This is a genomic window from Roseovarius sp. A46 (assembly GCF_004126395.1).
Lineage (GTDB): Bacteria > Pseudomonadota > Alphaproteobacteria > Rhodobacterales > Rhodobacteraceae > Roseovarius > Roseovarius nitratireducens.
On sequence record NZ_PVWS01000012.1, the window covers coordinates 1 to 54140 of the forward strand.

At 66.3% G+C, this 54140-nt stretch carries 58 protein-coding genes and 1 tRNA gene (1 of these 59 running past the window's edge); 30 read left to right on the forward strand and 29 right to left on the reverse strand.

Annotated elements, in window-relative coordinates:
* A partial coding sequence (locus C6W92_RS17840) for a hypothetical protein (RefSeq protein ID WP_206735516.1) occupies positions 1 to 246 on the forward strand: 246 nt, incomplete at its 5' end.
* 114 nt (positions 247 to 360) lie between these two features.
* Here the strand turns inward: C6W92_RS17840 and C6W92_RS17650 are convergent.
* The 3 genes from C6W92_RS17650 to uvrB are packed head-to-tail and all read right to left on the reverse strand — an operon-like array spanning position 361 to position 3081.
* Positions 361 to 633 carry a type II toxin-antitoxin system RelE/ParE family toxin gene (locus tag C6W92_RS17650; RefSeq protein WP_164989194.1) on the reverse strand — a complete coding sequence of 91 codons (273 nt, stop codon included), beginning with the start codon at positions 631 to 633 and terminating at the stop codon, positions 361 to 363.
* Entirely contained in the window at positions 626 to 823 is a 198-nt protein-coding gene (locus C6W92_RS17655; RefSeq protein ID WP_164989195.1) for a hypothetical protein, read from the reverse strand. The genes C6W92_RS17650 and C6W92_RS17655 overlap by 8 nt, the downstream gene beginning before the upstream one ends.
* Positions 824 to 879: 56 nt before the next feature.
* Positions 880 to 3081 (reverse strand): excinuclease ABC subunit UvrB, encoded by a 2202-nt coding sequence (gene uvrB / locus C6W92_RS08015; RefSeq protein WP_129432483.1) that lies wholly within the window; start codon positions 3079 to 3081, stop codon positions 880 to 882.
* Between the two features lie 106 nt (positions 3082 to 3187).
* On the opposite strand from uvrB, the gene C6W92_RS17960 reads away from it, so the two are divergent.
* The 11 genes from C6W92_RS17960 to C6W92_RS08070 all read left to right on the forward strand — a co-directional run bounded on the left by C6W92_RS17960 (position 3188) and on the right by C6W92_RS08070 (position 13800).
* The gene (locus C6W92_RS17960) at positions 3188 to 3379 is read left to right on the forward strand and encodes a DUF6525 family protein (RefSeq protein WP_129432484.1); all 192 of its coding nucleotides are present in this window, start codon (positions 3188 to 3190) and stop codon (positions 3377 to 3379) included.
* A 170-nt stretch (positions 3380 to 3549) separates the two neighbouring features.
* Positions 3550 to 5484 (forward strand): acetate--CoA ligase, encoded by a 1935-nt coding sequence (acs, locus tag C6W92_RS08025; protein ID WP_129432485.1) that lies wholly within the window; start codon positions 3550 to 3552, stop codon positions 5482 to 5484.
* A 13-nt stretch (positions 5485 to 5497) separates the two neighbouring features.
* On the forward strand, positions 5498 to 6184 hold the full coding sequence (locus C6W92_RS08030) for an adenylate kinase (protein WP_129432486.1): 687 nt from the start codon (positions 5498 to 5500) through the stop codon (positions 6182 to 6184).
* A 68-nt stretch (positions 6185 to 6252) separates the two neighbouring features.
* Complete coding sequence (locus tag C6W92_RS08035; RefSeq protein WP_050662583.1) at positions 6253 to 6513, forward strand: DUF4212 domain-containing protein; 261 nt, start codon at positions 6253 to 6255, stop codon at positions 6511 to 6513.
* 14 nt (positions 6514 to 6527) lie between these two features.
* Positions 6528 to 8309: a sodium:solute symporter family protein gene (locus C6W92_RS08040; protein WP_129432487.1), complete on the forward strand. Its 1782-nt coding sequence runs from the start codon at positions 6528 to 6530 to the stop codon at positions 8307 to 8309.
* 115 nt (positions 8310 to 8424) lie between these two features.
* On the forward strand, positions 8425 to 10266 hold the full coding sequence (locus C6W92_RS08045; protein WP_129432488.1) for a DUF294 nucleotidyltransferase-like domain-containing protein: 1842 nt from the start codon (positions 8425 to 8427) through the stop codon (positions 10264 to 10266).
* A 3-nt stretch (positions 10267 to 10269) separates the two neighbouring features.
* The gene (locus C6W92_RS08050) at positions 10270 to 10776 is read left to right on the forward strand and encodes a hypothetical protein (RefSeq protein WP_129432489.1); all 507 of its coding nucleotides are present in this window, start codon (positions 10270 to 10272) and stop codon (positions 10774 to 10776) included.
* A gap of 48 nt (positions 10777 to 10824) precedes the next feature.
* Positions 10825 to 11205, forward strand: coding sequence for a response regulator (locus C6W92_RS08055; protein ID WP_129432490.1), 381 nt, complete (start codon positions 10825 to 10827; stop codon positions 11203 to 11205).
* Complete coding sequence (locus C6W92_RS08060) at positions 11202 to 13268, forward strand: exonuclease domain-containing protein (RefSeq protein WP_129432491.1); 2067 nt, start codon at positions 11202 to 11204, stop codon at positions 13266 to 13268. The genes C6W92_RS08055 and C6W92_RS08060 overlap by 4 nt, the downstream gene beginning before the upstream one ends.
* 56 nt (positions 13269 to 13324) lie before the next feature.
* Positions 13325 to 13398: transfer RNA gene (locus C6W92_RS08065), tRNA-Gly, on the forward strand.
* Positions 13399 to 13524: 126 nt separating this feature from the next.
* Positions 13525 to 13800, forward strand: a complete 276-nt coding sequence (locus C6W92_RS08070) for a hypothetical protein (protein ID WP_129432492.1) — start codon at positions 13525 to 13527, stop codon at positions 13798 to 13800.
* A gap of 45 nt (positions 13801 to 13845) precedes the next feature.
* Here C6W92_RS08070 and C6W92_RS08075 read toward each other — a convergent pair whose 3' ends face one another.
* Positions 13846 to 14052: a cold-shock protein gene (locus C6W92_RS08075; protein ID WP_129432493.1), complete on the reverse strand. Its 207-nt coding sequence runs from the start codon at positions 14050 to 14052 to the stop codon at positions 13846 to 13848.
* Positions 14053 to 14216: 164 nt separating this feature from the next.
* Here C6W92_RS08075 and C6W92_RS08080 point away from each other — a divergent pair, with 164 nt between their 5' ends.
* The 4 genes from C6W92_RS08080 to C6W92_RS08095 all read left to right on the forward strand — a co-directional run bounded on the left by C6W92_RS08080 (position 14217) and on the right by C6W92_RS08095 (position 17711).
* The gene (locus tag C6W92_RS08080) at positions 14217 to 14531 is read left to right on the forward strand and encodes an ArsC/Spx/MgsR family protein (protein ID WP_129432494.1); all 315 of its coding nucleotides are present in this window, start codon (positions 14217 to 14219) and stop codon (positions 14529 to 14531) included.
* A gap of 46 nt (positions 14532 to 14577) precedes the next feature.
* The gene (locus tag C6W92_RS08085) at positions 14578 to 14946 is read left to right on the forward strand and encodes a hypothetical protein (RefSeq protein WP_129432495.1); all 369 of its coding nucleotides are present in this window, start codon (positions 14578 to 14580) and stop codon (positions 14944 to 14946) included.
* Positions 14947 to 15046: 100 nt separating this feature from the next.
* Positions 15047 to 15859, forward strand: coding sequence for an alpha/beta fold hydrolase (locus C6W92_RS08090; protein ID WP_129432496.1), 813 nt, complete (start codon positions 15047 to 15049; stop codon positions 15857 to 15859).
* A 67-nt stretch (positions 15860 to 15926) separates the two neighbouring features.
* On the forward strand, positions 15927 to 17711 hold the full coding sequence (locus tag C6W92_RS08095; protein WP_129432497.1) for an ABC transporter ATP-binding protein: 1785 nt from the start codon (positions 15927 to 15929) through the stop codon (positions 17709 to 17711).
* A 12-nt stretch (positions 17712 to 17723) separates the two neighbouring features.
* Here the strand turns inward: C6W92_RS08095 and C6W92_RS08100 are convergent, their stop codons facing one another.
* The 4 genes from C6W92_RS08100 to C6W92_RS08115 all read right to left on the reverse strand — a co-directional run bounded on the left by C6W92_RS08100 (position 17724) and on the right by C6W92_RS08115 (position 20587).
* Positions 17724 to 18452 (reverse strand): alpha/beta fold hydrolase, encoded by a 729-nt coding sequence (locus tag C6W92_RS08100; protein WP_129432498.1) that lies wholly within the window; start codon positions 18450 to 18452, stop codon positions 17724 to 17726.
* Between the two features lie 79 nt (positions 18453 to 18531).
* Positions 18532 to 19512 (reverse strand): alpha/beta fold hydrolase, encoded by a 981-nt coding sequence (locus C6W92_RS08105; protein WP_129432499.1) that lies wholly within the window; start codon positions 19510 to 19512, stop codon positions 18532 to 18534.
* On the reverse strand, positions 19509 to 20267 hold the full coding sequence (locus tag C6W92_RS08110; RefSeq protein WP_129432500.1) for an alpha/beta hydrolase: 759 nt from the start codon (positions 20265 to 20267) through the stop codon (positions 19509 to 19511). Before C6W92_RS08110 ends, C6W92_RS08105 begins: the two co-directional genes overlap by 4 nt.
* Before the next feature lie 74 nt (positions 20268 to 20341).
* On the reverse strand, positions 20342 to 20587 hold the full coding sequence (locus C6W92_RS08115) for a hypothetical protein (RefSeq protein WP_129432501.1): 246 nt from the start codon (positions 20585 to 20587) through the stop codon (positions 20342 to 20344).
* Between the two features lie 261 nt (positions 20588 to 20848).
* Between C6W92_RS08115 and thrS the strand changes: the two genes are divergently transcribed.
* A complete protein-coding gene (thrS, locus tag C6W92_RS08120; protein WP_129432502.1) occupies positions 20849 to 22828 on the forward strand; it encodes a threonine--tRNA ligase in 1980 nt (659 codons plus the stop codon).
* 10 nt (positions 22829 to 22838) lie between these two features.
* Here the strand turns inward: thrS and C6W92_RS08125 are convergent, their stop codons facing one another.
* Positions 22839 to 23654 (reverse strand): cyclase family protein, encoded by an 816-nt coding sequence (locus C6W92_RS08125; RefSeq protein WP_129432503.1) that lies wholly within the window; start codon positions 23652 to 23654, stop codon positions 22839 to 22841.
* Positions 23655 to 23698: 44 nt separating this feature from the next.
* Positions 23699 to 24256, reverse strand: a complete 558-nt coding sequence (locus C6W92_RS08130; protein ID WP_129432504.1) for a hypothetical protein — start codon at positions 24254 to 24256, stop codon at positions 23699 to 23701.
* A gap of 117 nt (positions 24257 to 24373) precedes the next feature.
* Here C6W92_RS08130 and C6W92_RS08135 point away from each other — a divergent pair, with 117 nt between their 5' ends.
* Positions 24374 to 24640, forward strand: coding sequence for a hypothetical protein (locus C6W92_RS08135; RefSeq protein ID WP_129432505.1), 267 nt, complete (start codon positions 24374 to 24376; stop codon positions 24638 to 24640).
* Between the two features lie 12 nt (positions 24641 to 24652).
* Positions 24653 to 25234, forward strand: coding sequence for a DUF1523 family protein (locus C6W92_RS08140; RefSeq protein ID WP_129432506.1), 582 nt, complete (start codon positions 24653 to 24655; stop codon positions 25232 to 25234).
* 4 nt (positions 25235 to 25238) lie between these two features.
* Here C6W92_RS08140 and C6W92_RS08145 read toward each other — a convergent pair whose 3' ends face one another.
* The 7 genes from C6W92_RS08145 to C6W92_RS08170 all read right to left on the reverse strand — a co-directional run bounded on the left by C6W92_RS08145 (position 25239) and on the right by C6W92_RS08170 (position 34631).
* The gene (locus C6W92_RS08145; protein ID WP_129432507.1) at positions 25239 to 26111 is read right to left on the reverse strand and encodes a DmsC/YnfH family molybdoenzyme membrane anchor subunit; all 873 of its coding nucleotides are present in this window, start codon (positions 26109 to 26111) and stop codon (positions 25239 to 25241) included.
* A 1-nt stretch (position 26112) separates the two neighbouring features.
* Positions 26113 to 26877 carry a 4Fe-4S dicluster domain-containing protein gene (locus C6W92_RS08150; RefSeq protein ID WP_129432508.1) on the reverse strand — a complete coding sequence of 255 codons (765 nt, stop codon included), beginning with the start codon at positions 26875 to 26877 and terminating at the stop codon, positions 26113 to 26115.
* Positions 26874 to 27023, reverse strand: a complete 150-nt coding sequence (locus C6W92_RS17660) for a hypothetical protein (protein ID WP_164989193.1) — start codon at positions 27021 to 27023, stop codon at positions 26874 to 26876. The genes C6W92_RS08150 and C6W92_RS17660 overlap by 4 nt, the downstream gene beginning before the upstream one ends.
* Entirely contained in the window at positions 27020 to 29839 is a 2820-nt protein-coding gene (locus tag C6W92_RS08155) for a molybdopterin oxidoreductase family protein (protein WP_129432509.1), read from the reverse strand. The genes C6W92_RS17660 and C6W92_RS08155 overlap by 4 nt, the downstream gene beginning before the upstream one ends.
* A gap of 133 nt (positions 29840 to 29972) precedes the next feature.
* Positions 29973 to 31136, reverse strand: coding sequence for an acetate/propionate family kinase (locus tag C6W92_RS08160; RefSeq protein ID WP_129432510.1), 1164 nt, complete (start codon positions 31134 to 31136; stop codon positions 29973 to 29975).
* Between the two features lie 4 nt (positions 31137 to 31140).
* Positions 31141 to 32916 carry a sulfoacetaldehyde acetyltransferase gene (gene xsc / locus C6W92_RS08165; RefSeq protein WP_129432511.1) on the reverse strand — a complete coding sequence of 592 codons (1776 nt, stop codon included), beginning with the start codon at positions 32914 to 32916 and terminating at the stop codon, positions 31141 to 31143.
* A 227-nt stretch (positions 32917 to 33143) separates the two neighbouring features.
* Positions 33144 to 34631 (reverse strand): PLP-dependent aminotransferase family protein, encoded by a 1488-nt coding sequence (locus C6W92_RS08170; protein WP_129432512.1) that lies wholly within the window; start codon positions 34629 to 34631, stop codon positions 33144 to 33146.
* A 148-nt stretch (positions 34632 to 34779) separates the two neighbouring features.
* Here C6W92_RS08170 and C6W92_RS08175 point away from each other — a divergent pair, with 148 nt between their 5' ends.
* Together C6W92_RS08175 and C6W92_RS08180 are read left to right on the forward strand one after the other, a co-directional pair.
* The gene (locus tag C6W92_RS08175; RefSeq protein ID WP_104017665.1) at positions 34780 to 35127 is read left to right on the forward strand and encodes an antibiotic biosynthesis monooxygenase; all 348 of its coding nucleotides are present in this window, start codon (positions 34780 to 34782) and stop codon (positions 35125 to 35127) included.
* A gap of 89 nt (positions 35128 to 35216) precedes the next feature.
* Positions 35217 to 35687 carry a hypothetical protein gene (locus C6W92_RS08180; RefSeq protein WP_104017664.1) on the forward strand — a complete coding sequence of 157 codons (471 nt, stop codon included), beginning with the start codon at positions 35217 to 35219 and terminating at the stop codon, positions 35685 to 35687.
* Between the two features lie 106 nt (positions 35688 to 35793).
* Here the strand turns inward: C6W92_RS08180 and C6W92_RS08185 are convergent, their stop codons facing one another.
* Genes C6W92_RS08185 through C6W92_RS08195 form a run of 3 tightly spaced genes read right to left on the reverse strand, consistent with a single transcriptional unit; the run spans position 35794 to position 37630 of the window.
* A complete protein-coding gene (locus C6W92_RS08185; RefSeq protein WP_129432513.1) occupies positions 35794 to 36879 on the reverse strand; it encodes a 5-(carboxyamino)imidazole ribonucleotide synthase in 1086 nt (361 codons plus the stop codon).
* Positions 36872 to 37360, reverse strand: coding sequence for a 5-(carboxyamino)imidazole ribonucleotide mutase (gene purE, locus C6W92_RS08190; protein ID WP_129432514.1), 489 nt, complete (start codon positions 37358 to 37360; stop codon positions 36872 to 36874). The genes C6W92_RS08185 and purE overlap by 8 nt, the downstream gene beginning before the upstream one ends.
* 45 nt (positions 37361 to 37405) lie before the next feature.
* The gene (locus C6W92_RS08195) at positions 37406 to 37630 is read right to left on the reverse strand and encodes a DUF465 domain-containing protein (RefSeq protein WP_129432515.1); all 225 of its coding nucleotides are present in this window, start codon (positions 37628 to 37630) and stop codon (positions 37406 to 37408) included.
* Positions 37631 to 37790: 160 nt separating this feature from the next.
* Between C6W92_RS08195 and C6W92_RS08200 the strand changes: the two genes are divergently transcribed.
* The 3 genes from C6W92_RS08200 (at position 37791) to C6W92_RS08210 (ending at position 39401) form a co-directional block, all read left to right on the forward strand.
* A complete protein-coding gene (locus C6W92_RS08200) occupies positions 37791 to 38204 on the forward strand; it encodes an Hsp20 family protein (RefSeq protein ID WP_129432516.1) in 414 nt (137 codons plus the stop codon).
* Between the two features lie 6 nt (positions 38205 to 38210).
* Positions 38211 to 38450, forward strand: coding sequence for a DUF1150 family protein (locus tag C6W92_RS08205; RefSeq protein ID WP_129432517.1), 240 nt, complete (start codon positions 38211 to 38213; stop codon positions 38448 to 38450).
* A 63-nt stretch (positions 38451 to 38513) separates the two neighbouring features.
* Positions 38514 to 39401 (forward strand): hypothetical protein, encoded by an 888-nt coding sequence (locus C6W92_RS08210; RefSeq protein WP_129432518.1) that lies wholly within the window; start codon positions 38514 to 38516, stop codon positions 39399 to 39401.
* On the opposite strand, the gene C6W92_RS08215 is transcribed toward C6W92_RS08210, so the two are convergent.
* The 7 genes from C6W92_RS08215 to C6W92_RS08245 all read right to left on the reverse strand — a co-directional run bounded on the left by C6W92_RS08215 (position 39374) and on the right by C6W92_RS08245 (position 46314).
* Positions 39374 to 40075, reverse strand: coding sequence for a hypothetical protein (locus C6W92_RS08215; RefSeq protein ID WP_129432519.1), 702 nt, complete (start codon positions 40073 to 40075; stop codon positions 39374 to 39376). The genes C6W92_RS08210 and C6W92_RS08215 overlap by 28 nt on opposite strands.
* Before the next feature lie 279 nt (positions 40076 to 40354).
* Entirely contained in the window at positions 40355 to 42067 is a 1713-nt protein-coding gene (locus C6W92_RS08220; RefSeq protein WP_129432520.1) for a bifunctional sulfate adenylyltransferase/adenylylsulfate kinase, read from the reverse strand.
* Positions 42068 to 42278: 211 nt separating this feature from the next.
* Positions 42279 to 43169: an oxygen-dependent coproporphyrinogen oxidase gene (hemF, locus tag C6W92_RS08225; protein WP_129432521.1), complete on the reverse strand. Its 891-nt coding sequence runs from the start codon at positions 43167 to 43169 to the stop codon at positions 42279 to 42281.
* A gap of 11 nt (positions 43170 to 43180) precedes the next feature.
* Positions 43181 to 43981: an SDR family oxidoreductase gene (locus C6W92_RS08230; RefSeq protein WP_129432522.1), complete on the reverse strand. Its 801-nt coding sequence runs from the start codon at positions 43979 to 43981 to the stop codon at positions 43181 to 43183.
* Positions 43982 to 44029: 48 nt separating this feature from the next.
* A complete protein-coding gene (locus C6W92_RS08235; RefSeq protein WP_129432523.1) occupies positions 44030 to 45028 on the reverse strand; it encodes a class I SAM-dependent methyltransferase in 999 nt (332 codons plus the stop codon).
* A gap of 1 nt (position 45029) precedes the next feature.
* Positions 45030 to 45374: an ATP-dependent Clp protease adapter ClpS gene (clpS, locus tag C6W92_RS08240; RefSeq protein ID WP_129432524.1), complete on the reverse strand. Its 345-nt coding sequence runs from the start codon at positions 45372 to 45374 to the stop codon at positions 45030 to 45032.
* Positions 45375 to 45489: 115 nt separating this feature from the next.
* Entirely contained in the window at positions 45490 to 46314 is an 825-nt protein-coding gene (locus C6W92_RS08245) for an IclR family transcriptional regulator (protein WP_129432525.1), read from the reverse strand.
* A gap of 279 nt (positions 46315 to 46593) precedes the next feature.
* Here C6W92_RS08245 and bhcA point away from each other — a divergent pair, with 279 nt between their 5' ends.
* The 4 genes from bhcA to bhcD are packed head-to-tail and all read left to right on the forward strand — an operon-like array spanning position 46594 to position 50992.
* Positions 46594 to 47784 (forward strand): L-aspartate--glyoxylate aminotransferase BhcA, encoded by a 1191-nt coding sequence (gene bhcA / locus C6W92_RS08250; protein ID WP_129432526.1) that lies wholly within the window; start codon positions 46594 to 46596, stop codon positions 47782 to 47784.
* A gap of 14 nt (positions 47785 to 47798) precedes the next feature.
* Positions 47799 to 48773 carry a beta-hydroxyaspartate dehydratase BhcB gene (gene bhcB / locus C6W92_RS08255; RefSeq protein WP_129432527.1) on the forward strand — a complete coding sequence of 325 codons (975 nt, stop codon included), beginning with the start codon at positions 47799 to 47801 and terminating at the stop codon, positions 48771 to 48773.
* Positions 48774 to 48821: 48 nt separating this feature from the next.
* Positions 48822 to 49985 carry a 3-hydroxy-D-aspartate aldolase BhcC gene (gene bhcC, locus C6W92_RS08260; RefSeq protein ID WP_129432528.1) on the forward strand — a complete coding sequence of 388 codons (1164 nt, stop codon included), beginning with the start codon at positions 48822 to 48824 and terminating at the stop codon, positions 49983 to 49985.
* An 11-nt stretch (positions 49986 to 49996) separates the two neighbouring features.
* A complete protein-coding gene (bhcD, locus tag C6W92_RS08265; protein ID WP_129432529.1) occupies positions 49997 to 50992 on the forward strand; it encodes an iminosuccinate reductase BhcD in 996 nt (331 codons plus the stop codon).
* Positions 50993 to 50998: 6 nt separating this feature from the next.
* Here bhcD and C6W92_RS08270 read toward each other — a convergent pair whose 3' ends face one another.
* A complete protein-coding gene (locus C6W92_RS08270) occupies positions 50999 to 51751 on the reverse strand; it encodes a LytTR family DNA-binding domain-containing protein (protein WP_164989196.1) in 753 nt (250 codons plus the stop codon).
* A gap of 142 nt (positions 51752 to 51893) precedes the next feature.
* On the opposite strand from C6W92_RS08270, the gene C6W92_RS08275 reads away from it, so the two are divergent.
* A complete protein-coding gene (locus C6W92_RS08275; RefSeq protein ID WP_129432531.1) occupies positions 51894 to 52331 on the forward strand; it encodes a PaaI family thioesterase in 438 nt (145 codons plus the stop codon).
* A gap of 103 nt (positions 52332 to 52434) precedes the next feature.
* Here the strand turns inward: C6W92_RS08275 and C6W92_RS08280 are convergent, their stop codons facing one another.
* The gene (locus C6W92_RS08280; RefSeq protein ID WP_129432532.1) at positions 52435 to 53655 is read right to left on the reverse strand and encodes a cytochrome b/b6 domain-containing protein; all 1221 of its coding nucleotides are present in this window, start codon (positions 53653 to 53655) and stop codon (positions 52435 to 52437) included.
* 164 nt (positions 53656 to 53819) lie between these two features.
* Here C6W92_RS08280 and fabD point away from each other — a divergent pair, with 164 nt between their 5' ends.
* Positions 53820 to 54140 carry the beginning of an ACP S-malonyltransferase gene (fabD, locus tag C6W92_RS08285; protein ID WP_129432533.1) on the forward strand. 618 nt of this gene lie beyond the right edge of the window, so the window shows 321 of its 939 coding nt (coding positions 1–321); the start codon lies at positions 53820 to 53822; its stop codon lies off the right edge, out of view.

Here is a 54140-nt window from a genome sequence, read left to right on the forward strand (position 1 = left end):
TGGCCTGTCCACCAACCGAGCGGCCGAAGCAGCCCGAAAGCCGCTGGAAACAAGCTGCCTGATGCCCGGCATGGCCCTCACATCGGCGCGTCGGCGCAGCAGAAGGCGTTGTTCAGACTTTCCTTAGTTTTTCAATCAAGAGCGCATATAACGCGTCATGCAGAGCAACTATTATCCATCTCAAGTTCGTTTCATCTTTTTGTTTTTGCCGTAGATTTTGGTCAACCAACTGGAGACAGCTTATAAAATGGGATCCTTCTTGATACACAAACATAGAAGCCATCACCGCCCCCGCCCTTCACATTCTCCCACGCTGCCCCGACCGCAACGCCGTTGACTGACCACGCGCTTTACTCTCCCTCACCCCCGCCTCGGGTGCAAGACCTCGACAATCTCAACCCGATCCCCCCGCACCCTGTAGATCACCCGATACCGGTAGCGCGCGGTGACGTGGTAGCGCAGGCCGGTGCCGTCGATGCGGCGGCCCATTTCCGGGAAATCCGCAATGAGCGCCACAAGGCGCGCGATCTCGGACAGCACGGCATCGGCGGCGGCGGGATTGAGGGGGCGGAGATAGTCGTCTTGTGCGGTCAGGCTGGCCAGCGCGCGGGCGGACCAGAGCGGATCAGCCACGCCGCGCGAAAAGGGCGGCGACGGCCTCGCTGTCGGCGGGCGTGAAAGGCTCGCCGTCGATCCGGCGCAGGTGGGCGCGTTCGTCTTCGGTGAAGTCCGGCGCACCCGCATGGGTGGCGATGAAGCCGTCCACGATCTCGGCCAGCGTGGCGCGTGAGGGCGCATCAAGGCTGGCGTCGGCGCGTTCCATCAGGGTTTGAAGGCGGGTATCCATACGCAGAATATAGGCCGCGCGGATATGCGCCGCTAGCCCTTTTTCCGCCGCTTCACATTCCCCCCATGCTGCCCCGGTCGTCCCGCTGTTGAGCGCCCGCGCGAGCCGACGGCGGCCTCGCTTGCCTTCTCCACCGCCTGCTGCCGGGCCAGCGGATCGTCCGCCACGGCCAGATCCACCGCTTCCAGCCGCTTGACCTCGTCGCGCAGGCGCGCGGCCTCTTCGAATTCCAGGTTCTCGGCGGCCTTGCGCATGTCCGCGCGCAGCCCTTCGAGCACCGCTTGCAGGTTCGCGCCCGCCAGCGGCTTGTCGACCTTCGCGGTCACGCGGTTCATGTCCACGTCGCCCTTGTAGAGGCCCTGCAACACGTCCTCGACATTCTTGCGGATCGTGGCGGGGGTGATGCCGTGTTCCTCGTTATAGGCGAGCTGCTTGGCGCGGCGGCGGTCGGTCTCGTCGATGGCGCGCTGCATCGAGCCGGTGATGCGGTCGGCATACATGATGACCCGGCCATCGGCGTTGCGTGCCGCGCGCCCGATGGTCTGGATGAGCGAGGTTTCCGAGCGCAGGAAGCCCTCCTTGTCCGCATCGAGAATGGCGACGAGCCCGCATTCGGGGATATCCAGTCCCTCGCGCAAGAGGTTGATCCCCACCAGCACGTCGAAGGCGCCGAGGCGCAGGTCGCGCAGGATCTCGATCCGCTCGATGGTGTCGATGTCGGAATGCATGTAGCGCACGCGGATGCCCTGTTCGTGCAGGTATTCGGTCAGGTCCTCGGCCATGCGCTTGGTCAGCGTGGTGCAGAGCGTGCGATAGCCTGCCTCGGCCACGCGGCGCACCTCGTCGAGCAGATCGTCGACCTGTGTCTCGACGGGGCGGATTTCGATCTGTGGGTCGATAAGGCCAGTGGGGCGGATCACCTGCTCGGTGAAGACGCCGCCGGTCTGCTCCATCTCCCATGCCGCCGGGGTGGCCGAGACAAAGACGGATTGCGGGCGCATCGCGTTCCACTCCTCGAACTTCAGCGGTCGGTTGTCCATGCAGGAGGGCAGACGGAAGCCGTGCTCGGCCAGCGTGAACTTGCGCCGGTAGTCGCCCTTGTACATGCCGCCGATCTGCGGGACCGAGACGTGGCTCTCGTCGGCGAAGACGATGGCGTTGTCGGGGATGAACTCGAAGAGGGTGGGGGGCGGCTCGCCCGGCGCGCGGCCGGTGAGGTAGCGCGAATAGTTCTCGATCCCGTTGCAGACGCCGGTGGCCTCGAGCATCTCGAGGTCGAATTGCGTGCGCTGCTCCAGCCGCTGCGCCTCCAGCAGCTTTCCCTCGCCGACGAGCTGATCCAGCCGCTGGCGCAGCTCCTTCTTTATCCCGATGATGGCCTGCTGCATCGTCGGCTTTGGCGTCACGTAATGCGAATTGGCGTAGACGCGGATCTTGTCGAAGCTGTCGGTTTTTTCCCCGGTCAGCGGGTCGAATTCGGTGATGCTCTCCAGTTCCTCGCCGAAGAACGACAGCCGCCACGCGCGATCCTCGAGGTGGGCGGGGAAGATTTCCAGGCTGTCGCCGCGCACCCGGAAGGAGCCGCGCTGGAACGCCTGGTCGTTGCGCTTGTATTGCTGCGCCACGAGGTCGGCCATGATCTGGCGCTGGTCATACTCGCGGCCCACGACCAGGTCCTGGGTCATCGCGCCATAGGTTTCGACGCTGCCGATGCCGTAGATGCACGAGACCGAGGCCACGATGATGACGTCGTCGCGTTCGAGCAAAGCGCGGGTGGCCGAGTGGCGCATCCGGTCGATCTGTTCGTTGATCTGACTTTCCTTCTCGATGAAGGTGTCCGAGCGCGGCACGTAGGCCTCGGGTTGGTAGTAGTCGTAGAAGCTGACGAAGTATTCCACAGCGTTCTCGGGAAAGAAGCCCCTGAACTCGCCATAGAGCTGGGCGGCCAGCGTCTTGTTGGGGGCGAGGATGATGGCGGGGCGCTGTGTCTCTTCGATGACCTTGCCCATGGTGAAGGTCTTGCCTGTGCCGGTGGCCCCGAGCAGGACCTGGTCGCGCTCGCCGTCACGCACGCCCTCGCTCAGTTCCGCAATGGCCGTGGGCTGGTCGCCCGCCGGCTCGTACTCGGTGTGCATGACGAAGCGCTTGCCGCCCTCGAGCTTGTCGCGCTCCCGCACTTCGGGCGCGGGGTTGGCGAGGACGGGGGGCGTCTTGTCGGAATGGGCGTAGGGCATCGGGTCTCCGTGGCGGGTTGGCTCACAATTGTGCGCTTTGGCCGCGGGATCAAGGGAGCTGGGCAAGGTAGGACTGCTGGGTCCGTGTTGGGCGGCGGTTCCCGAGGTGTGCTGGCCCGATCATCCGCAGGCGGCGTTGCCTTGGTCGGTGCGCTCCGCACAGCGGTTGTGGCGGCGGGCGCTTGCCGAGAGCGGCGGGGACGTTGCATGGGCCCTGTCACGACTTGACGCGGTGGAGGCGAGACAGCTTTCTTGCCAGTCCGACATCGAGCGCACGGCCCACAGAATTTTGAAATAGTAAAGTAATTTACAAACAGCCATTCGCAAACGTCCATATTTTCACATGATTTTCCTAGATAATTTCCCCAACGTTAATTTTTTACCGATTTTGTTGTATCTCCATCCCGGGAGACGTTTCGGTGCGTGACCACGACGCACGAACACACAAGGGATGGAGGACAACCCGTTATGGACAAGAGTGTAGTTGCCGTTGGGGAAAGCGGATTTCACATCGATGCCGAAAACTATGCGCGCATGTATGCCGAATCGATTCGCGACCCGGAGGGGTTCTGGGGCGAGCACGGCAAGCGGCTTGACTGGATCAAGCCCTACACCAAGGTGAAGAACACATCGTTCGCCTATGACAACGTCTCGATCAAGTGGTTCGAGGACGGCACGCTCAACGTCGCCGCCAACTGCATCGACCGGCATCTGGCGGAGCGCGGCGATCAGACCGCCATCATCTGGGAGCCCGACGAGCCCACCGACGAGGCGCTGCACATCACGTACGCCGAGTTGCACGCGCAGGTCTGCAAGATGGCGAATGTCCTGAAAGGCCTGGGCGTTGAGAAGGGCGACCGGGTGGTGATCTACCTGCCGATGATCCCCGAGGCGGCCTATGCGATGCTGGCCTGTGCCCGCATCGGCGCCATCCACTCGATCGTTTTCGCGGGATTTTCGCCTGATGCGCTGGGCGCGCGGATCAATGGCTGCGACGCCAAGCTGGTGATCACCGCCGATCACGCGCCGCGCGGTGGGCGCAAGACCAAGCTCAAGGACAACGTCAACCAGGCCCTGTTGCATGACACCGACGATGTGAAGTGCCTCGTGGTCAAGCGCACCGGCGATCAGGTGGCGTGGCGCGCGGGACTGGATTTCTGGTGGCATGAAGAGGCCGACAAGGTCAGCACCGATTGCCCGCCCGAGGAGATGAATGCCGAGGACCCGCTCTTTATCCTCTATACCTCTGGCTCCACCGGCATGCCCAAGGGCGTGGTGCATACCACTGGGGGGTATCTCACCTACGCGTCGATGACGCATGAGTACATCTTTGATTACCATCCCGGCGACATCTACTGGTGCACCGCCGATGTGGGCTGGGTGACCGGCCACAGCTATATCGTCTACGGCCCGCTCGCCAACGGGGCTACCACGCTCATGTTCGAGGGCGTGCCGACCTATCCCGATGCCGGACGCTTCTGGCAGGTCTGTGAACGCCACAAGGTCACGCAATTCTACACCGCCCCCACCGCCATCCGCGCGTTGATGGGCAAGGGCACCGGCCCGGTCGAGGGCAGTGACCTGAGCAGTCTGCGCATCCTCGGCTCGGTCGGCGAGCCGATCAACCCCGAGGCGTGGAACTGGTACAACGAGAATGTCGGCAAGGGCCGCTGCCCCATCGTCGATACATGGTGGCAGACCGAGACCGGCGGTATCCTCATCACGCCGCTGCCCGGCGTCGTGACCGATCCCAAGCCCGGCTCGGCCACCAAGCCGTTCTTTGGCGTGGCCCCCGTCGTGCTCGACGATCAGGGCAACGAGTTGGAGGGGGCGACCGAGGGCGTTCTGGCGCTCAAGGATAGCTGGCCCGGACAGATGCGCACCGTCTGGGGCGATCACAAGCGGTTCGTCTCGACCTATTTCGAGATGTTCAAGGGCTACTATTTCTCCGGCGACGGCTGCCGCCGGGACGCGGACGGCGATTACTGGATCACCGGTCGTGTCGATGACGTGATCAACGTCTCGGGGCACCGGATGGGCACCGCCGAGGTCGAAAGCGCGCTGGTTGCGCATTCCGCCGTCAGCGAGGCCGCCGTGGTCGGCTATCCGCACGACATCAAGGGGCAGGGCATCTATTGCTACGTCACCCTGATGGACGGGGTCGAGGCCACGGACGAGCTGCGCACGCAGCTTGCCAATTGGGTGCGGCAGGAAATCGGACCGATCGCCAAACCGGACGTGATTCAATGGGCGCCGGGCCTGCCCAAGACGCGCTCGGGCAAGATCATGCGCCGCATCCTGCGCAAGATCGCCGAGAACGACTTTGACAGCCTTGGCGACACCTCGACGCTGGCCGATCCGTCGGTGGTCGATGATCTCATCGCCAACCGTGCCAGCGCGTGAGGGGGCTGTGACAATGGACGGAACCAAGACATCCCGGACCGCCGTCAACCTTGTCCTGCTCGGGCCGCCGGGTGCGGGCAAGGGCACGCAGGCGCGCATGCTGGAAGACAGCTTTGGGCTAGTTCAGCTCTCTACCGGCGATCTTCTGCGCGCCGCCGTCGAGGCGGGCACGGAGGCGGGGCTTCAGGCCAAGGCGGTGATGGAGGCGGGCGATCTGGTCTCGGACGAGATCGTCATCGCCATCCTGCGCGACCGGCTGGCCGAGCCCGACTGCGCGAATGGCGTCATTCTCGACGGCTTTCCGCGCACCACGGTACAGGCCGAGGCGCTGGATGGGCTGATGGAGGACATGGGCGCAGACATCCGCGCCGCGATCAGCCTCGAGGTGGACGATGCCGCGATGGTGACGCGCATTTCTGGGCGTTTCACCTGCGCGGGCTGCGGCGAGGGGTATCACGACACGTTCAAGACCCCCGCCGTGGACGGCACCTGCGACAAGTGCGGCGGCACGGAGATGACCCGCCGCGCCGATGACAATGCCGAGACGGTGGAGAGCCGCCTGCGCGCCTACCACGCGCAGACCGCCCCGCTCATCGACTATTACGACGGCAAGGGCGTGCTCGCCCGCGTCGATGCCATGCGCGATATCGACGCCGTGGCCCAAGCACTGACCGCGGTGGTCCGAGAGGCCGTCGCGTAAGGGAACGCCCGCGCCGGGATGGTCCCGGCCCGGGCAGGAGGAAACCTTTGACAAAGGGAGGACACGCTTTGTCCGACAAGGAAGCTGCAAAGGCATATTGGAAAACCAATGTGCGCATCATTCTCTGGAGCCTGGTGATCTGGGCCCTGGTCTCGTTCGGGTTCGGCATTCTGTTGCGCCCCATGCTGTCGGGGATCGCCGTGGGCGGCACCGACCTTGGGTTCTGGTTCGCGCAGCAAGGCTCGATCCTGGTCTTTCTGGCGCTGATCTTCTTCTACGCCTGGCGGATGAACAAGCTCGATGCCGAACACGGCGTCGGTGAAGAATAAGGGAGCCGGGAACAATGGATCAGTTTACACTCAACCTGCTGTTCGTGGGCGCATCCTTCGCGCTCTATATCGGCATCGCGATCTGGGCACGCGCCGGATCGACCTCTGAATTCTATGCGGCTGGCCGGGGTGTTCACCCCGTCACCAACGGCATGGCCACCGCTGCTGACTGGATGTCGGCCGCAAGCTTCATCTCGATGGCGGGCCTGATCGCCTTTACCGGCTATGACAACTCGACCTTCCTGATGGGCTGGACGGGCGGTTACGTGCTGCTGGCGCTGCTGCTGGCCCCCTACCTGCGCAAGTTCGGCAAGTTCACGGTGTCCGAGTTCATCGGCGACCGGTTCTATAGCCCGACCGCGCGCATGGTGGCGGTGATCTGCCTGATCGTGGCGTCGCTGACCTATGTGATCGGTCAGATGACCGGTGTTGGCGTGGCCTTTGGCCGGTTCCTCGAGATCAGCAACACCGCCGGTCTGCTGATCGGTGCCTGTGTGGTCTTTGCTTACGCGGTGTTCGGCGGCATGAAGGGCGTGACCTATACGCAGGTGGCGCAATATGTCGTGCTCATCATGGCCTATACCATTCCGGCGATCTTTATCTCGCTGCAACTGACGGGCAACCCGATCCCGGCGCTGGGTCTCTTCGGCGATCATGTCGCAAGTGGCGAGCCACTTCTGGCCAAGCTCGACCAGATCGTGCGCGAACTGGGCTTCAACGAGTATACCGCCCATCATGGCGATACGTTCAACATGGTGCTCTTTACCCTGTCGCTGATGATCGGCACCGCCGGTCTGCCGCATGTGATCATGCGCTTCTTCACCGTTCCCCGCGTGGCAGATGCCCGCTGGTCGGCGGGCTGGGCGCTGGTCTTCATCGCGCTGCTCTACCTCACGGCCCCGGCTGTGGGTGCGATGGCACGGCTCAACATCACCGAGTTGATGTGGCCCAATGGCACCGATGCGCAGGCGGTTTCCGTCGAGCAGATCGATGCCGATCCCAAGTATGACTGGATGGCCACATGGCAGAAGACCGGCCTGCTGGGCTGGGAAGACAAGAACGGCGACGGGCGTATCCAGTACTACAACGACAAGAACGCCGAGATGCAGGAAAAGGCTGCCGCCAATGGGTGGGAAGGCAACGAGCTGACCAACTTCAACCGCGACATCCTCGTGCTGGCCAACCCCGAGATCGCCAACCTGCCGGGCTGGGTGATCGGTCTGGTCGCTGCCGGTGGTCTTGCCGCCGCGCTGTCGACCGCTGCCGGTCTTCTGCTGGCCATTTCATCGGCGGTCAGCCACGACCTGATCAAGGGGCAGCTCAACCCGAGGATTTCGGAGAAGGGCGAGCTTCTGTCGGCGCGTATCGCGATGGCGGCGGCAATCCTCGTCGCGACCTATCTGGGCCTCAACCCGCCGGGCTTTGCCGCGCAGACCGTGGCGCTGGCCTTTGGCCTCGCGGCGGCGTCGATCTTCCCGGCGCTGATGATGGGCATCTTTACCAAGGTGAACAACAAGGGCGCTGTGGCCGGCATGATCGCGGGTCTCGCGGTGACGCTGATCTACATCTTCCTGCACAAGGGATGGTTCTTCATCCCCGACACCAACAGCTTCACCGACGCCGATCCGCTGCTTGGCACGATCAAGTCGACCTCCTTCGGGGCGGTGGGTGCTATGATCAACTTCGCGGTGGCCTTCACCGTGTCGAAGATGACGGCCCCGATCCCGCAAGAGATCGAGGACCTGGTCGAAAGCGTGCGCGTGCCCAGAGGCGCGGCAGCGGCTGTCGATCACTGAGCGAACATGGCAGGGGCGGCGATGGCCGCCCCTGTCGATTTCCGCCCGCCGGTATTTACGGCTATCACGGGCGCTTTTAGACTGTTTTCAGATACTTCCCCAGAAAGGCCCGGCGATGCGCCAGACCGACCCCGCCCTGATCGACACGCTGTGTGCGCAGGCGCCATTCGACGCGCTGACGGACGAGATGCGCGCGCGGCTCGCGCCGGACCTCGACCTGGTCGAACTGGCGAAAGGCGAGACGCTCTTTGCCAAGGGCGCCGCGCTCAGGGGGCTTTACGTGGTTGTGTCGGGGGCCTTCGATATCCAGACCGGGGCCAATGACCTCGTCTCGCATCGCGGCCCCGGCGACATAATGGGTGAACGCGGCCTGTTGCGCGACGGCACCGCGCAACTGACGGCCCGGACGTCCGAGCCCGCGCGCGTGATCCTGGTCCCCACGGCGCATTTCCTGGACCTTATGGAGAGTTGTGACGGCATCGCCCGTTGGTTCGCGCGCGCACGGCCTACCGACCCGGCCGACAGCGGACCCTACGCCACCGGCCTCACCGCGCTCCAGGTCTCTGACCTGATGGCGCAACATCCCGTCACCTGCGCGCCGAGTGCCACCATTTCCGAGGTGGCGCGGCTGATGCGCGATCACGTGATTTCCTCGGTCGTGGTGATGGAGGATGACCGGCTGGCCGGGATCATCACCGCGCACGACCTGACCAACAAGGTCCTGGCCGAGGGGCTGGACGGCAAGATCAAGGTGGCGCAGGTCATGACACCCGACCCGGTGACCATCGCGCCGGGGCAGCTGGGCCTCGATGCGCTGATGCTGTTGTCGGAGCTCAAGGTCAATCACCTGCCGGTGGCGCAGGCGGGCCGCGTCGTGGGGATGATCGGCAAGACCGACCTTTTCCGCCAGCAGGCCGCCACCGCGAGCCACATGGTCGCGGACATCGCACATGCCGAAGGCGCGCAGGACATGGCACACGTGATGGAGCGGGTGCCGGGCCTGCTGGCGCAACTGGTGCAGGCAGGGGTCAAACCCGCCTCGATCACCCGCCGGATCACCGACATCACCGATGCGATAACGCGCCGCCTATTGCGGCTGGCAGAGGTGCGGCTGGGGCCCCCGCCCGTGCCGTATCTCTGGGCCGCGTGTGGCAGCCAGGGGCGGCGCGAGCAGACCGGCATCAGCGATCAGGACAATTGCCTTATCCTCGATGACGCCTTTGTCCCGGAGAGCCACGACGCCTATTTCGCGGCGCTGGCCAAGTTCGTCAGCGATGGGCTGGATACGTGCGGCTTCTTCTATTGCCCCGGCGACATGATGGCGACCAACCCGCGCTGGCGGCAGCCGCGCCGGGTGTGGCGCGCGTATTTCGCGGGCTGGATCGCGCAGCCAGACAACGAGGCACAGATGCTCGCCTCGGTCATGTTCGACCTGCGCGCCATCGCCGGTGAGACGGCGCTGTTCGAGAACCTTCAGGCCGAGGTGCTGGGGCAGGCGAAAAAGAACTCGATCTTCGTGGCGCACATGATCTCCAACGCACTCAAGCATACCGTGCCGCTGGGTCTCTTCCGGGGGTTTGCTCTTATCCGGTCGGGCGAGCACAAGAACACCATCGACCTCAAGCATTCCGGCGTGGTGCCGGTGGTCGACCTGGGACGCATCTACGCGCTGCTGGGGTCGTTGGAAGAGGCGGGCACCCGCGACCGGATCGAGGGCGCGCGCGCGAGCGGCGTGATCTCGGACAGCGGGGCGCATGACCTGCTGGACGCCTATGACCTCATCGCCGAGACGCGGCTGCGCCATCAGGCGGCACAGATCGCGGGCGGCCATGGCCCGGACAATTTCATGAACCCGTCCGATCTGTCGGATTTGGAACGCAATCACCTGCGCGACGCCTTCATGGTGGTCAAGACGATGCAATCGGCCCTCGGGCAGTCGCGCGGAGCGAGAGGATGACCCATGTTCTTTGAACTCATTGCCACCTTCGCCGCCGGGATCGCCGCCGCCGGGCTCGCGCTCATCGCCGGTCACCTCACCGGTGGGCGCCTGCCGCGCTGGGCCGTGCCGGTGGCGGCGGGGGCCGCGATGCTGGGCTACACGGTCTGGTCGGAATACACATGGGCCACGCGCACCGTCGAGAGCCTGCCCGAGGGGGTGGACGTTCTGGTCACGGTCGAGGAAAGCAAGCTCTGGAAGCCGTGGACATATCTCGTGCCGCAGACCACGCGGATCATGGCGCTAGACCGCTCAAGCGTGCAGACCAACCAAGAGGCGCCGGACATCCTGCTGGTCGACCTCTACTTTTTCGCCCGCTGGACGCCCCCGGCCAAGCGTCCGCAACTGATGGATTGTGAGGGTCAGGCGCGCGCCGACGTGAGCGAGGCGGCGCTCGCCGACCCGTCCAAGGCCGCGTGGCGGAGCGCGGATGCGGACGATCCGCTGATGGAGGCGCTGTGCCAGCCATGATTGAGCCTGGCATGATTGGGCAGGCATGACCGGGAGAGGAGGCCCGCAATGTCGCAAAAATCCGTTCTGCTCGTCGAGGACGAAGACAACATCGCGCTGGCGCTCGGCTACCTGATCGGGCGCGCGGGCTACCGGCTGCGCAGGGTGGCGACGGGCAATGCCGCGCTCGACGCGCTGGCCGAGGAGTGCCCCGACCTAGTGGTGCTCGACGTGATGCTGCCGGAACGCTCAGGTTACGAGATCTGTCAGATGATCCGGAGCGACGCGGCGCTCGCGGGCATCAAGGTTCTCATGATTACCGCGAGTGGCGCCGAGGTGGAGCGCCGCAAGGGGCTGGCCGTAGGTGCCGACGCCTTCATGACCAAGCCCTTTGCCACGGCCGATCTCACGGCGCAGATTCACGCGCTTCTTGCGGAGGACGCGCCATGATCGAGCGGTTAACCGAGCGGCTTGGCCTCCGGTTGCGCTTTGCGCTCTTCTTCGCCGCGCTCGGATTGGGGGGCGTGGCGCTGATCGCGGGGGCGCTGGTCCTTGGTCATATGCGCGCGGGCGGGCCGCCCGACGGCTACGTGATTGCGGGGCTAGTGTCCGGGCTGGGTGTGCTGGGGCTTGCGGCGTGGATCGGGCTCTTGTTCGATGAGAACGTCGCCAAGCCGATCCTCGCGCTCGCCTCGGACCTGACCACCCGCGCCCGCGCCGACGTGGATCTGCAGATCGATCAGGATCAGGCCCGCCATCTCGGCACGCTTGCCCCTGCCGCCAACGCGATCAACGCCGCGCTCTCGGAGGCGCGCGCCGCGCGGCAGCGCGCGGTCGAGCGCGAGACCGCCCGCATCGCCCGCGAAAAGGCGCTGTTCGAGGCGCTGTTCCGTGACCTGGGCGAGGGGGCGGTGGTGGCCACGCCAGACAACCGCGTGATGCTCTACAACCGCATGGCGCAGGAGTTGCTGGGCGATATCGGGCTCGATCGCCCGCTCTCGGCATTCCTGCGGCCCGAGCCGGTGATGAACGCGCTCGCACGGATGCAGGAGGCCCGCATTCGTGGCGAGATCGGCGCCGAGACCTTTCTTGCCGCCTCTGCCGACGGCACGCGCTTTCTGTTGGGTCGCGTCAGCCCGATCCTGTCGGACGAGGAACTCTCGGGCCATGTCCTGATTTTCCGCGACGCGACCGAGGACCTGAGCGCGCACGCCGCCCACGATCACCTGTTCACGACGCTGATGGAGGGGGTGCGCCGCCCGGCGGGCACCATCGGCGCGCTGCTGGAGGTGCTGCAATCGGTGGACGATCTCGCCCCCGAGGAACGCGCGAAGATGCGGCAGGGCATCGAGGACGAGGTGACCCGGCTCTTTGCCTGCCTTGACGACCTGAGCGCCCGCCACGCCGCGATCAAGTCGCGCCGCTGGCCGATGTCGCCGGTGGCGGTCAACCACGTCTTTGACGGGGTGCGCGCGCAGGGCGGCGCGGATATCCGCATCACGCATAGCGACGCGATGCTGAGTTGTGACGGTTTTGCTGTCACCACGCTCTTGTCGGTGATCCTGCGGCACCTTGCCGAGGATGGCAAACGCGCGGGCTTTACCCTCGCGGCAGAGCGGGACGGGGCCGAGATCCGCCTCCTCCTCGGCTGGACGGGCGCGGCGGTGGGCGACGGAGAGTTGACCGGCTGGCTAAAGGCGCCGCTGTCGGCGGCCTATGGCGATTACTCGGGGCGCGACGCGCTGGCCGCGCACCAGACCGAGATATGGCCCGAAACCGGCAAGGAGGGCTATCGCGTGGTGCTGCCCCTCGCCGCTGCCGCCGCGCCGCTCGCCCCCGGCGACGCGCGGCCCGAGTTCTACGATTTCGACCTGCCCGCCGCACCCGGCGGCGATCTGGCCGACACGCCGCTGTCCGATCTGAACTTCGTCGTGTTCGACACCGAGACCACCGGCCTGTCGCCGCGCGGCGGCGACGAGATCGTGCAGATTGCAGGATTGCGCATCGTCAACGGCCGCATTCTGCGCGGCGAGAGCTTTGAGACGCTGGTGAACCCGGGCCGGCCAATCCCGCCCGCGTCAACCCGCGTCCACCACATCACAGACGCGATGGTGACGGATGCGCCCGATATCTCCGAGGCGGGGCGGCGATTCCACGATTTCTGTCGCGGTGCGGTGCTGGTGGCGCATAACGCGCCGTTCGACCTGGCCTTCCTGCGGCTCAAGGAGCAGGCGATCGGGCGGCATTTCGACAACCCGGTGCTGTGCACGGTGCTGATGTCGGCGGGACTGTTTGCCCATACCGGGCAGCACACGCTGGATGCGCTGTGCGACCGGTTCGGCGTGCATATCCCGCCGCAGGCGCGGCACACCGCGATGGGCGATACGGTGGCCACGGCAGAGGTGTTCGTGCGGATGCTGGCGCTGTTGAGCGACAAGGGGGTGACCACGCTGGGCGGGGCCATCGCCGAGGAAGGGCGGCAGACGCGGCTGCGCAAGGCACAAGCCTACTGAGTGGCGCTGTCAGCGGCTTGACCCGCGCGGCGCGCTGTTCTACACGCAGGGTCGCTGCGGGCGTTGTGTAATGGTAAGACCTCAGCCTTCCAAGCTGATGATACGGGTTCGATTCCCGTCGCCCGCTCCACCTCCCTTTCTGCTCCGGCTCCGGCGTCCTTCATGGCGGGGAACGCGTTGTTTCCGGTGAAAGAAATTGACAGGGTCCGTGCATCTCTTACCATCGGCCGCGTGATTACCGATGTGGGGGTTTGACATGCAATTTCACAGGACAGGAGTTGTCGCGGCGCTTGCGCTCGCCGTGCTCGGGGGGCCGGCCCTCGCCGACGGGCCGGGTATCTATGCCTACGAGGGGACGGCGAATTACTGCCCCGCCGGGTTGCAGCCGGTCTCGATCAACGGCGTGATCTGCTGTGGAGAGCCGAACCGGGCGCAAAGCTATCAGCAGGCGAAACAGCATCCTGCCACGCGCATCCGGAGTGCGCGCGTGCGGTATGACGAGTGTCTGCCCGGGATGAAGGGCTGCGACTGAGCCTCGTCCAAAGACGATCTGCCGGGCACGGAACGCCCGTGGCTTTCAGAGCAGCGTCAGATCGCCCGCCATCTGGCGTCCATCCCGGCCATCCTGCAGCTCGTAGCCGACCTTCTGGTTGTCGGCAAGGCCGGTGAGCCCCGAACGCTCCACCGCCGAGATATGCACGAACACGTCCTTACCGCCGTCGTCCGGGGCGATAAAGCCGTAACCTTTCGTGGTGTTGAACCACTTCACGGTGCCTGTCGGCATTCCGTTCTCCTTCGTCTTCGTCTTCGCGTCCCCGGAAGTATGCCGGGCCATATGCCGACATCCGGCACAGGCCGATGATTGCATTGTCAATGTAAAAATCAAGCGAAACTCCGTGACGGCCCCGATCTGGCGCGCTAAGACGGCAGACGCGAAGGAGCGAGCCGATGATCGTCTACGGGATAAAAACCTGCGATACCTGCCGCAAGGCATTGAAATCCTTGCCCAGGGCAAGGCTGCACGACGTGCGGGCCGAGGGGTTGCCCGAAGACGTGGCACAGGCGGCACTGGCGCGGTTCGGGGCGGCGCTGGTCAACCGGCAATCGGCGACATGGCGCGGTTTGAGCGAGGAGGCGCGCGCGGACGCGCCGCTGCCGCTCATCGCCGCGTATCCTGCCGTGATGAAGCGGCCGCTCATCGAGGCGGACGGCACGCTCTACCTCGGTTGGGGACGGGAGGTGCAGGCCGCCCTTCTTGGATGAGACGCGAGACCACCTATATCGGCGGCAGGTATGAGAGGCAGACAACATGCGCAACGCGGCAGCGGTTCTGGGAATTATCGGCGGGTGCCTCGCGGTCCTCGTGGGGTTCTTCAGCTATGGCTACACCGAGGCGGTGAACCGATTCGGAGAGGTCGAGGGGCTGCTCCATCAGGTCGCCGATCCCTCACTCATCCGCACGGCGAGTTTCCTGGCGCCGCTGCTGGCGATCGCGGGCGGCGCGATGGCGAAGGTGCGCGCGCTGCCTGCGGGTCTCTTGCTGCTCGTTTCGGCGGGGCTGATCTATTATGCGTTTGGCTTCAACGTGTTCACCATGTTCCCCATCGGGATGGCGGGGCTTGCGGGCGTGCTGGCGCTGGCGGCGGGCAAGCCGGACGAGCCGAAATCGCATTTCTAGATCGGGCGGGCGCCTGTCGCGCGTGGGCTGACGGGCTTGTGACATGACATTTCATGAGCGGCTCTTAGGTTGCATCGCGACACGACACGACGGTTCGCCCATGCGCCACGCCCTTGCCATCGCTTTTCTGGCCCTCATCACGCCTGCGCCCGCCCTTGCCGCGGGGCAGGTCGCACCGCGCTGTCACGCAGAGGTGCCCTGCGCGCTTGGAGACCGGTCCTACCACGTGAAGGAACCCGACGGCTGGGACGGCAAGACGCCGCTGCCGGTGCTGCTGCATTTTCATGGCTGGATGCGGCAGGGTACGTTGATCGTCAAGCATGGCCGCATTTCCGGCGCGACGCGGCGGCGCGGCGTGCTGCTACTGGCACCCAACGGGCAGGGCAAGACATGGGATTTCTGGACCGACCGAACCGATGACGTGGACTTCGCCGCGGCGGTGATCGAGGACGCGGCGAAACGCTATCCCATCGACCGCAGCCGCATCTATGTCTCGGGCTATTCCTACGGATCGGCGATGGCGTGGCGCTATGCGTGCGAGAACGGTGACGGGGTGGCGGCGCTCCTGGCCGTGTCGGGCACTTTGCGGCAATCCGAGACCTGCGCGCAGGCCCCTCAGGAGGTACGCCATGTCCACGGCACCTCGGATACGGTGATGGATTTTCCCTTTGGCCCCAACGGCGAGACGACATGGCCGGTCCGGCTCTGGCGCGGGCGGATGGGATGCGCAGGGCCGGGCAAACGCCTCGGAGACTGGTCGGTGACCGACCACGACACATTCGCGCGCACGACATGGGATTGTGACGACGGCCGCGTTGTGCTTGACATGCATTCGCGCGGCCATTTCATCCCGCGCGGATGGATCGCCCGTCAACTTGACGAATTGCTCGGCCTGCCAGCATCCTATCCGTGAAGGGGTGACCTCGGCCCCTGAACACTCTATGAGGCGGGCAGGACACAGCTAGACGGCACCGCCCCGAATGAACACCCCCGACCCGGACGGCAGATCGCCCCTCCTCACCGGACCCGACCGCGACAACCTGCGGTGGTTCTGGCGTCTCTACCTGCGCCGCCGCGCGCCGTGGCTGGGGCTCGTTCTGGTCATGATCCTCGTGCAGGGGGTCGTTTATCAACAGTTCCTCGCCATCACCGAGGACGGCCTGCGCGTGATCTTCGAGAGCGGCTCGGTCCGCGATCTCGTCTTTGTCTGCGCCGCGGTGTTCTTTCTCTTCACGGTGCGGGGCACGATGGCCTATTTCGTGCCCCGTATCTCTGTCTGGGTGTCCAATTCGGCCATCTACGAAATGCGCCGCGACCTGATCGCGCACCTGATGACCCTCGACCTGAGCTATTTCGAGCGCACGCGCTCGGGCGAGTTGATCCACCGGATCGTGATGCAGACGCAGTCGCTCGGGCATTTCATGGGGCTGGGGACGGCCAACGCGGTGCGCGACGCGGTGACGGTGGTGATCGTGTCGGGCTACCTGATCTGGAAGAACCCGGTGCTGTTCGCGGCCGCGATCGTGGTTCTGCCCTTCATCATCTGGGTGATGAACGCCGTTTCGGCGCGGGTCAAGCGCGTGCAGGGCGAGGCCGAGACGGCGCTCGGCAACTACATGAACCGGCTAGAAGAGACGATCTCGGCCATGCGCACGATCAAGATCGCGAGCCAGGAACGGGTCGAGACCGACCGGCTCGATGGTGACACCGGCTTGATGCGCGACCTCACGCTCAAGGTGCAGCGCACGCAGGCGCTGGTGATGCCCTCGATCGACCTTTCCTCGGCTTTCGTCTACGTGCTGGTGATCGGCGGCGGTGGCTACATGGTGCTCAGCTCCGGGTTTGACATGGACGGGGCCGAGATCATCACGTTCCTTTTGGGCATGGTGCTCGTGTTCGATCCGGCGCGACTGCTGGCGCAGTACCTGGGCCTGTTGCCCACCCATCTCGTGCAGCTCGACCGCGTGCGGCGCATGTTCCACGAACACCCCACCATCGTCGACGCCCCGGACGCGATCACCGATTTCGACATGGGCGGCGATATCGTGCTCGAGGACGTGCGCTTTGGCTACAGCGCCGATCATCCGCTCTTCGACGGGCTGTCCATGCGCTTCGAGGGGGGCACCGTTTCGGCCATCGTGGGGGCCACCGGGTCGGGCAAGACGACGGTGCTGTCACTCTTGTCGCGTCTCTATGACGTGCAGGGGGGGCGCATCTCCATCGGGGGCACGCCTATTGACCGGCTCGAGCTCGACGCATTGCGCGCCGCGTTCTCTGTGGTGGCGCAGGATATCGTGATCTTCGACAATTCGATCTGGGAGAACATCCGCTACGTCAACCCCGTGGCTGAGGACGCCGAGATATGGCAGGCCGCCGAGAATGCCGAGATCGCCGATCTGATCCGTGCGCGCGGCGACACCCCTGTGGGCCCCAAGGGCGCGCAGCTATCGGGCGGGCAGAAACAGCGCATTGCCATCGCGCGCGCGTTTCTCGTGGATGCGCCGATCCTGCTTCTGGACGAGGCGACGAGCGCGCTCGATCAGGCGACGGAGGCCCGGATCAAGGCCGCGCTCACCCGGCTCACCAAGGGGCGCACGACCATCGTGGTCGCGCACCGGCTGTCGTCGATCACCGATGCAGATTGCATTTTCGTGCTCGAGGCGGGGCGGCTGGTGGAGCAGGGCAGCCACGATGAGCTGATTGCGCGGGGGGGCTATTACACCCAGCTCTACAAGGCGCAGAAACAGACCAGCACTGCGCGCTGAACCGGCGGGCGCTCAGGCGTCCGCGCGTCGTTGCAGCATCAGCGGCTTCGTCAGCCAGCCGCGCAACGCCGCATTGGTCTCGGCTGGCTGCTCCAGCACCGGCAGGTGCCCGGCGCCGTCGATCACGCACAGCTCTGCGCCCGGAATCAGCCCGGCCATGAAGTCGTGCCGCCGTGGCGGGGTCAGGCCATCGGCGGCCCCGCACAGCACCAGCGCCGGCACCTGGCAACGGCGCAGGACTGCCTGGTAGTCGCGCCGCCGCTGCAGGGCGCGCACCTGCCGCACGAGCGTGTCAGGCCCGAGCGCCTCGGCCATCTCGATCACCTGCGCCAGCACCTCCACCCGGCCTGCGCCGGGTGCCAGGACGTCCTGACCCAGCACCATCTCGACCGCCTCGACGATCATCCCGGCGCGCAGCTTGGCCACCAGCGGCTCGTACCCGGCGGAGGAGTGCGGTGTCTCCGCCAGTGCGTTCGTGTCCATCAGCGCGATCCGCGTCACGCGATCTGGCGCGCGGCGCAGGATTTCCATCGCCACGATTCCGCCCATCGACAGCCCGGCCAGCGCGAACCGTGGCGGCAGGTGATCGAGCAGCCCCGAGGCGATTTCCTCGATCCGCTCGCCGCGCGTGATCGGCGCGACGCACACCACCCTGTCCTGGCCCAGCTCGGCGATCTGCGGTGCGAAGAGTCGCGCGTCGCACATCATGCCGGGCAGAAACACGACCGGATCACCGCTCATCGAAACCCCCCCGATTCCAGGGGTCTCTTGCCCCCGTCCTGTGCCGAGCATGGCACCGCCGCCGCGGCGCGTGCAAGCGCTAAGGCGCGATGCTCTTCTCGATCCATGCGATCATCGCCTTTGCCGCGGGGGCGGTACTGCCGGGTGACATGATGTTGCCCGCCACCACATGTGCGAACGGGTCGTCCCCTTCGGCCAGCACCGGCGCGATGCGCGTTGCAGGGCCGCCCCAGCGGGCCAGCACGCTGTCGGTCAGGTCTGGGCGCACCACCGTGTCCGCATCCGAGTAGTAGAAGAGCGCGGGCACCGGGACCGTCGCCGGGTCGAGCGCGCGTGCGCGTGCCACCAGCGCCGCCATCGGAAACACCGCTGTGCTGGGATACTCGGTGGTCCATTCCGCCGCCTGCCCCGGGTTGCGCGGCTCGAAGCGGCGCCGCTGCCCGGCCACGAGCGGCAGCCAATAGCGCGCGCCCGGCCATGTCAGCAGCGGGGCCAGTGGGTTGTTGATCCCGAAATTGGGCGAGACGAGGATCGCCCCCGCGACCCCCTCACGCAGAGCGGAGTCGGCGAGGGCGAGCGTGGCCACCGTGGCCCCGGTCGAGGTGGCGAGGATCACCACCCGGTCGCCCACCGCGCGCGCCACCGCCAGCGCCTCGGCCGCATCCACCAGCCAGTCCGACGCCGTTGCCTCGGCCATCGCGTCACCGTCGCGCCCGTGGCCGCTGAAGCGGGCATAGACGAGATTGGCCCCAAGTGCCTGCGCCACCATGTCTGGCACCGGGCGGATTTCCTGGCTCGAGGCGGAGAAGCCGTGCAGGTAGACGATGGCGAGCGGTGTGCGCGTCTCGGGCGCGCCCGTCCAGATCACACGCTTGTGGCTGTCGGGGCGGATGTCGTCATATCGCGCCTCGCGCGCCGCGAGATAGGCATCCACGCCACCGTCGAGCCTGCCTTCGTCGACGGGCGGCGGCATCTCCACCGGTTCGCGCGGGGCGAGGATGAGCCCCGCCGCGAGGAGCAACGCGAGCGCCAGGAGCGCGCGCAGCAGCCAGCGTATCATCCCGCGTCCGCCCGCGCGCTCACCTCGTCCAGCGCCGCGCCGATGAGCCCCAGGCAATCGGGATCGGAAAAGCGGTGATCTGCCCCGCGGACCAGTGTCAGCCGCATGTCCGGCCCGGTGGCGTGGTCCAATAGCCGCAAGGCAACGGATTTATCCACATCTTCATCGGCGGTGCCTTGCAGAAATCGAACCGGGAAGGGCAGGTCGAGCGGCGAGCGCAGGACGAGGTGATCGCGCCCGTCCTCGATCAGGCGGCGGGTGATGATGTAGGGTTCGCCATACTCCGAGGGCAGCGCGATCTGCCCCTCCTCCATGATCCGGCGGCGGTCGGACTCGTCAAACCCGGCCCACATCGAAACCTCGGTGAAATCGGGGGCGGCGGCGATACCCACCATGCCCGCCACCCGTTCGGGGCAGGCGCGCGCCAGCAGAAGCGCGATCCATCCGCCCATGGACGAGCCCACGAGGATCTGCGGCCCCTCGGTCAGCGCGTCGAGCACCGCGCGGGCATCCTCTGCCCAGTCGCCGATGCATCCTTCGGTGAACGCCCCCGAGGATTGCCCGTGCCCGGAATAGTCGAAGCGCAGGAAGGCACGGCCCCGCGCCCGCGCCCAGTCCTCGAGCCAGAGGGCCTTGGTGCCCTCCATGTCGGACTTGAATCCGCCGAGAAAGACGATCCCCGGCCCAGCCCCGGCCAGCCGGTGATGGGCGAGGCGGCGGCCCGCTCCGGTTTCGTGCCATGATGGTTCTGGCATCGCATCCTCCCTTGCCCTGCCGCAGGGATCATGCACCGGTGCCCGCGCCCGTGCAAACCGGATTTCGCCCGTGTTCAGCCGCCGATATAGGCGCCTTTGCGCGGCCGGTAAAACACCTTCTGATTGTGCAGCCGTCCGAGCAGGTCGTGGATGCGGCGCAGGGTCTCGTCTGCCTCGGGCAGGGCGTCGGCGGTCTTGTCATGTTGCACCGGATCGGTGAGCGTGCGCGCCGACAGGTCGGCCTTGGTCTGTCGCAGCGCGGTCTCGATCAGGTCCATGTCTTCGACGGAGAGTTCGAATGTCTCGTTATATCCCGGCATGTCCGGTGTCTCCTCTGCCTTGCCGCGCCGCGGCTGTGCGGTCGCAGCGCAATATTGTTGCGCGACCTGTAAGCGGCACTTAAGGCAGCATTCGCGACATGTCCACTGGATTTTTTGAACTGCGTCAATAGGTTGCGATATACGGTCGCATACCGTCGTGCACCTTCTCCCCCTTGACCTCGGCGGCGGATGCGGGCATGAGGCGGCGAAATACCCGCAACCGGGCGTTCCGTGGGCGCCAAACCGACGAGGAGCCGTGACATGGCCGATATTTCCCTCACCTTTCCCGATGGCAATGCGCGCAGCTACCCCGCTGGTGTGACCCCCGCCGAGGTGGCGACCGATATCTCGGTGTCGCTGGCGAAAAAGGCCATTTCAGCCCATGTCGACGGGCAGCACTGGGACCTGCAATGGCCGATCCCGCGCGACGCCGCGATCGGTATCAACACGATGAAGGACGAGGGCCCCGCGCTCGAACTCATCCGCCATGACCTCGCCCATATCATGGCCCGCGCGGTGCAGGAGATCTGGCCCGATGTGAAGGTCACCATCGGCCCGGTGATCGAGAATGGCTGGTATTACGATTTCGACCGCGCCGAGCCGTTCACGCCCGAGGACCTGAGCCGGATCGAGGCCAAGATGCGCGAGATCATCAACGCGCGCGATCCGGTGACCACCGAGGTCTGGGAGCGTGCCCGCGCGATCGCGCATTACGAGCAGACGGGCGAGCCCTACAAGGTGGAACTGGTCGAGGCTATCCCGGGCGACGAGCCGCTGCGCATGTACTGGCACGGGCACTGGCAGGACCTGTGCCGTGGCCCGCATCTGCAACATACCGGGCAGGTGCCCGCCGACGCCTTCAAGCTGATGAGCGTGGCCGGTGCGTATTGGCGCGGCGATAGCAGCCGCCCGATGCTGCAACGCATCTACGGCGTCGCCTTTCAGACCCGCGACAAGCTCAAGGCGTATCTCAATTTCCTCGAAGAAGCCGAGCGCCGCGACCACCGCCGCCTTGGCCGCGAGATGGACCTGTTTCACATGCAGGAGGAAGCGCCGGGCCAGGTTTTCTGGCACCCCAACGGCTGGACCATCTACACCGAGTTGCAGGATTACATGCGCCGCAAGCAGCGCGCCGGTGGTTATCGCGAGATCAACACGCCGCAGGTCGTAGACCGCAAGCTGTGGGAGGCCTCGGGCCACTGGGACAAGTACCAGCACCACATGTTCGTGGTCGAGGTGGACGAAAGCCGCGACGGCGAAAACGACGACGCGGCGGTGAAGAACAAGTCGCAGACGCGGATCAACGCGCTGAAGCCGATGAACTGCCCCTGCCACGTTCAGGTGTTCAACCAGGGTCTGAAGTCTTATCGCGACCTGCCGCTGCGGCTGGCCGAGTTCGGATCATGTGCGCGGTTCGAGCCGTCGGGCGCACTGCACGGGATCATGCGTGTGCGCGGCTTCACGCAGGACGACGCGCATATCTTCTGCACCGAGGAGCAGATCCAGGAGGAGTGCGCGCGGTTCATCGACTTCCTTGCGGATATCTACCGCGAGCTTGGTTTCCCTGAATTCGAGATTCGTTTCGCCACCCGCCCCGAGAAACGTGTCGGGACGGATGAGAGCTGGGACTATGTCGAAGGCGCGCTGGAAAATGCGATCAAGGCCGTGGGCCGTGATTACACGCTGGAGCCGGGGGATGGCGCGTTCTACGGGCCGAAGCTGGACTTCTACCTCACCGACGCAATTGGCCGGGTGTGGCAATGCGGCACCTTCCAGGTGGACCCGAACCTGCCCGAGCGGCTGGACGCGAGCTATATCGCGCAGGACGGGGCCAAGCACCGGCCCTACATGCTGCACCGTGCCTGCCTTGGCAGCTTCGAGCGCTTCATCGGCATCCTGATAGAGGAACATGCCGGGCGGCTGCCCTTCTGGCTCGCGCCTCGGCAGGTGGTGGTCGCCTCGATCGTGTCGGATGCCGATGATTACGTGCAAGAGGTGGTCGAAGATCTGCGCGCGCGCGGCGTGCGCGCCGAGGCCGATACTCGCAACGAGAAGATCAACTACAAGGTGCGCGAGCATTCCGTCGGCAAGGTGCCGGTGATCCTCGCCTGCGGGATGCGCGAGGTCGAGGAGCGCAGCGTCTCGCTGCGCCGTCTGGGAGAGAAGGCGACGCGCACCGTTGCCCTCGACGAGATCGTGCCGGAGTTGGCCGGCGAGGCGACCCCGCCGGACATGGTCTGAGGCGCGCGCCTCAGACCAGCGCGAAAATCCGCGCCGGGCCGCCGGTGCCGCCGCGATGCTTGGGCGCGCCGATCACGATGGTGGCCCCAGCCGCAGGAACCTTGTCGAGACCCGCCAGGCATTCGATCCCGAAGCGGCCCGTGGGCAGCCAGGCGTAATGCGTGGCGAAATCCGCCGAAGGCCCGTGATCGAGCGAGAGCGTGTCCGACGCGATGGAGCGCGCGCCGGTCTCTTCGATCAGCATCTGCGCGGCCTCGACATGAAAGCCCGGGTAGTGCTGCGCCTCGCCGTCGAAGCCACGGAATGCGTCGCTGCCCGTCTTGGCGGCCCAGCCCGAATGGAGGGCCACGCAGGCGCCGTCCGGGATCGGGCCATTTGCCGCGATCCACGCCTTCAGGTCGTCGGGCGTGACCTGCGCGTCGGCATCGTCGGCGGCGCGGGCGGCGATATCGACCACGCAGAGCGGGGCCACGAGGTTACCCACGGGTATCTCGTCCACCGACGCGCCATCGGCGGAGAAGTGCAGCGGCGCATCGACATGGGTGCCGGTGTGCTCGTTGACGGTGAGCGTCAGCAGGTTGAAGCCGTGCTCTTCGAAGTTGAAGTTCTGCTCGGTCGAGATGCCGGGCGCGCCGAAATAGGTGGGAAAATCGGCGTCATAGGCATGGGTCAGGTCCTCGACCGCGCCGTGCCCGTGAGCAAGAGCGGCGGGCGCGCCGAGAGGTGCGAGCGCCGCCCCCGCGCCGGCAGTGGCCGCCGCCGTGAAGAAGCCGCGCCGCGACAGCATCCTGTCCTTGACCGCGTTGATGATACAGGCGTCACACATTGGTCTTTCTCCTCTGCTGTTGGATCGCGGCGCGGATGGCGGGGCTATAGCCCGAAGCCCCTGAGCGCGCGAAAGTCGATCTGCTCGACAAGTGCAATCATCTCTTCGGGGGTGGCACCGTTGGCCTTGACGAGAAAGCGGTTCGCCACGAGCCCCGTCATTTCGCCGTCCTTGATCATGAATTTCTCGCGCCCAACGCGCTCGACCCGGGCGCCGTACATGGCTGCGTTGGCGATCATGCCGGACATGGCACCCACCATCGGGTTGTCGGCCATGATGGTGATGGTCATGCGCTTGCCGTCGCCCGCATAGGTGGCCTCGGCCCCGGTGCCGCCGCCCATCATGGCGAGCCCGGCGTTCATCTCGGTGTTGATCTCGCGGGTCCAGCCCTCGGGCGCGTCGGGCAGGAAACCCGCGAGCGCGTCGGTCTTGAGGGCGAGCAGAAGCTGGCGCGCATAGTCGAGTTCTTCGAGCGCATAGGTGGTATCGCCGGCCTCGTAGGCGTCGCGCGCGCTTTGCAGCGTTTCCGATATCTCGTCGGCGGTAGCTGGCAGGCCGAAACCGATCACAAGGGCCGCAGTCGCCAGCGAAAAACGTGTCATTTGCGAACGCTCCATAATACATGCAAAAGGGTGTCTGATGCCGGAAACTTGCCGCCGCGACATCGCGAGTTTACGTCAAGTGGTGTAGTTTTCAAGACTGGCGGCGGGAGAGGGGCCATGATCGCGCTGATGCGCCTGCTGATCTTCGGAGGGATCGCCCTTGCCGCGCTCTATCTGGGCCTGTCATGGTATTTTCGTGCGGCCCATCGCGAACGAATGGAGCGCGACTGGGAAGCGGCGGGCCGTCCGGGCAACCGCGAGGCCTATATCGAGGAGGGAATGGCGCAATACGAGCGGTCCTTGCGGCGCAGGCTCTTGTGGCTGGTTTTCATTCTGCCGGTGACGGCGGTGGCGGCCATCATCTGGTTCACGAATTTCAACTGAGGAGGCCGCGCGATGGTCTATGTGAAATGGGGCTTCAGGGCGATCTTCTGGATCGTGGTGCTGGCCTTTCTGCACTACACGCTGCCGCAACATGATATTGCGCGGATCACCGACACCTATGAAAAGCGGGTCAATCCCGGCGATAACGCGCTGTTCTGGTCGAACGCCGATACCGGCGAGGATCCCACGGCTACCGAGCGCGACGTGTTCTTCATCCAGACCTTCCTGACCGATGACGACCCGATGATCTATCGCAACGAGGATACCGGCTGGGGCTGGCCGCCCTATTTCAAGTTCGACACGTCGAATTTGCAGGCCGAGGCCTCGGACATGATGTCGAAGAAGTCGGCGGAGACCGCGCAATGGGTGGCGATCCGTCATTACGGCTGGCGCAACGAGTTCCTGTCGATCTATCCCAACGCGATCTCGCTCTGGCCGGTCGAGGGGCCGGACGCGCGGATCGTGCCGTGGTTCAACATCGTTGTCCTGACGCTGCTCGCCGCGCTGGGGTGGGCGATCCGCGTGCGCTGGAACCGGTTCTGGGCGCGCCGCGGCGCGCCCGAGGGCGGCGAATGGCGCGAGGCCGCGGACTAAGCGGTCAGCGTGCCCCGTAATAGAGCCCGACGACGTGCTCGGCCTCGGCGAAGAACAGCCAGCGCGACACGGCGATGCCGACAATGTGGCTGATCGCGGCCAGAGCCGCCGCGGCGTGGCTGAACGGCAGCGCCAGCAGCACGAGCGGCAGGGCATAGCCGAGCGCAAGCGCGATTATCCGCAGTTTCGCGGCGTGCTTGCGCCCCACCACGAAGACGAATTCGCGCAGCAGGTAATTGCTGCCGGTATGCGGCGGGGCGAAGGCGCGGACGTGGCCGATCCCGCCCAGCCCGGTGGCCGTGGCCATGTCGGTGCCGCTCGCGGCCAGCGCGCCGTCGCCGCGCATCCACCACAACACCTGCACCAGCCCCGCCACCGCCAACAGCGCCATCGCGGCGGTCGCCTGCCCGGCCAGCAGCGCCCCGCCCGAGAGCGAGACGGCAATGAACAGCGCCGGGGTGAGCGGCGTCTTCCAGCGCGGCACGGTGCGCAGTTGCGCGTAGATCATCGAGGTCGTGTACACCGTGGCCAGCGCCAGCACCGCCCCCAGCCAGCCGAGAGGCGCGATCCGCGTGTCCAGAAAAATCAGCGCCGCGCCGTAGACGCCCATGACCACGAGCGCGGCCACCGAGGCCACGCCTTCGCGCGAGAGCCAGCTCGACCGCCACTGGCTGAACGCCTTCCACGCGCGCTCGGGATGGCCGAGGTGGAAGGTCGAGGCCAGTAGCCCGCCCGCTGCGAGCGCATAGCCCACGGCGAAGAAGACGAAGGCCACCCAGCCGGTGACGTCGGGCAGGCCGAGGCCCAGCCAGAACAACAGGCCGAACCCGGCGCCGGAGAGAGTGGTGAAGGCGATGACGGAACGAGCGGGGTGCATGTCAGAGCCTTTCCAGTGTGCGGTCGAGCCAGCCGAGGAAGCCCTTGGGTTCCTCGGCCACGGGGTCGAGCAGGGGGGCCAGAACGTCGACCTCGTCGAGCGTGTCGCGCGGGCGCGGCGGCAGGTACTGGTTTACGGGTTTGGTGCCCTGTTCGGGCATGAGATCCATCCCGCCGCGTTCGGCCACCAGTTTGGATACGTCGCTATCGGGGTCGCCCAGATCGCCGAAATGCCGCGCACCCGCCGGGCAGGTGCGCACGCAGGCGGGCACGCGGTCCTCCTCGGGTAGGTTGTCGTTGTAGATTCGGTCGACGCAGAGGGTGCATTTCTTCATCACGCCCTCGGCGGCGTCCATTTCCCGCGCGCCGTAGGGGCAGGCCCAGGCGCAGAGCCCGCAGCCGATGCAATCGCTCTCGTTCACGAGCACGATCCCGTCCTCCACCCGTTTGTAGCTCGCGCCAGTGGGGCAGACGGTGACGCAGGGCGCATCCTCGCAATGCAGGCAGGACTTGGGGAAGTGCACGAGTTGCGCGGCGGGATGCGGCATCGCGGAGGTCGCCAGGGGCTGCACCTCGTAGCTGTGCACGCGGTTGAGGAAGGTGCCGGAGGGATCGGCGCCGTAGGGCTCTTGATCGCTGAGCGGCGCGCCGTAATTCTCCGTGTTCCAGCCCTTGCAGGACACCACGCAGGCATGACAGCCGACGCAGGTGTCTAGGTCGATCACGAGACCGAGTTTCCGGGTCGTGGTTTCGGGAAGCGTTGTCATGCGGCGCGCTCCTCAACGGTGTGGGGTCGGGTGCTCATCGGCGCTTCGCGGGTCTTGTCCCATGTGGCGATGAACCAGATGAAAGAGCCGATGCCAAAGGCGACAAAGGCCAGAATTGCGAGCAACGTCAGTGTCTTGCCGCTCATTTCTCGACCTTCCATTCCAGGTGATCGGGGCCTTGCCCCACCGGCGATTTGACCGGGGCGAAGGCCGGTTGCGACTCTGTCGGCGCTTGGACCTTCTCGATCCTTACCCGCAGGTCGAACCACGCCGCCTGACCAGTGATCGGATCGGAGTTGGACCAGCGCAGGCCATCGCCCTTCTCGGGCAGCAGCTCGTGGATGAGGTGGTTGAGCAGAAAGCCGCGGGTGGCCTCGGGGGCATCCTCGGAGAGCGCCCAGGCGCCCTTGCGCTTGCCGATGGCGTTCCAGGTCCAGACGGTGTTCTCGTTGAGTGCCGCCATGTGCGCCACCGGCACGGTGATCTCGCCATGCGCCGAGGTGACGCGCGCCCAGTCGCCGTCGCGGAACCCGTGTTTCTCCCACAGTTTCGTCGGCAGGTAGAGCGGGTTTTCACCGTGGATCTGGCGAAGCCACGCGTTCTGTGTGCCCCAGGAGTGATACATCGCCATCGGACGTTGCGTCAGGGCGTGGATGGGGAATTCTTCGGTGTCGATGCTGTCATCTTCGAGCGGCGGATACCAGATCGGCAGCGGGTCCATGGTGGATTTGATCCGGTCGCGCAGGTGATCGGGTGGCTGGCGGTCGCCGTAACCTTCGGCGGCGAGCTGGAAGCGGCGCATCGGTTCGGCGTAAAGGTCGAAGATGTAGGGTTGGGGCGTGTCGAAAATGCCCATTCCCACGGCCCAGTCCTGGTAGGCCATGTTCCACGGCTTGTAGTAATTTGCGCCCTCGGGAATGTGGCTGACGAAGAAGCCGCCATTCTCGATATAGCGGTCAAGCTGTGCGGGGTTGGGCGCGCCGCGACCCACATCCGCGCCATCGCCGCGAAAGCCCGCGAGCGGGCCGATGCCCGGCTTGCGTTCGTGGTTGACGATGTAATCGGCGTAATCGCGGTAGCGCGGCGTGCCGTCCTCGGTTGTAAAGCCCGGCAATTTCAGCTTGTTGGCCAGTTGCACCAGCACCGTCTGAAAGCCGCGCACGTCACGGTCAGGCTCTACCACCGGCCAGCGGATCGCGTCCGCTGCGGCATCCGCCTCGCAGATCGGGCGGTCGAGCAGCGAGATGCAGTCGTGCCGCTCCAGATAGGTGGTGTCGGGCAGGATCAGGTCGGCATAGGCGACCATTTCGGAACTGTAGGCATCCGAATAGATGATGCGCGGAATGACATAGTCGCCATTCTCATCGGTGTCGGTCAGCATCTCCATCACGCCGCGCGTGTTCATCGAGGAATTCCATGACATGTTGGCCATGTACATGAACAGCGTGTCGATCTTGTAGGGATCGCCGGCATGGGCGTTGGAGATGACCATGTGCATCAGCCCGTGGGCCGACATCGGGTTTTCCCAGGTAAACGCCTTGTCGATGCGGGCGGGGGTGCCATCCTCCTTGAGCGCGAGGTCTTCGGGACCACGGACAAATCCCAGATGCGGGCCGTCGAGCGGGCTGTTCGGGGCGCTCTTGCAATGCGGCGTGGGGTGGGCGCTGACCGGCTTGGGGTAGGGCGGCTTGAAGCGGAAGCCGCCGGGCACCTCGACCGTGCCGAGGATGATCTGCAGCACATGAAGCGCGCGGGCCGTCTGGAAGCCATTGGAATGGGCGGATATTCCGCGCATGGCGTGGAAGCTGACCGGGCGGCCGGTCATGGTCTTGTGCGTCTCGCCGCGGAAATCGGTCCATTCGTGATCGAGGGTGATTTCCTCCTCGAATGCCACGCGGGCGATCTCGGCGGCGATGCGGCGGATCTTGTCGGGGGTGACGCCACAGCGCTCTGCCACCGCCTCGGGGGCGTATTGGGGATCGAGATAACGCTCGGCCATCAGGTGCATCACCGGGCGATGCGTGATGCCATCGACCTCGTGGGTGGCGCCGAGATCGGGGCGCACGCCGGGGGTATCAAAGGCCGTGAGCTTGCCGGTGTCGCGGTCGATGACTGTCGGTTTCCCGTCGGTATCGCGTAGGAAGAGCCCATGCTCGGGCGAGTCCGGGTCTGCATTCACCAGAACCGGGGCGTTGGTGTAGCGGGCGAGGTAGTCGAGGTCGATCTTGCCCGCGCGCATCAATTCGTGGATCAGCGACAGGACGAAGAGGCCATCGGTGCCCGGCGTGATACCCACCCAATCGTCGGCCACGGCGTTATAGCCCGAGCGGATCGGGTTCACCCCGATCACCCGCGCGCCGCGCGCCTTGATCTTGCCGATGCCCATCTTGATCGGGTTGCTGTCGTGATCCTCGGCCACGCCGAACAGCATGAAGAGCTTGGTGTGGTCCCAATCCGGCTGGCCGAATTCCCAGAACGCGCCGCCCATCGTGTAGATGCCCCCGGCGGCCATGTTGACCGAGCAGAAGCCGCCATGCGCCGCGAAATTCGGCGTGCCGAAATTCTGCGCCCAGTAGCCGGTGAAGCTCTGGCTCTGATCGCGCCCGGTGAAGAAGGCGAGCTTGGACGGATCGGTCTTGCGGATCGGCTCCAGCCAGTCGCAGGCGATCTGCAAGGCCTCGTCCCAGGAAATTTCCTCGAACTCACCCGATCCGCGGGGGCCCACACGTTTAAGCGGCGCGCGAAGGCGGGAGGGGGCGTTGACCTGCATGATTCCTGCGGAGCCCTTGGCGCAGAGCACACCCTTGTTGACGGGGTGATCGCGGTTTCCCTCGATATAGGCCACCTTGCCACCCTTCATGTGCACGTTGATCCCGCAGCGGCAGGCGCACATGTAGCAGGTGGTCTTGCGCACCTCGTCGGAGACGTGCGGAGACGTGTCGATACGGGGTTGCTGTGTCATTGGCGGCCTGTCCTCCCTTGGCCCGACGTTAGGCCAGGCTGCGGGCCGGTGCGACCCGTATTCTGCAATCTTCGCGTTCCGTGAACATGCGTTTCGCTCTTTCTGAAACTGGCGGCACAGCGTTTCGTTTTCATCATGCGGATGTGTCGAGCAGCGCCAGCGCGTCGGCGGCGATCATGCGTTCCTCCTGCGCCGGGACGATCCAGGCTGCGATCGCCGAATCCGGCGCGTGCAGGCGCAGTCTGCCGGTGTCGTTGGCCGCCATGTCCGCCCGCAACCCGAGCCAGCCCAGCCCGGCCATGATACGCGCACGAATGGGGGCTGCGTTCTCGCCGATGCCGCCGGTGAAGGCCACGGCGTCGAGCCCCTCCATCGCGGCGACGAGCGAGCCCGCGTGGCGGACGGCCCAGTAGCAGAAATGGTCGATGGCGAAGCGGCTCTCGTCGCTGTCGTCGCCAAGCAGCGCGCGCATGTCCGAATGCCCACCAGATAGCCCGAGTAACCCGCTGTTCTTGTTCAGCAATTCATGAGTGCCTGCAATCCCGTCCTCTTCGGCCAGGCGCAGTACGGCGTTGCCGTCGATCTCGCCCGTGCGGGTGCCCATGGTGAGCCCACTGAGCGGCGAGTATCCCATGGTTGTGGCGACTGATCTGCCGTCGCGGATGGCGCAGATTGAGGCCCCGTTGCCGAGGTGAAACGCCAGTAGCCGCGCGGGCAGGGCTCCGCCACTGATCCCCGGCATGGTGCGCACCACCGAGGCGTAGGACGTGCCGTGAAAGCCGTAGCGGCGAATGCCGCGCGCTTCGATCTCGGGCGCCACGGCATAGCGCAGGGCAACCTCGGGGTTGGTGGCGTGGAACGCGGTGTCGAAGCTGGCGGTCTGTGGGACGCCAGGGGCGAGGCGCGCCAGCGTCTCGATGGCGGCGAGGTTGTGGGGGTTGTGCAGGGGTGCGAGGGCAGCGCACCGGTCGATGGCGGCGATGGTGTCGGGGGTGACGCGCACCGGCGCCGTCAGCTCGGTGCCGCCATGCACCACGCGATGCGCTGCGGCGCGAAAGCGGGCAAGGGGAAATCCATGATTATCAAGCTCTTGGAGGATGGATTCCAGGGCCGATGCGTGATCGGGCAGGGCATGTGCGGAGGCATTCCCGCCGATCTTTAGCAGGCCCGCGCCGCCGATACCGTCAGCGATACCGCTCAGCCGTTCTGCAAGCCCGCCGTCAAAGACGGCGAGCTTGATCGACGAGGACCCGGCATTCAGGACCAGTACGAGATCACCGCTTGCCGGGTCCGTCATCGGCTCAGACCTGCTGTGCGCGCATGTCGGCGGGGTCTATCCCGGCCACGGCGACGGGCTCTTTCATCGCGTCGCGGCGGAACGGCTCGCCCAGTTCCTGGTTGAGCAGCACCTCGATCAGGGTCGTGGTGTTGTTTTCCATCTGGTCCTTGATCGCCTGGTCGAGCGCGTCGGTGAGGGCATCCATCGTCTTGACCTGCACGCCCTTGAGGCCGCATGCCTTTGCGATTCCTGCATAACTGACCTTCTCGTCAAGCTCGGTGCCGACGAAATTGTCATGGAACCACAGGGTCGAGTTGCGCTTTTCCGCGCCCCACTGGTAGTTGCGGAAAACGATCTGGGTCACCGGCGGCCATTCCTCGCGGCCGATGGCGGTGAGTTCGTTGACCGCGATGCCGAAGGCCCCGTCACCGGCAAAGCCGACCACCGGCACGTCCCGGCAGGCAATCTTGGCGCCGACGATGGCGGGCAGGCCATAGCCGCAGGGACCGAACAGGCCGGGGGCGAGGTACTTGCGCCCTTCCTCGAAGGAGGGGTAGGCGTTGCCGATGGCACAGTTGTTGCCAATATCCGACGATATGATCGCCTCCTTGGGCAGAGCAGCCTGAATGGCGCGCCACGCCATGCGCGGGCTCATCCAGTCGGGTTTGTCGGCGCGGGCGCGCTCGTTCCAGGTGGTGCCGGGGTCGTCATCCTCGTGATCCATCGAGGAAAGCTGCTGCGCCCAAGTGGATTTTGTGTTTGCGATCAGTGCCTTGCGTCCATCTCGGTCGGTATCTCCCGCGGTGTCGGAGAGGCGCGCGAGGATGCCCTCGGCGACCTTCTTTGCATCGCCGACGATGCCGACGGTGACCTTCTTGGTCAGGCCGATGCGGTCTGGGTTGAGATCGACCTGGATGATTTTCGCGTCCTTGGGCCAGTAGTCGATGCCGTAGCCCGGCAGGGTCGAGAACGGGTTGAGCCGCGTGCCGAGGCAGAGCACGACATCGGCCTTGGAGATCAGCTCCATCCCCGCCTTGGAGCCGTTATAGCCCAGCGGCCCGGCGAAAAGCGGGTGAGAGCCGGGGAAGGCGTCGTTGTGCTGATAGCCCACGCAGACCGGAGCATCCAGCCGCTCGGCCAACTTGCGCGAGGCGTCGATGCCATCCGCCAGCACCACGCCCGCGCCGTTGAGGATGACGGGGAATTTCGCGTCGCTCAGCAGGGCGGCCGCTTCGGCAATCGCGGTTTCGCCGCCGGAGGGGCGCTCGAATTCCAGCGCGTCGGGCAGGTCGATATCCACCACTTGCGTCCAGAAATCACGCGGCACGTTGATCTGGGCGGGGGCGGAGGCGCGTTTTGCCTTGAGGATCACGCGGTTGAGCACCTCGACCACCCGGGAGGGATCGCGCACTTCCTCTTGGTAGGCGACCATGTCCTCGAACAGTTTCATCTGCTCGACCTCCTGAAAGCCGCCCTGGCCGATGGTCTTGTTAGCGGCCTGCGGGGTGACCAGCAGCAGCGGGGTGTGATTCCAGTAGGCGGTTTTCACGGCGGTGACGAAATTGGTGATGCCGGGGCCGTTCTGCGCGATCATCATCGACATCTCGCCACAGGCGCGGGTGTAGCCATCGGCCATCATCCCGGCGCTACCCTCGTGGGCGCAATCCCAGAAGGTGATCCCGGCGCGCGGGAACAGGTCCGAGATCGGCATCATGGCCGATCCGATGATGCCGAAAGCATGTTTGATTCCATGCCGTTGCAGGGTTTTTACAAAGGCTTCTTCGGTGGTCATCTTCATTGGGGGCTCCTTGGGGCTGGGGCGCGGGTGGCGCGCGAGGCATGTCCGGTCATGCGGACCCTAGCCGGGAGACGGCAGGCCGAGTAGGGCCAGATTGAGGCGTCAGCTATGACCAAGATAGTAAATTATTGAGAACAGAAGTATCATTAATCGAGTTTATTGTTCAAGCAAATCGAGAAGGAAGATGTTCATCCTTTGATAATCTATTGATTCTAAGATGATAAATGTCACTCTGGAAGGACCGCCCCGTGGCCTGGCCAGATGTCCAATTCAGCGGCCAGCCGTCCGATCCCCTCGGCGATGCGATCGGACGGGATCGAGGAATAGGCCAGTCGGTAGAAATTGTTCGGGCGATCCGGCCCGTGGAAGAACGGTGCGCCCGGCTCGATGAGCACGCCCCGCGCCCGCAGCCGGGCGTCAAGACGCGAGGTGTCCACGTCGCGGGGGGCCTGCATCCAGATCGACGAGCCGCCGAATGCGCCGCGCCCGGCGATGTCGAGCCCGTGCGCCGCGAGTGCCGTCTCCATCACCTCTCGCCGACCGGCGAACACCCGCGCCATGCGGCGGATCAGGCTGTCGTAGTGGCCGAGGCTGAGGAAATAGGCGGCGGTGCGCTGCATCAGGCCCGGCGGATGCCGCAAAACCGAGGCGCGCAGCGCCCGCGCCTCTCGGATAAACGCTTTTGATCCAACGAGATAGCCAAGGCGCAACCCTGGGAAAACCGACTTGGAAAAAGAGCCCACGTAGATGACCCTACCTTCCGTATCGAGCGACTTGAGCGCCGGGAGAGGGGGGTGGAGAAAGGCCATCTCGAACTCGTAATCATCCTCGACGATGAGCGCCTCGCGCTCGGCGGCCTGCGCGAGCAGCGCGCGGCGGCGGTCGAGCGGCATGGTGGCGTTGGTGGGCGACTGGTGGCTGGGCGTGGTGAAGATCACGTCGGCGTGGCGCGGCAGCGCCTCGGGGGGCAGGCCGTCACGATCCACTTTCACAGGGTGGAGGTGACAACGCGATTGGGTGAGGATGTCGCGCAGCGCGTGGTAGCACGGGTTCTCGATCACCGCGGTTCGGCGCTGCGTCAGCAGCACCTGCGCGGCCAGCCAGAGCGCGTTTTGCGCCCCCATTGTTATAAGGATTTCAGAGGGTTGGGCGAGAATTCCGCGGCGTGGCAGGATGTGGCGCGCGATGAACTCGACGAGTTTGGGATCGTCGCGGTCGTAGTGGTCGGCGCTCAGCGCGTGGAAATCCCGCGCCCCCAGCGCCCGCAGCGCGCATTGCCGCCAGTTGGCGTGGTCGAATAGCTGCGGATCGGTCTGGCCATAGATGAACGGAAAGGGGTAGCGCGCCCAGTCGAGCGGCTTTTCCGGGGTGTCACCATCGCTGTAGCGCCGCCCCAGCGCGCGGGTCCAGTCGATCGTCTCGCTGCGCGGGACGGGATCGGCGAAGGCCGGAGGTTCTGGTGCGTTTTCAGAGACATAGTAGCCGGACCTATCGCGGCTTTCGAGGTAATCGCTGGCCTGCAACTCGGTCAGCGCGAACGTCACGGTGATACGGCTGACGCCAAGATGCGCGGCGAGACGGCGCGAAGAGGGGAGCTTTTCTCCCTTGCGGAACCGGCCTGACAGGATTCCTTGCGCGATCATCTGCCGGATCTGCGCCTGCAGCGTGCCCTCGGCGTCGGGAGCGAGGAAAAAGGTTTCGACAGGGATCGCCATGCGAGAATGGTAGACTGGACCTAGCCGGCGCGCAATCTGGTCTGATGGCGATTTCACGAACCTTGCGGTTCAGCGCGCGAACCGCGAGGTTCGACCCCGGGAGCGCACGGTGCCCCCCCGTGCGCGCAAGCCAAGGGAGGCAAATACGATGATCGCGGTGATATTCGAGGTGATCCCCGGCGAGGGACAGACCGACCCCTACCTGGAAGTGGCGGCGAAGATGCGGCCCCTGGCCGAGGCGGTGCCGGGCTTCATCAGCGTCGAGCGGTTCCAGAGCCTCACGCAGCCCGGCAAGCTCTTGTCGCTGTCGTTCTGGGAGGACGAGGCCGCGGTCGCGCAGTGGCGGCAACTGGAGGCGCATCGCGGCGCGCAGAAGGCGGGCCGCGAGGTGATGTTCGACGATTACCGCTTGCGGGTGGTGAGCGTGATTCGCGACTATGGCAAGTTCGAGCGCGCAGAGGCCCCCGGGGACAGCCGCGCGGCGCATGGCGGCTGACACAAACCATCGCCAAGCTGTGATTTGCGCGCATACGCCGGGGCGGCTAGCCCTTGGTGCAGCAAACCACGCGACGGAGCCGGATCACCATGGATGCCACCCGCCTGAGCCCGCAGGACAAGCTGGATGGACTGGCGCTGCTGATCCTGCGGCTGGGGCTGGCATGGTTCATCTTTTTGTGGGCGGCGCACAAGATCATCACGCCCAAGCAGTACCAGAACCTTGCGCGGCATTTCGACGGGGTCGAGGTGAGCGTGGGCCAGGTCATGCTGGGCGGCTGGGTGCAGATCGCGCTGTGCGCGCTGGTGGCGCTCGGGGTGCTGCGGTATCTGAGCTATGGCAGCCTGCTGGTGATGCATGTCTTTACCGTCACCCGCCGCTGGGAGGGGTTTGTCGATCCCTTCGCGCTCAATGACCGGGGCTTTCCGGTGAATCGCAACCAGGTGATCGACCTGGCGGTGCTGGGGGCATTCATCGCGCTGGTGCTGCTGATCCGGCGCGATCACTTCAGCGTCGGTGGCTGGCTGGCGCGTCACGACCGACCGCGCTGGTGGCTGTGACGCCTGTTAGCGTGTCGCGATCATTCGCATTCACGCGACACGTTAACTGCTTGATTTTGCATGTTCAAGAAGCTCAAAACCGGTTCCCACTTTTGAGCAACATGCTCTACCCCGCCGCGCCTGTCACGCGGTTGACATGGCCCATCTTGCGACCGGGGCGGGCCTCGGCCTTGCCGTAGAGGTGGATCGCCGCGCGCGGGTCGCGCAGCAGGTCGGGCAGGCGGTCGATATCCGAACCGATGAGGTTCTCCATCTCCGCGTCGGCGTGGCGGCTGCCATCGCCGAGCGGCAGGCCGGCCACCGCGCGGATGTGCTGCTCGAACTGGTCGACGGCACAGCCCGCCTGCGTCCAGTGGCCGGAATTGTGCACCCGCGGTGCGATCTCGTTGACGAGGAGCGCCTCGGGCGTGACGAAAAGCTCTACCCCCATGACGCCGACGTAATCGAGCGCGTTGAGGATGCGCCCCGCGAGCAGCGCGGCGTCGGCGCGCTGTGCCGCAGAGAGGCGCGCGGGCACGGTGGTGCGGCGCAGGATGCCATCCTCGTGCACGTTCTCGCCGGGGTCATAACAGGCGACCTCGCCCGAGAGACCGCGCGCGGCGATCACCGAGACCTCGTGCGAGAAGGCGACGAACCCCTCGTAGATGGCCGGCTGACCGGCCATTTCCTCTAGCGCGGCGGCGGCGCCTTCGGGGGTGTCGATGCGCACCTGCCCCTTGCCATCATAGCCGAAGCGGCGGGTCTTGAGGATGCCCGGCGCGCCGATTTCTGCCAGCGCCTCGGCGAGGTCCTCGGCATCGTCCACGGCGGCAAAGGGGGCGGTGGCGAGGCCGAGATCGGTGAGCGCGGCCTTTTCCACGAGCCGGTCCTGGCTGACCTTGAGGGCGCGGCGGCCCGGGCGCACGGGCGCGAGACCGGAAAGCAGGTCGAGCGCGGCGGCGGGGATGTTCTCGAACTCGAAGGTGACGACATCGCAGGCGGCGGCAAAGGCGCGCAGGGCGTCCTCGTCCTCGTAGGGGGCCTTGAAGTGGACATTCGCGACGTGGCTGGCCGGGCAGTCGGCGGCAGGCTCGAAGATGCAGGTCTTGAAGCCGAGCCGGGCGGCCGCGACCGAGAGCATCCGGCCAAGCTGGCCACCGCCCAGGATGCCGATGGTGGCGCCGGGGGCGAGGGAGGCGTGGGGATCACTCATCGCGGGGCTCTTCGGGGATCGAGGCAGAAAGCGCGGCGCGCCAGTCGTCGAGACGCTGGGCCAGCGCGGCATCCTCATTGGCGAGAATCGCGGCGGCCATCAGCCCGGCATTGGCCGCGCCGGCCGCGCCGATGGCCATCGTTGCCACGGGGTAGCCGCGGGGCATCTGCACGATGGAGTAGAGGCTGTCGAGCCCTGAGAGCGCGCGGGTCTGAATCGGCACGCCGATCACCGGCACGCGGGTCTTGGACGCCATCATGCCGGGCAGATGCGCCGCCCCGCCCGCACCGGCGATGATCGCCTTGAGCCCGCGCCCGACGGCATCGCGGCCATAGTCCCAGAGCCGGTCGGGGGTGCGATGCGCCGAGACGATGCGCGTCTCGTAGGCCACGCCCAGATCGTCGAGTATCTGTGCCGCCTCGCGCATGGTGGGCCAGTCGGACTGGCTGCCCATGATGATGCCGATCTTCACGCCTGTCATTCGCGCCCCCTGATTTGGAGCGCGCACTATACCCATGACGGGGGGTTACGCAATGATGTCGGGGTAGAGCCGGTCCTCTATCCGGGCGATCGTGTCGCGCAGCCAGAGCTTTTTCTTCTTGAACCGTTGCAGGGTGAGCTGGTCGGCGGTGGGCCGTTCCTGAAGCGCGCGGATGGCCGCGTCGAGATCGGCGTGTTCGCGGCGGAACTCTTCCAGCTCGACGCGCAGGACCTCGTCGGTTTTCATCGAAAGGTCGCTATAGGCGTTCATGGCAAGCGGGTCCTCTCTTGATGCCGGGCGCATAGAATAGCCGATCCGGGCGGGTTCGCAAAGGGCTTGCGCGGGGCGGGTTCCGCCCCCATATTTTGCTCGTCGGGTCGCCGTTGCGGGGCCCGGCGAAATGGACGGTCGCTTAGCCAAGGACGTGTCGATGACAAAGCTTTCACTGGGGTCGCACCCCTACCTTCTGGGTTTCGAGCAGCTTGAGCGGCTGCTGGAACGCAGTGCCAAATCCGGCAACGAGGGCTATCCGCCCTTCAACATCGAGCAGACTTCGCCCAATTCCTATCGCATCACGCTGGCCGTGGCGGGGTTCTCGGAGGATGATCTGTCGATCACCGTGGAGGACCGCCAACTGGTCATTCGCGGGCGGCAGGCGGACGGGAACGCGGAGCGCGTGTTCCTCCATCGCGGCATCGCGGCGCGTCAGTTCCAGCGCTCTTTCGTGCTGGCCGACGGCGTCGAGGTGGGCGAGGCGATCATCGAAAACGGACTGCTGCATGTCGATCTGCGGCGCATCGAGCCGGAACCGGTCGTGCAGCGGGTCAGGATCACAAAGGGGTAAGCGATCATGGACACGAAATACGATTTCGACACCGACTTCGACACGAGCGCCGGGCGGCCCATCGTCTATGTGCGCACCGTGAAGGCGGATGATCTGCCCGAGGAGATGCGTGCGCAGGTCGGTAACCACAAGACGCTCTACGCGGTGCACAGCACCGAGGGAGAGCGGCTGGCGCTGGTGGCGGACCGCAAGTTGGCCTATTTCCTCGCGCGGCAGAACGACATGGAGCCGGTCGCCGTTCACTGATTGCCTTGCCCGGCCCTTTGCGCCTAAGAGGCGGGAACATGGGGGCCGGAAAGGACAGCACGCGTGACTTCCCCGAGGGTTGCAATCCTGCCATATGGGCAGGCGCTGGGCGTGACGCCTGCGCGCCTGCCTCTGGCGTCTCTCGGCTGGCCGCTGGGCGTGCCGGCGGGCATCGAGGGCGGGGTGCTGGGCGATCTGGACCGCGACGATCACCTGATCGTGCCGCCGCGCAACACGCTGCACCTGCGCCCCGGTTTCGGCACGCGGGCGCGGGTATCGCTGCTGTTCCGTGAGCCGCGCGCGATCCACGGCCATCACATGCGGCTCTTGCAGCTATTCAGCCACCGGCGGTTTTTTCGTGTGCTGACCGGCGACCCGGGCCTGATCGCGGCGCTGCCGAACGCGGTCGAGTTTCCGATGGGGGGCTCCTGGGTGCCGCACTGGCGCGATGTGTCGTGCGAGAAGCGCGCGATGTGTTCGCTGATCGCCTCGGCCAAGCGGTCGCAACCGGGGCACCGGCTGCGCCACGCGGTGGTGGACTGGGCGCGCGAGGCGCGCGCGGATGTCGAGGTCATGGGGATGGGATACCGCCCGTTCAGCGAGAAGGCCGAGGGGCTGGCGCCCTACCGCTACTCGGTGGTGATCGAGAACGTGCGCGAGCCGGGCTATTTCAGCGAGAAGCTGGTGGATGCGCTGCTGTGCGGGACGGTGCCGATCTACTGGGGCGCGCCGGATATCGGGCGGTTCTTCGACATCGGCGCGATGGTGGTCTGCGACGGGCTGGAGGACGTGCAGCGCGCGGTGGCGGCAATGTCGGAGGCGGATTTCGCCGCACGGGCGGAGGCGCTGGCGCGGGCGCGCGCCGTGGCGGCAGGCTACGCCGATATCGAGGGCCGGGCGGCGCGGGCGGTGCTGGCGGCGGCTCAGGGCGCGGGCGGCCAGAGGCCGTAGCGCGCGGTGATCTCGTCCATGCAGGCGCGGTTGGCGGCGGGGCGGTCGCGCCCGTCGATGACCGCGTCTTGCAGGGCGTGGGCGTCGTCGAAGGCATGGCGCATGCCCGTGCGCGCGGCAGGGGCGAGGCGGATGCCGATGCCCTGCCGGGCAAGCTGGGCCGAGAGCCAGATATCGTCGACAGGCCACGCGGCAGGCGGCGGAATGCAACCCGGACCGGCGAGCCATTCGGGGCGAATGCAGACCCCGGCGAAACCCTGCGCGATATCGGTGAGGCCGGGAGCGGGGGCGCGGTGGCCGTGCCGTTTGAGCCGGTCGAGGCCGAAGCCGGCGGCGGCGGCGGCGTGGCGGTCGGTGGTGGCGTCGAGCAGGGCGGCGGCCCAGCCGGGGGGCATGAGCCAGTCATCGTCGCAATAGATCAGCCGGTCGATATGGCCCGTCAGCGCGCGCGCGGCGGGCAGCGCCTTGGTGGCCGGACCCTCGTCGCGGGGCAGGAGCCATGTCTCGACCCCATCGGGCGTGTCCGGCGGCGGCGCGGCGGCAAAGCGCGCAGGGACATCGGGCAGGGCGAGGATCACGCGGGCAGGCGCCGGGCGTTGGGCGAGCAGGCTGGCCAGGACCGGGCCGAGGTGCGGGTAGCGCGGCGGGATCGAGGTGAGCGAGATGGCGTACATATCCGCGGTCGTGGCGTCGGACGGGCGCGCCGTCAAGGCCGGCGCGGCGTCAGGGGGAATGAGTGGTGCGACACGCCGGGATTGGCCTGGAGCGGTCGTTCAGGTCGTGGTGCCAATGCGCGGAATCGAGGCGCGCTTGCGCGCCGCTCGGGCCTTTTTCGGATTTGGCAGCCATTAAGCGCGGCAGAACGAACCTTGGATCGCCGCGCCGCGGCCCGTCGATGCGCGGCTAATCCTAACGTCCGCCACAAGCCAGAAACCGCCCGGCCCCGCAGCCCCTCAGCCCGCGACGAGGCCCATCTGTTCGAGCTTTAGAAGCACCTGATGGGCGCAGTTGTCGACCTCGACATTCTCGGTCTCCACGCGCAGTTCGGGATTTTCCGGGACGTCGTAAGGGTCGGAAATCCCGGTGAATTCCTTGATCTTGCCCTCGCGTGCCAGCTTGTAGAGGCCCTTGCGGTCGCGGCGTTCGCATTCCTCGATGGAGGTGGCGACATGGATCTCGATGAAGGCACCGTATTGCTCGATCTCCTCGCGCACGGCGCGGCGGGTGGCCCCGTAGGGCGCGATCGGTGCGCAGATGGCGATGCCGCCGTTCTTGGTGATCTCGCTGGCGACATAGCCGATGCGGCGGATGTTGAGGTCGCGGTGTTCCTTGGAGAAGCCCAACTCGGACGAGAGGTTCTTGCGCACGATGTCGCCGTCGAGGAGCGTCACCGGGCGGTCGCCCATCTCCATCAGCTTGACCATCAGCGCGTTGGCGATGGTGGACTTGCCCGAGCCTGAGAAGCCGGTGAAGAACACGGTGAAGCCCTGCTGCGAGCGCGGCGGGAAGCGGCGGCGCAGCTCGCCCACCACCTCGGGGAAGGAGAACCAGTCCGGCACTTCGAGCCCCTCGCGCAGGCGGCGGCGCAGCTCTGTGCCGGAGATGTTGAGGACGGTTACGTTGTCGCGGTCCTCGATCTCGTCCACGGCCTCGTACTGGGCGCGTTCCTGCACGTAGACCATGTGTTTGAAATCGACCATCTCGATGCCGATTTCCTCCTGGTGCTGGCGGAACAGGTCCTGCGCGTCGTAGGGGCCGTAGAAATCCTCGCCCGCCGAGTTCTTGCCCGGTCCGGCGTGGTCGCGGCCGACGATCATGTGGGTGCAGCCGTGATTGCGCCGGATGAGGCCGTGCCAGACCGCCTCGCGCGGGCCGGCCATGCGCATGGCGAGATTCAGGAGGCTCATGGTGGTGGTGGAGGCGGGATACTTGTCGAGCACCGCCTCGTAGCAGCGCACGCGGGTAAAGTGATCCACGTCGCCCGGCTTGGTCATGCCGACCACCGGGTGGATGAGCAGGTTGGCCTGCGCCTCGCGCGCGGCGCGGAAGGTCAGTTCCTGGTGTGCGCGGTGCAGCGGGTTGCGCGTCTGGAAGGCCACGACGCGGCGCCAGCCGAGCTTGCGGAAGAGTGCGCGCAGCTCGTTGGGGGTGTCGCGGCGGGCGCGGAAATCGTAGTGCACCGGCTGCTGGATGCCGGTGACGGGGCCGCCGAGATAGACCTTGCCTGCCGTGTGATGGAGGTAGTTGACGGCCGGGTGCGCGCTGTCGTCGGCGCCGAAGACATGCGCCGCCTCGCGCGCCTTGTCGGGCGTCCAGCGGTCGGTGACGGTCATGGTGGCGAGGATCACCCCCTCCTGGTCGCGCAGGGCGATGTCCTGCCCCGTCTCGACGCCCTCGGCGAATTCCTCGCTCACGTCGAGGGTGATCGGCATCGGCCAGAGCGTGCCGTCGGCGAGCCGCATGTTTTCGACAACGCTGTCGTAATCGGCCTCGGAGAGGAAGCCCTTGAGCGGGTTGAACCCGCCGTTCATCAACAGTTCCAGATCGCAGATCTGGCGCAGGGTGAGATCCCAACTGGCGAGGTCGCCGGCCTCGTGCTTGAGCTTTTGCGCGCTCTCGTAGGAGACGTAGAGTTCGGGGACGGGGGCGAGATTGGGGGACTGCATGGAAACCTTCGTGGTGCTGTGACTGCCGGGGCGGGCGGGGGCCGCCTTTGGCACGCGGATTAGCCCCGCTTGGGACAGGAGTTCAAGGCATAGGCGGTTTGTTTGCGGAATTGAGACAAAAATGACGCGGGCGCGGGTGCGCGTGGAACGGGCGTCGTGGTAGAGGGCGGATGGGCGGAGATCGGTTCCGAGGGTGCGGGTGGGCCCCGCCTCAGACCCATTTCGCCAGCGGCGGCAGGCTCATCAGCACGGCGTTCGCGTCGTGGCCGGTGGCTAGCCCGAACTTGGTGCCGCGGTCGTAGACGAGGTTGTATTCGGCATAGAGGCCGCGGTGGATGAGTTGCGTGTCGCGGTCGGCATCGGTGAAGGGCTGCACGCGGCGACGTTCGACCAGCGGCAGGAAGGCCGGGAGGAAGGCGCGGCCGATATCCTGCGTCAGGGCGAAATCGGCCTCCCAGTCGCCGGTGTTGCGGTCGTCCATAAAGATGCCGCCGACGCCGCGCGCGCGGCCCCGGTGGGGGATGTAGAAATATTCGTCTGCCCAGGCCTTGAGCCGCGGGTAGAGGTCTGCGCCATGCGGATCGAGATGGGCCTGCTGCTGGCCGTGGAAATGGGCAGTGTCCTCGGGGTATTCGATGCAGGGGTTGAGGTCCGATCCGCCGCCGAACCACCAGGCGTGCGGGGTCCAGAACATGCGGGTGTTCATGTGAACGGCGGGGCAATGCGGGTTCTGCATGTGCGCCACGAGGCTGATGCCGGAGGCCCAGAAGCGCGGGGCGCTCTCCATCCCCGGCACGCCGCGCGCGGCCATCGCCTTTTGCGCGGCCTGGCCGAGGTGGCCGTAGACCTCGGAGACGTTGACGCCCACCTTCTCGAACACGCGGCCCTGGCGCATGACGCTCATCAGGCCGCCGCCCGCGTCGGAGCCGTCGTCGCTGGCGCGGCGGGTCTCGCTCACCTCGAAACGCGCGGGGGCGGTGTCGGAGAGCGGGCCGGTGTCGTGGCTTTGCTCCAGCCCCTCGAAGGCGGTCACGATCTCGTCGCGGAGGCTGTGAAACCAGGCGCTTGCGCGGGCCTTTTCCTTGGTGAAGTCGTCGCTCATCTGTGGGCCTGTCAATGGGCGGGGGCGGCGCAGGGATCGAGCAGGGTGCGCCCGCCATCCATCGTCATGATCTGCCCGGTCATGAAGCCCGACCCGTTGGAGGCGAGGTATTGCACCGCCTCGGCCAGTTCGGTGGCAGAGGCGATGCGCCCGAGCGGGGTGTGATCCTCGATATCCTCGCGGTAGGCGCCGTGCTCGCGCAGCGTGTCCTTGAGCGAGGCGCTCATCACCGAGCCGAAGGCCACCGCGTTGACGCGGATGCGGTGCGGTGCGAGCGCCACGGCGAGGCTGCGCGTCATCTGGTCGAGCGCGGCGGACGAGATCGAGTAGGCCATGAGATCGGGATGGGTGCGGCGCGCGGCGATGGACGAGAGGTTGACGATCGCGCCTGCCGAGCTCTTGTCGCTGCCCTTGGCCTGCTTGATCATGCGCCGCGCGACCAGCTGGCTCATCCGCAGGGCTGTCATCAGGTTCTGTTGAAGGAGCGTTTCCACCCCGTCATCGTCGGGGTTGAGCGGGTCGGAGGCGACGACCTGCCGGCAGGCATTGATGAGGATGTCCACCTCCTCGAAGGCGTCGAGCGTGGCCGAGAGCAGGTTGGCCTGCGTCAGTTTCTGGCGCATGTCGCCAGCGAAGAAGCGGATGTTGTCGCTCTCGGCGAGGCTGCCCAGCTCCTTTTTCAGGCGCGCCTCGTCCTTGTCGGCAAACATGACGTTGGCGCCCTTGTCGGCGAAGTGCCGCCCGATGGCGAGGCCGATGCCATTGGCGGCACCGGTGACGATGGCGGTCTTGCCGGAGATGGAGAAGGACATCGGCACGGGCCTTTCGGGATGGTCTGCCGGGCGCGAGACTAGGTTATTTCAGCGCCGCTGGCGAGAGGGGTGGGAGGCGTGGAGGATCTTGAATCGGGAGTCGCCTGCCGCCTCTTCGACGCGTTTGAAATGCTGCGCGAGCGTGGTCTCGTAGGGCAGGTGGCGGTTGGCCACGAGCCACAGCGCGCCCGCCGGTTTCAGCATCATGGCGGCGGCGGCGATGAAGGCGCGCCCGATGCCGGGATCGGCGTTGCGCCCGGTGTGGAAGGGCGGGTTCATGATCACGGTGTTGGCGGGCGTGTCGGGGCGCCACGCGGTGGCGTCGGCCCAGTGGAAATGCGCGCGCGCATCGGTGATGTTGGTGCGCGCGCAGTCGAGCGCGTCATGATCGGCCTCGACGAGGTCGAGATGCTCGATGCTGTCGCGCGAGAGTGCACGGGCAGAGAGGTAGCCCCAGCCGGCCCCGAGGTCGATCACGCGGGCCCCGAGGGTGGCGGGCAGGGTGTCGGCCAGCGCGCGCGAGCCCGGGTCGATCCCGTCGGCGGAGAAGCTGCCCGGCGCGGTGATGAACCCGCCCTCGATCGTGCGCGGCCCTTCGGGTTGCCAGTCGGAGAGGTCGGCGCCGGGGGCGAGGATGAAGAGCTTGCCGTGGGCCTTGGACAGTGGCGCGCCGGGGGTGGCGCGGGCGTGCGCGCGCAGGGCGCGCAGCATCGATTCGATCCCGTCGGTCTTGTCCCCGTCGATGATCACCGGCCCGTCGGTGCAGGCGGCGGCCTGAGCCACCATGGCCTGTGCCAGCGCCCGGGCGCGGGGCATGCACACGAGGGCGGCGGCGTAACGGCCCGAGGGCGCGGTGGCGCGGTCGAACCCCTGCGCGCTGAAATAATCGAAATCGGGGCGCAGCGTGGTGATGACCTGCACCCGGTCGCGCGGCAGGGCGGAGAGGTCTGCGCCCGCGCGCGGCCCGAACACGGCGATGCGTCCGGCCCCGGGCAGGGTGACATGGCCGCCCCCTAGGGCAAGCGTCAGGCGGGTGGCGAGGCCCACGCTATTCCTTTTCCATTGTGCATTGCAGCGGGTGCTGGTGGCGGCGGGCGAAATCCATCACCTGCGCGACCTTGGTTTCCGCGATCTCGTGGCTGAACACACCGACGACGGCCAGGCCTTTCTTGTGCACGGTGAGCATGATCTCGAACGCCTGCGCGTGGGACATGCCGAAGAACCGTTCGAGCACCGCGACGACGAATTCCATTGGCGTGTAATCATCGTTGAGCAGCAGCACCTTGTAGAGTGGCGGGCGTTTGGTCTTGGCACGGGTCTTGGTGACGACCGCGCTGTCGGGGTCGTCGTCTTTGGAACCGGTCATGGTGGTGATCGGGACGTGTGCTGACATGCTGCGCGCTCTTGGCCGTAAGGGTTGGGTCGGTTGCGTATCGGAGGCATTCGCGCCTCGGCCCTTCTATATAACCGATGGCGGCCCCGAGAAAAGGGGGGTGCGCCAGTGCGGCTCAATTCGCCGAAGCGCTGCGTCCGGCGATGAGCGCGGTGAGCTCGTGTGCCGCCGCGGTGACCGCCGCGCCGAAGGCGGGCAGTCGATCGTCGGAGAAGCGCGAGGACGGCCCCGAGATCGAGATGCCGGCGCAGGGCTCGCCGCGCCCGTCGAGGATGGCGGCGCCGATGCAGGACATGCCTTCGTAGCGCTCGTCTCGGTCGAGGGACCATCCGCGCGCGCGGGTGGCGTCGAGATCGGCCATGAGGCTGGCGAGACTGACATGGGTGCGCGCGGTAAAGCCGGTGAGCCCGGTGGTGGGCAGCAGGCGGGCGCGGCGATCCTCGGGGAGGGCGGCGAGGATCGCCTTGCCGGTGCCCGAGGCGTGCATCGGCGTGCGCGAGCCGGGCGGAAAGAAGGCGCGGATCGGGTTGCCGGTCTCGATCTGGCCGATGAATACCACCTCGGAGCCGTCGGGCACGGCGAGGTTGGCAGTCTCGCCGGTTTCTTCCATGAGGCGCCGCATCACCGGGCGGCCCATGTCGGCGAGGCCCGCGCGCTTGAGGTAGGCGACGCCGGTGCGGTACGCCTCCAGCCCCACGGACCAGTCCTGCCGCTCTTCGTCGAAGCGGACGAAATCGCGGCCCTGGAGGGTGGTCAGGATGCGGTGCGTGGTGGCAGGCGGAATGTCGAGCGCGCGAGCGAGGTCGGTCAGGCTCGCGCCGTCGCGGCGGGCCACCTCTGCGAGCAGGCCGAGCGCGCGGTCGAGCGCCTGAAGCGTGCCGGTGCTCTTGTCGGTGAAGGCCGAGCGGGGGCGGCCGCGGGGGCGGGGGGATTTGGTCATGGGCGGCGGCGTGCAAGCACGCCTCGATTCCGCGCAGACGAGATACGTTCGTTGGCCTTGAGGTTCATGACTGTTCTCGGCTTGTCGTCGCGTTCGTGATGAGCATAGGAATAATGAAAAATATTTCCAAGAGCTTTCCTGTTTGTGGAGTTGGAAAATTCAAAGTTTTGTGAATTCAAGTAGTTACAAATTTTCTAGCATAAATGAAAAAGTTTTTCAGAAAAATTGCAATTCGGCACCCTTCGCGCCATTATGGCGTATCGCTAGGAGGACAGTGCCATGTCAGACCAGAACCCGGTTTTCATTCCCGGCCCGACCAACATCCCCGACCGGCTGCGCCGCGCCATGCAGGTGCAGACGATGGACCACCGCTCGCCCGCCTTTGCGGCGGCGTTGGCCCCCGTGCGGGAGGGCTGCAAGCGGGTGTTCGGGACGCAGGATGGAGAGATCGTGATCTTTCCCGCCTCGGGCACCGGCGGCTGGGAAGCCGCGATCACCAACACGCTGAGTCCCGGCGACACGGTGCTGGTGGCGCGCTACGGCATGTTCAGCCATCGCTGGATCGACATGTGCCAGCGCCACGGGCTGGACGTGCGGATCATCGAGTGCCCGTGGGGCAGCGGCGCGCCCGCCGACCGCTTTGCCGAGGCGCTGCGCGCGGACGAAGGCCACGAGATCAAGGCCGTGCTGGTCACCCATAACGAGACCGCGACCGGCGTCAAATCCGATATCGCGGCGGTGCGCGCGGCGATGGACGGCGCGGGGCACCCGGCGCTGTTGATGGTGGATTGCGTGAGCTCGCTTGGCTCGATGCCGTTCGAGATGGACGGCTGGGGCGTGGACCTCGCCGTTTCGGGCTCGCAAAAGGGGTTCATGCTTATGACCGGCATGGCCATCGTGGCTGTGAGCCCCAAGGCGCTGACCGCCGTGGAGAGCGCGACGCTGCCGTGCACCTATTTCGATTTCCGTGACATGCTGGGGGCTTATGCCAGCGGCGGTTTTCCCTACACGCCGCCCTTGCAGTTGATCTTTGGCATGGATGAAAGCCTGAAGATGCTGTTCGAGGAGGGGCTGGAGAATGTCTATGCCCGCCACACCCGCCTGGCCGAGGGGGTGCGGCGCGCGGTAGCGGCCTGGGGGCTGCGGCTGGTGGCGCAATCGCCCGATCTCTATTCGGATACGGTGAGCGCCATCTACGTGCCCGATGGATTTGACAGCAACGCGCTGGTGAACCACGCTTTTGCCACCTACGGGATGAGCTTTGGCATCGGTCTGGGCGAGATGAACGGGCGGGCGTTCCGCATCGGGCATCTGGGCAGCCTGACGGATGCGATGGTGCTGTCGGGGCTGGCCACGATCGAGATGGCGATGGCCGACCTGGACTATCCGATAACCCTTGGCAGCGGCGTAGCCGCCGCGCAGGCGCATTACCGTGCGACCGCAGGCGCGCAGCGCTCGCGGGCCGCTTGAAAAAGGAGACCTTCATGCTGGACCACAAGGAGCGCACCGCCGCCGATCTGACGATCGACGATGTGACGGCCGCGCGCGAGCGGATCGCGCCCTATATCCACCGCACGCCGGTGCTGACCTCGTCGTTTCTCAACGAATTGACGGGGGCTGACCTCTACTTCAAATGCGAGAACTTCCAGAAGGCGGGCGCGTTCAAGGTGCGTGGTGCATCGAACGCGGTGTTCGGCCTGTCGGACGCGCAGGCGGCGCGCGGGGTGGCCACGCATTCGAGCGGCAATCATGCCCTCAGCCTCAGCTATGCCGCCGGGCGACGGGGCATCCCGTGCTACGTTGTGATGCCGCGCACCGCGCCGCAGGCCAAGAAGGACGCCGTGCGCGGCTATGGCGGGATCATCACCGAATGCGAGCCCTCGACCACCAGCCGCGAGGAAGTATTCGCCCGCGTGCAGGAAGAGACGGGGGCGGAATTCGTGCATCCCTACAACGACCCGCGCGTGATCGCGGGGCAGGCGACGTGCTCGGCGGAACTGATCGAACAGGTCGATCGGCTGGATGCGGTGATCGCGCCGATCGGTGGCGGCGGCATGGTGTCGGGCTGCTGTCTGACGCTGTCGAACCTTGCGCCCGATGTGCAGATCTACGCCGCCGAGCCGGAGCAGGCGGACGATGCCTATCGCAGCTTCAAGGCCGGGCACATCATCGCCGATGACGCGCCGGATACGGTGGCCGACGGGCTGAAAGTGCCGTTGAAGGACAACACCTGGCATTTCGTGAGCCGTCACGTCACCGACATCCTGACCGCGAGCGAGGACGAAATCATCGACGCGATGAAGCTGACATGGGCGCGGATGAAGATCGTGATGGAGGCAAGCTGCGCGGTGCCGCTGGCGACGATCCTGAAGAACCGCGAGGTATTCGCGGGCCGTCGCGTGGGCGTCATCATCACCGGCGGCAATGTCGATCTCGACCGCCTGCCCTGGATCAAGTGAGCGAGGACCGGGCGCGGCCCGGGCCACAAGCATAACCGGAGGATACCAATGAAAGACGCGATCAATCTCGACGATTTCGAAGTAGGCTTTGACATCCCCGCCCTGCCGGGCATGAACGAGACCGACATCCAGACGCCGTGCCTCGTGCTCGATCTGGACGCGCTGGAGCGCAACATCAAGAAGATGGGCGACTGGGCCCGCGACCACGGCGTGCGGCACCGGGTGCATGGCAAGATGCACAAATCGGTGGACGTGGCGAAGCTACAGGAAAGCCTTGGCGGGGCCTGCGGCGTCTGCTGTCAGAAGGTGAGCGAGGCGGAGGTGTTCGCCCGCGGCGGGATCAAGGATGTGCTGGTATCAAACCAGGTGCGCGACGCGGCCAAGATCGACCGGCTGGCGCGGATGCCGAAGCTGGGCGCGCGCACGATCTGCTGCGTGGATGATCTGGCCAACGTGGCCGACCTGTCGGCGGCGGCGCAAAAGCACGGCACCGAGATCGAGTGCCTGGTGGAAATCGACTGCGGCGCCGGGCGCTGCGGTGTGACCACGACACCCGAAGTGGTGGAAATCGCCAAGGCGATCGACGCGGCGCCGGGCCTCAAGTTCGCGGGCATTCAGGCCTATCAGGGCGCGATGCAGCACATGGACAAGTACGAGGACCGCAAGGCCAAGATCGACGTTGCCGTGGCGCAGGTGCGCGATGCCGTGGACGGCCTCAAGGCCGAGGGGCTGGAGTGTGACATCGTCGGCGGCGGCGGCACCGGAAGCTATTATTTCGAGGGCAATTCGGGCGTCTATAACGAGCTTCAATGCGGCTCTTATGCCTTTATGGATGCCGACTATGGCCGCATCCTGGACAAGGAAGGCAACCGCATCGACCAGGGCGAGTGGGAGAACGCGCTGTTCATCCTGACGAGCGTCATGAGCCATGCCAAGGCGGACAAGGCCATCGTCGATGCGGGGCTCAAGGCGCAGTCGGTGGACAGCGGGTTGCCGGTGATCTTTGGCCGTACGGACGTCGAATACGTCAAGTGCTCGGACGAGCATGGCGTGGTGGCGGACCCGCAGGGCGTGCTGAAGGTCAACGACAAGCTGCGGCTGGTGCCGGGCCATTGCGACCCGACCTGCAACGTCCATGACTGGTACGTGGGTGTGCGCGGCGGCAAGGTGGAAACCGTCTGGCCGGTCTCGGCCCGTGGCCGCGCGTATTGAGGGGCCGCATCATGGACAGCCAGATCGAGACCCAGGGCATCGTCGTCGTTGGCGAGGACATCTGCGAGCAGGTCATCAGCCGCGCCGATGCCTTTGTGGCGGTGGAGCAGGTGTTTGCCGCGATGGCGCGCGGGGACGCCTATAACTTTCCCGTTGTGCGCGAGGCGATCGGGCACGCGGATGCGCTCTACGGCTTCAAGAGCGGGTTTGACCGGGCCGGGTTAGTGCTTGGCCTCAAGGCCGGAGGCTATTGGCCGGGCAATGCCGCGAAGGGGTTGACCAACCACCAATCCACGGTGTGCCTGTTCGATCCCGATACCGGGCGGCTGTCGGCGTTGGTGGGGGGCAATTACCTCACCGCGCTGCGCACCGCGGCGTCCTCGTCGGTGTCGATCGCGCATCTGGCGCGCAAGGACGCGAAGGTGCTGGGCATGGTCGGTGCGGGGCATCAATCCACCTTCCAGTTGCGCGCTGCCGCAGAACAGTGCGATTTCGACAAGGTGGTGGCGTGGAACCCGCATCCCGAGATGCTGCCCCGTCTTCAGGCGGTGGCCGATGAGCTGGGCCTAGCGTTCGAGGGGGTGAGCCCGGAGGAGCTGGGCGCGCAGGCGGATGTGATCATCACGATCACCAGCGCGTTTGAGCCGCTCATCATGGCGGACTGGATCCGGCCCGGCACGCATATCGCCTGTATGGGCACCGACACCAAGGGCAAGCAGGAGGTGGACCCCGCGCTGCTGGCCCGCGCCCGCGTCTTTACCGACGAGGTGGCGCAATCGGTGAGCATTGGCGAGGCACAGCACGCGGTGGCGCAGGGGCTGATCGGCGAGGGCGACATCACGCCTGTCGGGGCGGTCATCAACGGCGATCATGCCGGGCGCGATTCGCAGGATGCGATCACGTTGTTCGACGGCACCGGCGTCGGCTTGCAGGACCTGGCCGTGGCGTCGGTCGCCGCAAGGCTGGCGCGGGAGCGGGGGCTGGGAGAGGTCGTGCGGCTAGGCTGAGGCGGTTCAGGCGCCGTCTTGCCCCGGCACGAGGCACAGCTTTTCGAGCCGGGGGCGATACTTGCGGCTTACAGGCACGCGGTCGCCATTGGCGAGCGTGACGTGGAGCTTGCCCCCCTCGGTCGTATGGCCGGTGACTGCCGCGCGGGCCACCCAATGCGAACGGTGGGTGCACAGCCCGTCGACCGGCTCCATCTCGTCGATGGCGTCCGACAGCCGCAGGCGCAGCGTGGTGGCACCATGATCGGTGACCACCTCGACGGTATGATCGCGACCCGTCAGGCGCAGAACGCTGGCCTCTTGCAAGGATTCGGGGAGGCGGCGTATCAGGCGCGGGCGCGGCGGGTCGGGCGCGCGATCGAGCCCGGTCAGTTGCCGCCGCAGGAAGAAGATCGGCGCGACGAAAATCCCGGTGTTGAGCCAGATCGAGGTGATGGCGAGATCGGCCTGGGTGAGCACCGGATCGAGCCCCGCGCGCAGCATGTAGATGAGCGGCGCGAGCAGGGTGGTGATGACGAGCGATGCCTTGAGGTCGATCCAGAGCGGGTGCCAGCCCCGGCAGACGGTCAGGAAGGTCGCGCTCACGACTGCGCCGATGCCGAGGCCGGAGGTGACGATCGTGCCCCAGTAGACCACCCGCAGCCCGAATCCCATGGTCTGGAAAGTCCCGAACGGCCCTGCCACCACCGCCACGAGGCAGCCGATCAGCCAGATCGAGATCGTGATGCGGGAGGTAAATGCGGCGGCGACCTCGGACATGTGCCGTTGGAACTCGGACCAGATCAACTCGATACCTTTGGCAGTTCGTGCATAGCGTGTATCTAGCAGGCGAATTTCAGGAGGCCAAGCTTGCGTTGGGGGCGAATGGTCGCAAGGATGCGGTTCTGGACGGGAGAACATCATGAAAAAGGACGCCGCGCTCTCTCCGCAGGTGACGACGCGCATCCACGAGAGCTTTGCCGCGCAGGCGATGATGGCGACGCTGGGCGCGCGGTTGGTGGACGTGGGCCCGGGGCGGGTGCGGATCGAGGCGCCGATCCTGCCGGGCAGCCGCCAGCAGCACGGTTTCGCCCATGCCGGGCTGAGCTTTGCCATCGGCGACAGCGCGGCGGGCTATGCCGCGCTGAGCGTGATGCCCGAAGGCTACGAGGTGCTGACCACGGAGATGAAGATTCACCTGCTCGCGCCGGCGAAGGGCGAGTTGCTGGTGGCCGAGGGGCGGGTGCTGCGGCCGGGGCGGCGGCTGGTGATCGTGGAGGCGGATATCCACGCGCTGGAGGACGGGCGCGAGACGCATGTCGCGCGGCTGATCGGGACGATGATCCCGCTCGCGCCGTGAGACGGGGGATTGGCCCGGAGAGGGGGCGCGTCCGTCGAACCCGGTGCCTTTGGTGCGACGGGGCGTGCTGGCGGCGCGTGAACGCCCTGATCCGGGATGGCGCTCAGCCATCGGCGCGGCGTGCCACGAGGTCGAAGGACACCTCCACCTCGAAGCCAAGCTGCCCCGGATCCTGCGCGCCCTCGCCGATGCCGAAATCGCGCCGGTCCACAATCAGCCCCCCCGAGGCGCGGGCGGTGTCACCCTCGATGTCGAGGGTGAACGGCATCTCGACCGGTACGGTCTGGCCCTTGATGGTGAGCGTGCCGCGCGCGACGTGGCCGTCGCCCTGCGAGATGAGATCGGCGGCGAAGGTGGCGGTGGGGTGCGCGTCGGCGTTGAAGAAATCGGGGCCCATCGCCTGTTTGGTCACCGAGCCGAGCGTGAGCGACGGGATCGCCACCACAACCTCGACCGTGCCGTGGCGACCCTCGGCATCGGCGGTCTCGGCATAGGCGATATCGGCGGTCCACTCGGCGAATCTGCCCGTGACCTGCGATCCCATCTGCCGGATCGCGATTTCGAGGCTGCCCTCCTGTACCTGCCAGTCGCTTTTCACTGCGGTGAGCGCGGGGGCAGCGCCGACGCCGGGTTTCTCGAACCAGCCGAGGGCACCTGCGCCGCCCACAACGCCGGCCCAGACCGCGAGCGCGGCGACCAGCGGCAGCGTGTGCCCCGGCTGGTGCGCGGTGGGCCGGGCCGAGACATCCCCGGGCAGCATCCGGCGCAGCGTGGCGTCGCCGTCGAGGAGGTGATGCTTGAGCGCGCCCGCGACATGGGCGGCGAGCGCCGCTGCGAGCACGAGGATGAACAGAAAGTGCAGCGTGGAAGCGATTTCCGAGACCGCTTCGGATTTGGGCACGAAGGGCAGGTCCTGTCCGAACGGCCACCAGATCGGCGCGAAGCCCGTGGTGGCCGCGTGATACACCCAGCCTGAAAGTGGCACTGCAACGAGCGAGCCGTAGAGCAGCCAGTGGACCGTCTCGGCGGCCCATGCCTCTAGCGGGCGGTCGCCGTTCAGCAGCCCTGGCTTGGTTTGCGTCAGCGCCCAGAGGATACGCGCCAGCGCCACGAAGAAGACCGTCACGCCAGTGGTCTTGTGGATCGAGAAGAGGAGCGCGGCGCGCGCCACCTGTGCCTCGGTGCCGCCTGTCGTGGCGATTTCTTCGGCCATCTGCGCGGCAAACCAGCCCAGCGGCAGGTTGGTGAGGATCAACAGCGCCGTCAGCCAATGAAAAGACTTGGTGATGGCGCCGTATGTCGTGGCGGAACTGGTGATCGGCATGGGGTGATCCTCTTGCGGTTGCGCGCCAATCTAGCGATCGCCGTGCCCCCGTCCATCGCCGCCTGCGCACAGGTTGCGTGCGGCTGGGCACGCGCGGGCTTTGGCGTTGCCACGCGCGGCGCGGCGATGTATCGGGGGGCGATTTTTCACGGGGAGGTGAACAGATGAGCCTGGCATTCGTATTTCCGGGGCAGGGCGCACAGGTGATCGGCATGGGGCGCGATCTCGCCGCTGCCTATCCGGCGGCGCAGGCCGTGTTCGACGAGGTGGACGAGGCGCTGGGAGAGAAGCTGTCGGCGCTGGTCTGGGAGGGCGAGCAGGACGCGCTGACGCTCACGCAGAACGCGCAGCCCGCGCTGATGGCCACCTCGCTCGCCGCGATGCGCGCGCTCGAGGCCGAGGGGGTGACGCCCGGTGCCGCCGCCTTCGTCGCCGGGCATTCGCTGGGGGAATATTCCGCGCTCGCCGCCGCGGGCGCGCTGGGC

What these genes read in the sequence shown, in the direction of transcription:
- C6W92_RS17655 (WP_164989195.1), bottom strand. Translation starts at nt 823, where the DNA reads ATGGAACGCGCCGACGCCAGCCTTGATGCGCCCTCACGCGCCACGCTG.
- uvrB (WP_129432483.1), bottom strand. Translation starts at nt 3,081, where the DNA reads ATGCCCTACGCCCATTCCGACAAGACGCCCCCCGTCCTCGCCAACCCC.
- acs (WP_129432485.1), top strand. Translation starts at nt 3,550, where the DNA reads ATGGACAAGAGTGTAGTTGCCGTTGGGGAAAGCGGATTTCACATCGAT.
- C6W92_RS08030 (WP_129432486.1), top strand. Translation starts at nt 5,498, where the DNA reads ATGGACGGAACCAAGACATCCCGGACCGCCGTCAACCTTGTCCTGCTC.
- C6W92_RS08040 (WP_129432487.1), top strand. Translation starts at nt 6,528, where the DNA reads ATGGATCAGTTTACACTCAACCTGCTGTTCGTGGGCGCATCCTTCGCG.
- C6W92_RS08045 (WP_129432488.1), top strand. Translation starts at nt 8,425, where the DNA reads ATGCGCCAGACCGACCCCGCCCTGATCGACACGCTGTGTGCGCAGGCG.
- C6W92_RS08050 (WP_129432489.1), top strand. Translation starts at nt 10,270, where the DNA reads ATGTTCTTTGAACTCATTGCCACCTTCGCCGCCGGGATCGCCGCCGCC.
- C6W92_RS08055 (WP_129432490.1), top strand. Translation starts at nt 10,825, where the DNA reads ATGTCGCAAAAATCCGTTCTGCTCGTCGAGGACGAAGACAACATCGCG.
- C6W92_RS08060 (WP_129432491.1), top strand. Translation starts at nt 11,202, where the DNA reads ATGATCGAGCGGTTAACCGAGCGGCTTGGCCTCCGGTTGCGCTTTGCG.
- C6W92_RS08070 (WP_129432492.1), top strand. Translation starts at nt 13,525, where the DNA reads ATGCAATTTCACAGGACAGGAGTTGTCGCGGCGCTTGCGCTCGCCGTG.
- C6W92_RS08075 (WP_129432493.1), bottom strand. Translation starts at nt 14,052, where the DNA reads ATGCCGACAGGCACCGTGAAGTGGTTCAACACCACGAAAGGTTACGGC.
- C6W92_RS08080 (WP_129432494.1), top strand. Translation starts at nt 14,217, where the DNA reads ATGATCGTCTACGGGATAAAAACCTGCGATACCTGCCGCAAGGCATTG.
- C6W92_RS08085 (WP_129432495.1), top strand. Translation starts at nt 14,578, where the DNA reads ATGCGCAACGCGGCAGCGGTTCTGGGAATTATCGGCGGGTGCCTCGCG.
- C6W92_RS08090 (WP_129432496.1), top strand. Translation starts at nt 15,047, where the DNA reads ATGCGCCACGCCCTTGCCATCGCTTTTCTGGCCCTCATCACGCCTGCG.
- C6W92_RS08095 (WP_129432497.1), top strand. Translation starts at nt 15,927, where the DNA reads ATGAACACCCCCGACCCGGACGGCAGATCGCCCCTCCTCACCGGACCC.
- C6W92_RS08100 (WP_129432498.1), bottom strand. Translation starts at nt 18,452, where the DNA reads ATGAGCGGTGATCCGGTCGTGTTTCTGCCCGGCATGATGTGCGACGCG.
- C6W92_RS08105 (WP_129432499.1), bottom strand. Translation starts at nt 19,512, where the DNA reads ATGATACGCTGGCTGCTGCGCGCGCTCCTGGCGCTCGCGTTGCTCCTC.
- C6W92_RS08110 (WP_129432500.1), bottom strand. Translation starts at nt 20,267, where the DNA reads ATGCCAGAACCATCATGGCACGAAACCGGAGCGGGCCGCCGCCTCGCC.
- C6W92_RS08115 (WP_129432501.1), bottom strand. Translation starts at nt 20,587, where the DNA reads ATGCCGGGATATAACGAGACATTCGAACTCTCCGTCGAAGACATGGAC.
- thrS (WP_129432502.1), top strand. Translation starts at nt 20,849, where the DNA reads ATGGCCGATATTTCCCTCACCTTTCCCGATGGCAATGCGCGCAGCTAC.
- C6W92_RS08125 (WP_129432503.1), bottom strand. Translation starts at nt 23,654, where the DNA reads ATGTGTGACGCCTGTATCATCAACGCGGTCAAGGACAGGATGCTGTCG.
- C6W92_RS08130 (WP_129432504.1), bottom strand. Translation starts at nt 24,256, where the DNA reads ATGACACGTTTTTCGCTGGCGACTGCGGCCCTTGTGATCGGTTTCGGC.
- C6W92_RS08135 (WP_129432505.1), top strand. Translation starts at nt 24,374, where the DNA reads ATGATCGCGCTGATGCGCCTGCTGATCTTCGGAGGGATCGCCCTTGCC.
- C6W92_RS08140 (WP_129432506.1), top strand. Translation starts at nt 24,653, where the DNA reads ATGGTCTATGTGAAATGGGGCTTCAGGGCGATCTTCTGGATCGTGGTG.
- C6W92_RS08145 (WP_129432507.1), bottom strand. Translation starts at nt 26,111, where the DNA reads ATGCACCCCGCTCGTTCCGTCATCGCCTTCACCACTCTCTCCGGCGCC.
- C6W92_RS08150 (WP_129432508.1), bottom strand. Translation starts at nt 26,877, where the DNA reads ATGACAACGCTTCCCGAAACCACGACCCGGAAACTCGGTCTCGTGATC.
- C6W92_RS17660 (WP_164989193.1), bottom strand. Translation starts at nt 27,023, where the DNA reads ATGAGCGGCAAGACACTGACGTTGCTCGCAATTCTGGCCTTTGTCGCC.
- C6W92_RS08155 (WP_129432509.1), bottom strand. Translation starts at nt 29,839, where the DNA reads ATGACACAGCAACCCCGTATCGACACGTCTCCGCACGTCTCCGACGAG.
- C6W92_RS08160 (WP_129432510.1), bottom strand. Translation starts at nt 31,136, where the DNA reads ATGACGGACCCGGCAAGCGGTGATCTCGTACTGGTCCTGAATGCCGGG.
- xsc (WP_129432511.1), bottom strand. Translation starts at nt 32,916, where the DNA reads ATGAAGATGACCACCGAAGAAGCCTTTGTAAAAACCCTGCAACGGCAT.
- C6W92_RS08170 (WP_129432512.1), bottom strand. Translation starts at nt 34,631, where the DNA reads ATGGCGATCCCTGTCGAAACCTTTTTCCTCGCTCCCGACGCCGAGGGC.
- C6W92_RS08175 (WP_104017665.1), top strand. Translation starts at nt 34,780, where the DNA reads ATGATCGCGGTGATATTCGAGGTGATCCCCGGCGAGGGACAGACCGAC.
- C6W92_RS08180 (WP_104017664.1), top strand. Translation starts at nt 35,217, where the DNA reads ATGGATGCCACCCGCCTGAGCCCGCAGGACAAGCTGGATGGACTGGCG.
- C6W92_RS08185 (WP_129432513.1), bottom strand. Translation starts at nt 36,879, where the DNA reads ATGAGTGATCCCCACGCCTCCCTCGCCCCCGGCGCCACCATCGGCATC.
- purE (WP_129432514.1), bottom strand. Translation starts at nt 37,360, where the DNA reads ATGACAGGCGTGAAGATCGGCATCATCATGGGCAGCCAGTCCGACTGG.
- C6W92_RS08195 (WP_129432515.1), bottom strand. Translation starts at nt 37,630, where the DNA reads ATGAACGCCTATAGCGACCTTTCGATGAAAACCGACGAGGTCCTGCGC.
- C6W92_RS08200 (WP_129432516.1), top strand. Translation starts at nt 37,791, where the DNA reads ATGACAAAGCTTTCACTGGGGTCGCACCCCTACCTTCTGGGTTTCGAG.
- C6W92_RS08205 (WP_129432517.1), top strand. Translation starts at nt 38,211, where the DNA reads ATGGACACGAAATACGATTTCGACACCGACTTCGACACGAGCGCCGGG.
- C6W92_RS08215 (WP_129432519.1), bottom strand. Translation starts at nt 40,075, where the DNA reads ATGTACGCCATCTCGCTCACCTCGATCCCGCCGCGCTACCCGCACCTC.
- C6W92_RS08220 (WP_129432520.1), bottom strand. Translation starts at nt 42,067, where the DNA reads ATGCAGTCCCCCAATCTCGCCCCCGTCCCCGAACTCTACGTCTCCTAC.
- hemF (WP_129432521.1), bottom strand. Translation starts at nt 43,169, where the DNA reads ATGAGCGACGACTTCACCAAGGAAAAGGCCCGCGCAAGCGCCTGGTTT.
- C6W92_RS08230 (WP_129432522.1), bottom strand. Translation starts at nt 43,981, where the DNA reads ATGTCCTTCTCCATCTCCGGCAAGACCGCCATCGTCACCGGTGCCGCC.
- clpS (WP_129432524.1), bottom strand. Translation starts at nt 45,374, where the DNA reads ATGTCAGCACACGTCCCGATCACCACCATGACCGGTTCCAAAGACGAC.
- C6W92_RS08245 (WP_129432525.1), bottom strand. Translation starts at nt 46,314, where the DNA reads ATGACCAAATCCCCCCGCCCCCGCGGCCGCCCCCGCTCGGCCTTCACC.
- bhcA (WP_129432526.1), top strand. Translation starts at nt 46,594, where the DNA reads ATGTCAGACCAGAACCCGGTTTTCATTCCCGGCCCGACCAACATCCCC.
- bhcB (WP_129432527.1), top strand. Translation starts at nt 47,799, where the DNA reads ATGCTGGACCACAAGGAGCGCACCGCCGCCGATCTGACGATCGACGAT.
- bhcC (WP_129432528.1), top strand. Translation starts at nt 48,822, where the DNA reads ATGAAAGACGCGATCAATCTCGACGATTTCGAAGTAGGCTTTGACATC.
- bhcD (WP_129432529.1), top strand. Translation starts at nt 49,997, where the DNA reads ATGGACAGCCAGATCGAGACCCAGGGCATCGTCGTCGTTGGCGAGGAC.
- C6W92_RS08270 (WP_164989196.1), bottom strand. Translation starts at nt 51,751, where the DNA reads ATGTCCGAGGTCGCCGCCGCATTTACCTCCCGCATCACGATCTCGATC.
- C6W92_RS08275 (WP_129432531.1), top strand. Translation starts at nt 51,894, where the DNA reads ATGAAAAAGGACGCCGCGCTCTCTCCGCAGGTGACGACGCGCATCCAC.
- C6W92_RS08280 (WP_129432532.1), bottom strand. Translation starts at nt 53,655, where the DNA reads ATGCCGATCACCAGTTCCGCCACGACATACGGCGCCATCACCAAGTCT.